Origin of the sequence: Zobellella aerophila (assembly GCF_039539325.1) — a bacterium.
Taxonomy (GTDB): Bacteria; Pseudomonadota; Gammaproteobacteria; order Enterobacterales; family Aeromonadaceae; genus Oceanimonas; species Oceanimonas aerophila.
In genome coordinates, this window is sequence record NZ_BAABCX010000001.1 from 1,351,706 (window position 1) to 1,408,341 (window position 56,636).

A 56,636-nucleotide genomic window follows, 5' to 3' on the forward strand; every position below is an offset into this window, starting at 1 on the left:
AAGGGAGGTGCTCTCCCGGCTGAGCTAACCACCCACGAAACTTGTGCGCGTTTTGTTAAAACGCAAAACTGGTGGACGCTACTGGGATCGAACCAGTGACCCCCTCCTTGTAAGGGAGGTGCTCTCCCGGCTGAGCTAAGCGTCCGGGAATCTGGTGGGTCGTGCAGGATTCGAACCTGCGACCAATTGATTAAAAGTCAACTGCTCTACCAACTGAGCTAACGACCCGTCTCGGCGGGATTGCTTAAGCACCCCTGCCAACGGCGGCCTATATTACGGATTTAATCCTGTGACGCAACAGGAAAATTATCCTTTATGTCCGTTTGCTTAAGGAACAAGCGACTAAAGCAAAATTTCGACAATCCGAGCCGCAATTATAATCCTGCCAGATATTCTTCGGCTAAGCGGGCGGCACTGCTGCCGGCATATTCACGCACCACTTGCTCGAAATGTTGCTTGGCCGATGCGTTATCCCCCTGCTCCCTGGCAATCACTCCCAGCTTCAACATGGCATCGGGCCTTTTGTTGGACTTGCCGTACGCCTCAACCACCCGGGTGAACTGCGCCTTGGACTGATCGAAACGTTTCTGGGCGAACAACAGCTGCCCCAGCCAGTAATGGGCATTGGGTACATAGTCGGATTGCGGATACTGGGTGATAAAGCGGGCAAAGGCAGGAATCGCCGCGTCATAGTCTTTTTGCTGCAACACCAGGTTGACGGCGTTGTCGTAGGCCGCCTGCTCATCGCTGCTCGATGCGCCAGGCTGATTGCCGCTGCCATTAGCGGCAGACGCCGCAGGCGCCGCTGCTTCGGGCTGGGCGGCTTGCGCCGGCTGGCCAGCATCCTGCTGAGCCGCCAGCATGCTGCGTTGGCGCTCAATCACCTGCTCCAGCCGATAGCTTTGCTCTTCCAACAGGCCGCGCAGTTCACTGACTTCTCGTTGCAGTGAGGTGAGCTGACGTTGATGTTCAATTTGCGCCTGGCTTCTGGCATTCGCTCCGCGCTCCAGCTCGGCCAGGCGATCACTTACAGAGCCGCTGCTACCCACACTCGACACCGGTGCCTGCGCCCATGCCGAGGTGGATAAAACAGCGGCCATCGAAATGGCCGCTAAATTATGTTTCATAGAATCAATCTATACCTTAGTAAACCAGGACAGCGCGGCGGTTTTTCGCATAGCTGGACTCGCTGCGAGAAGTGTCTACCGGCTTCTCTTCACCGTAGCTGACGATAGACAGCTGGGAACCGTTCACACCCAGGCTTTGCAGGTAGCTGGTTACCGCCTGGGCACGACGCTCGCCCAGGCCGATGTTGTATTCGGGGGTACCGCGCTCATCCGCATGACCTTCGACCAGTACATTGGCAGCAGGGTTGGAGCGCAGGAAGCTGGCATGGGCTTCCAGCACCTGGGCATAATGGCCGGTGACTTCGTCACGATCGTATTCGAAGTAGATGGTGTTCTCACGGCGCAGCGCTTCATATTGCTGGCGCATCTGCTCATCAGCAGACAGGGCACCGCCGGCCGCACCGGTCTGGGAGTCATAGGTGCCGGCACCGGCAGTACCTGAGGTGACATCCGCATCGTCGGTAGAGCTACAAGCCGCCAGGGTAAGCATAGGCAGGGCCACGGCCAGACTCTGAAGCAGTTTTTTCATTTGCATTATATTTCCTTAACTCATCACTATGGTTAGTTTAGAAATGGTGACCATGCCGGCGCACGAACATCGCCACTGCGAGCCGGTAGTCTAGCCTTAAAGCGACCATCCATAGAGACCAGCCCCAGCACCTGACGGCCCTGGTAGGTAGTACTATAGATGATCATGGTGCCGTTCGGTGCCGGGCTTGGCGATTCATCCAGCTGGGTTTCTGTTAAAACCTGCATATGACCGCTGTCCAGCTCCTGACGTGCAATACGGTACTGCCCCTGGGAACGACTGACCAAAACCAGACTCTTGCCGTCGCTGGTAATGGATGGACCCAGGTTGGTATCACCATCGTAGGTGATACGACGGGTGGCGCCCGAACCCAGCTCAACCCGGTATATCTGTGGCCGCCCCCCACGCTCGGACGCAAAATACAGTGCGTTGCCGTCGGGAGACCAGGCCGGTTCGGTATCAATTGTCCGATTCTGTGTGACCCGGGTCAACTGCTTGCTGGCCAGATCAAGCACATATATTTCCGGCTGACCATCGCGGGATAACACCAGCGCCAGGCGGCTGCCGTCCGGAGACCACTGGGGGGCGCCGTTAATGCCCGGCTGCGAACTGACCACCTGCCGCTGCTGGCTGTAGATATCCTGTACCACTATCTCGGCCTTCTTGTTCTCGAAGGAGACATACGCCAGTTTGCGGCCGTCGGGAGACCAGGACGGTGACATCAACGGCTCGCGGGAACGCAGCAATACCTGCTCATTAAAGCCGTCATAGTCGGAGATCATCATCTGGTAAGGGTACTGGGCGCCGTGTTGCACCGTGACATAGGCAATGCGGGTCAGGAAGGCCCCTTTGGTCCCGGTCAGCTTTTCAAACACTATGTCGGAAATGCGGTGGGCATACTGGCGCAACTGGGCCGCGGGCACGGTGGCGCTACGGCTTTCCAGCAGCTGCATGCCGCTCGGGTTGACCACATCCGCCAGTTCGAAGCTGATGCGATACTGGTCGCCACCGGCCGGCTCTATGGTGCCCAGCACCACGGCTTCGACCTGACGGCCAGACCAGGCGACCGGGGTCAGCTGTTCCGCCTTGGCGACCTGCTGGGGCAGCGCATTTCTATCCAGGGGACGGAACATGCCGCTGTTACGCAAGTCGTTTGCTATCACCTCGGCCAAGTCCTGGGGCATGGCGCCACCGCCCGTCCATTGGAAAGGAATGACCGCCACCGGCCGGGCGCTGTCGATGCCGCCGGTAATCACAATGTCCAACGCCGCCTGGGCCCGTCCCGCGAGCAGGATAAGTGGCAGCCACAACCATAACCATCTTTTCGTCATAACTAGAGCCTCGGTATCAGTGTCAAATTCAAGTTTTGTAACTGCTTGCGTGCATCGGCATCGTTCGGCATGGGTAATGAACCGGTTTTATGCACCGCATTTTTTGCCGAACGACACACTGCCCCATCGCCCTGTCCGTCACTAACCTGAAGGATCAGGCCGTCGGGGGCAACCCGTACATTAATGACACACTGTTTGCCTACCATGCTGGGGTCAACCAACCAGTTTCGCTGGATGGCGGCGATGATCATGCCTTTATAGCGATCAACTTCTGCCGCCGAGGCGCTGGAGTTGGCGCCACCGGCGCTGCCGCCCATCAGCGACTCAAGATCTTTCAGCGCCTGCTCTTGCTCACGCTTCTTGCGATCCGCTTCGGCTTGGGCCTGTTTCTTGGCTTCTTCGGCCTTGCGCTGCTGCTCGGCCTCGGCCTGCTTCTTGGCTTCTGCCGCCTTTCTGGCCTCTTCGGCCTTACGCTGCTGCTCGGCCTCGGCCTGCTTCTTGGCTTCTGCCGCCTTCCTGGCCTCTTCGGCCTTGCGCTGCTGCTCGGCCTCGGCCTGTTTCTTGGCTTCTGCCGCCTTCCTGGCCTCTTCGGCCTTGCGCTGCTGCTCGGCCTCGGCCTGTTTCTTGGCTTCTGCCGCCTTCCTGGCCTCTTCGGCCTTGCGTTGCTGCTCGGCCTCGGCTTGTTTCTTGGCCGCTAATGCCTTTTGAGCTTCTTCAGCCTTGCGCTGCTGCTCGGCCTCGGCCTGCTTCTTGGCTTCTGCCGCCTTCTTGGCCTCTTCGGCCTTGCGCTGCTGCTCCACCACCTGCTGCCGCTCTTGCTCAGCCTTGGCTTTTTGCTCGGCAACCGCTTTCTGCTGCTGCGCCAGCCGCTCCGCTTCTTCGGCTCGGGCCTGTTCTTCGGCGCGGCGCTTCGCTGCTTCCTCCGCCTGCTGCTGGGCTTCGGCCTCGGCTTGCTCGGCGGCCTGCTCCTGCTGTTGCTTGGCCAGCATCTGATTCAGCCGTTCAGCCTGAGCCGCGACCATACCGTCATCGATCATGGTCGCCTGGATAATGGATACCGCCTGAGAAGGGCGTTGGGGCGGCTCAAAGTTAACCCCAACCAGTATGAACACCCCCACCAGCAGGTGTAACCCGAGCGACATCAGCAGTGACTTGCGAATATTGCCTTGTTCTGTCATCGGTCTGTCACTGTTCCGGTTGCGTCATCAGACCAACGGTCGGCACGCCTGACGCCTTTAACGTCGCCATCAACTGGATCACGGCGTCGTAGCGTACATTGGCATCGCCCTTGACCACCACCGGGGCCTCGGGGGTGATCCGTAACTTGGCCTGCACCATGCCGGCCAGCTCCAGCAGGTCGATGGCCTGCTCACTGTTATCACCCACATCAAGAAAATAACGGCCCTCGGCATCGATGGAGGCGATCAGCGGGGTTTCGCTGTCCTCCGGCAAGGCCTCGGCCTCCGCCTGGGGCAGATCGACCTTCACGCCTTGGGTAATCATGGGCGCGGTAGCCATAAAGATGATCAGCAGCACCAGCATCACATCGATGTAAGGCACCACGTTGATCTCAGCCACCCGTTTCCGGCGTCTGCGTTGATAACCATGCATTACTGGGCACCTGCTGCCGATTGACGGTTAAGGATGGTAGAAAATTCATCCATAAAATTGGCCAGATGATTCTCAATACGCTCCACCTGATAGCTGAAGCGGTTATAGGCAATAACGGCGGGAATGGCCGCGAACAAACCTAACGCGGTGGCAATCAGCGCCTCGGCGATGCCGGGGGCCACCATCGCCAGGGTAGCCTGCTGTACCTCTGCCAAGGCGATAAAGGCGTTCATTATGCCCCAAACTGTACCAAACAGGCCGATATAGGGACTGATCGAGCCGATGGTCGCCAGCAGCGAGAGGTTGGCCTCGAGCCGGTCGACTTCCCGGGACAGGGCTACCCTCATGGTTCTGTAGGTCCCTTCCAGCAGGCTTTCCTGATGGCGGCCCTGCTTTTGCAGGCGAATAAACTCCTTGAAGCCGGCATGAAAAATTTGCTCCATCCCCGCCAGCGCGTCCCGCCTGGCATTGGTTTCCTGATACAGACGGCTCAGATCGGAGCCGGACCAGAATTTTTCTTCGAATACATCCGCATCGATGCGGGCGGCATTCAAGGTCTTGCGTCGATTGATGATCAAGGCCCAGGATAAAACAGACATCGCCATCAACAGCAACATCACCAGCTTGACCAACAGGCTGGCTTGTAGAAACAAACCAATAAACGAAATTTCAGCGTGCACCCGACAATACTCCCATTAACTGTTCAGGAATGGCAAAGGGTTTCATTTGAGCAATACCCACACAGGCGATCACCACTTCGCCCTTAGCCAGGCAATGGCCGGCATCATCCAGAATTTCTTGCTCAAAAACAATAGAAACCCGCTTCAGTAATTTAACGCCAACCGTCACCCTTAATTGATCGTTGAAACGGGCGGCCCGTCGCAGATCAAGCGTCAGATGACGGACTACAAAGGCCACCCCCTCGGCCAGCAGCCGGTCTTGCTCTATGCCTAAGGCCCGCAACCACTCGGTGCGGGCTCTTTCCATAAATTTCAGGTAATTAGCGTTGTAAACTATGCCGCCGGCGTCGGTATCTTCGTAATAGATCCGCACCGGCCAGTAAAACCGGGATTCAGACATTCAATATCAATAGCTCTTATCAAGATGCGGATACTATACCTGAGTAGAATTTAGGAAAGAAGACACCCTCCCGCGGCCACGACAGTCGCTGACCCGGTCGTGCCGGAAGAGATCGGGGACTGGAGATTGGGGGTGGGGAACCCATTCCTGGTCCCTAATCACCAGTTCCTAGTCCCCGGGCCTTGATTCGGGCAGCTCGAAGCCGAAATGCAGGTAGGCACGCGGGGTAGCGATGCGGCCCCGGGGGGTACGCTGCAGGAACCCCTGCTGGATCAGATAAGGCTCGATCACGTCCTCGATGGTTTCTTTTTCCTCGCCGATGGCGGCGGCCAGGTTATCCAGCCCCACCGGGCCGCCCAGGAACTTGTCGAGCACCGCATTGAGCAGCTTGCGATCCATGTAATCGAAGCCCTGCTTGTCCACATCCAGCATATCCAGCGCCTGGGCGGCGATGGTTCCATCGATCACCCCGGTTCCCTTGACCTCGGCGAAGTCCCGTACCCGGCGCAGCAGGCGGTTGGCGATACGGGGCGTGCCCCGGGCGCGGCGGGCCATTTCCAGGGCCCCCTCCTGATTGAGGGTCAGCCCCAGCTTTTCGGCGCTGCGGCTGACGATATGGGCCAGATCCCCCACCTGGTAGAACTCCAGCCGCTGCACTATGCCGAACCGATCGCGCAGCGGCGAGGTCAGCGAGCCGGCGCGGGTGGTGGCGCCAATCAAGGTGAAGGGCGGCAACTCCAGCTTGATCGAGCGGGCCGCGGGGCCCTCGCCGATCATGATATCGAGCTGATAGTCTTCCATCGCCGGATAGAGAATTTCCTCGACTACCGGGCTCAGGCGGTGAATTTCGTCGATAAACAACACATCACCCGGCTCCAGGTTGGTAAGCATGGCCGCCAGATCGCCGGCTTTTTCCAGTACTGGGCCCGAGGTGGTCTTGATGTTCACACTCATTTCGTTGGCCACGATATTGGCCAGGGTGGTCTTGCCGAGCCCGGGCGGGCCGAAGATCAGCAGGTGATCGAGTGCTTCTTCCCGGCGGCGGGCCGCCTCGATAAAGATTTCCATCTGGCTGCGCACATGATCCTGGCCCCGGTAGTCGGCCAGGGCCTTGGGCCGGATGGCCCTGTCTATCACTTCTTCTTCCCGGCGGGGCGCCGGATTGATAAAACGATCCGCTTCTATCATGGCTTACACCATACTCCGCAGGGCTTCGCGGATCAGTTGCTCGGCGCCCATCTCAGGCTTGAGTACTTTCTTGATCACCTGCTCGGCCTGGCTGCCCTTGTAGCCCAGGGCCTGCAGGGCGGCGATCGCCTCATCCCGGGCGTTGTCGGCCACCGCGCTCCCGCCGGTGACGCCCTCGGGAGCCGGGTTGAACAGATCATAGCCGCCAAAGCCTTTGAGCCGGTCGCGCATTTCCACGATCAGCCGCTCGGCGGTTTTCTTGCCGACACCGGGCAGCTTGACCAGGGCGCCGATTTCGCCCTGTTCGACATGATGGATAAACTGGTCGGCGGTCATCCCCGAAAGGATGGCCAGCGCCAGCTTGGGGCCCACGCCGTTGGTCTTGATCAGCTCCCGGAACAGGGCCCGCTCGGTCTTAGTGTTAAAACCGAACAACAGCTGGGCATCTTCGCGCACCACGAAATGGATCAGCACCGCCACCGGTTCGCCGACCTTGGGCAGCTCGTAGAAACAGCTCATGGGCAAGGTCACTTCGTAGCCCACGCCATTGACGTCCAGCAGGATCTCGGGCGCCTGCTTTTCAATAATGATGCCTTTTAACCGACCTATCACTCTGTATCCCCGCTCACCTGTGTTGCGCCAAGAATAATGAATAACTGGATAAATATCCATGTCTCAAAACGGGGATTCGGGAACGGGGACTGGGGACTCGAGCCTTTCCAATCCCAGGCCCCTAATCCCCAGTCTCCGAAGTCAGCGCAAGCGCCCGCGCACCACCCCCTTGACCCGACCGGCCATGCTGATCAGGCTTTGCTGGGTATGGCCATGGCACAGGGCCACCGCCAGCGCATCGGCGGCATCGGCCTGGGGCATACCCGGCAGGTTCAGCAATTTGCACACCATATGTTGCACCTGGCTTTTATCGGCGCTGCCAATGCCCACCACCGCCTGCTTGATCTGGCGCGCCGAGTACTCGGCCACCGGAAGGCTGCCGTTGACCGCCGCCACGATGGCCGCCCCTCGGGCCTGCCCCAGCTTGAGGGCCGAATCCGGGTTGCGGGCCATAAACACCTGCTCGATGGCGAACAACTCGGGTTGGAACTGCAGGATGATTTCGCTGACCCCGTCGTAGATACGCTTCAACCGGGGCGCCAGGGCTTCATCCTTCATGCGGATGCAGCCCGAGCCCAGGTATTCCATGCGGTTGCCGAGATGGCGTACCACACCGTAGCCGGTAATACGCGAACCGGGATCGATACCGAGAATTATCGCCATGACAAAACGCCGTCCGCCGTCGGGCAAAGGGCACTACTCCGCTGACTCGCCGTAACCCCCTCCATGGGGGCTCAACGGCGCCTTCTGACCGCCATGGATGGCGGAAATGTCGAAAATGCAGGAGCATTTTTTCGACCATGGCGCCAACGGTCGTCGGAGCAGACACCCTTTTCCCTCTTCAAAGTGCCGGTATCGCCTGATAGCTCCTACCAAAGACAACTCCGACGTAGATAAAAAGCAACAGGGAGCGCCTCAGCCGACCGTCAAATGCCATGGAAAGCATTTTCCGAGCGATACAAAGAGGTACTTGAAGCGTGTCGGTGGAGGCGACCCTGTTACTTTTGGAGCATCCAAGCCGGCTTACAGCTTCTCCGCCAGTTCGTCGGAGATCTCGCCGTTATGGTAGACCTCCTGCACATCGTCGAGGTCTTCCAGCATATCGATCAGCCGCATAAACTTGGGCGCCGTGTCCTCATCCAGCTCGGCGTTGGTTGAGGGGATCATGGTCACCTCGGCATTTTCCGATACCAGGCCGCCGGCATCCAGGGCATCCTTGACCGTGCCGAATTCTTCCCACAGGGTGTAGACATCGATGGAGCCGTCGTCATTGACCACCACGTCTTCGGCGCCGGCTTCCAGCGCCGCTTCCATTACGGTCTCTTCGTCCGCGTCGGCATAGGAAATCACGCCCTTCTTCTCGAACAGGTAGGCGACCGAGCCGTCGGTACCCAGGTTGCCGCCGCTCCTGGAAAAGGCATGGCGCACTTCAGACACGGTACGATTGCGGTTGTCGGTCATACATTCCACCATCACCGCGGTGCCGCCCGGGCCGTAGCCTTCATAGACGATGGTTTCCAGCACCTGGCCGTCCAGCTCGCCGGCACCGCGCTTAACCGCCCGATCTATGGTGTCACGGGTCATGTTGTTGGACAGCGCCTTGTCGATGGCCGCCCGCAGCCGCGGGTTGGTGCCCGAGTCCGAACCGCCTTCCCGGGACGCCGTGGTCAGCTCACGGATTAGCTTGGTAAAAATCTTGCCGCGCTTGGCGTCCTGCGCCGCTTTACGGTGTTTGATATTGGCCCATTTACTATGACCTGCCATACATCTGTTCTCCGTTCTTGCTGATGTTGATTAACCTGTCGATGGCCGCTTTATTGGTCCAGGAGCTGGCCTGTTGCCGGGCCAGCTCGAATGGCAGCCAGACCTGGGCCAGATGCTCGCTCAACTGCACCTCCAGCGGTTCGGGTACACACAGGCGAAATTCGTATTCCCAGTTATGGGTGACCCCGGGGCGGTATCTGTGCCGCCAGCGGGGATAAATTTCGAAGCGCACCTTGTGGCCGGTATCGATCAGCGCCAGACCGTTATCCAGGCGCAAGCCGGTTTCTTCTTCCAGCTCGCGCGCCGCAGCCTGCATACGGAATTCTCCCGGCTCCAGGCTGCCGGTCACCGACTGCCAGAAGTCCGGGTTGTCCTTGCGTTGCAGCAGCAACACCTGATCCTTGGTATGGATCAGCACCAGCACCGACTCGGGGTGCTTGAAGGCCATGGTTTATTGTTCCGCTGACGGCAGCTTGGTACTGATCGCCAGCTCCGCCAGCGACTCCGCCGTGGCCAGGCTGGGTGCATCGGTCAGCAGGCAGGAGGCGGTGGTGGTTTTCGGGAAGGCGATCACGTCCCGGATGTTGTCGGTACCGGTCAGCAGCATCACCAGCCGGTCCAGGCCGAAGGCCAGGCCCGCGTGAGGCGGGGTGCCGTATTTGAGAGCATCGAGCAGGAAGCCGAATTTTTCGCGCTGCTCGTCTTCGTTGATGCCCAGCAGGCGGAACACCGTCTGCTGCATCTCGTTGTTGTGGATACGCACCGAGCCGCCACCCACTTCGTAGCCGTTGATCACCATATCGTAGGCATTGGCCACCGCGCCCAGCGGGGCTGCCTCCAGCTCGGCGACACTGACGTCCTTGGCGGCGGTAAAGGGATGGTGCATGGCGTACAGGCGGTCTTCGTCTTCCTCGAACATGGGGAAGTCGATCACCCACAGGGGTTTCCAGCCGTTTTCCAGCAGTCCCAGCTCCTTGCCAAGCTTAAGGCGCAGGGCCCCCATGGCGTCACTCACCACCTTGGCACTGTCGGCACCGAAGAAGATGGCATCGCCATCGACCGCCCCGGTACGGGCCAGCAGTTCGGCAACGATATCTTCGCTCAGGAACTTGGCCACCGGCGACTGGACGCCTTCCAGGCCCTTGGCGGCCTCGTTCACCTTCAGCCAGGCCAGGCCCTTGGCGCCGTAGATGCTGACAAACTTGCCGTATTCATCGATCTGCTTGCGCGACAGTGCGGCACCGCCCGGCACCTTGAGCGCGGCCACCCGGCCCTTGGCATCGTTGGCCGGGCCCGAGAACACCTGGAAGTCCACCTCCCTGACCAGATCGGCAATATCGGTCAGCTCCATGGGGATGCGCAGATCCGGCTTGTCGGAGCCGTAGCGGCGCATGGCCTCTTCATGGCTCATGATCGGGAAAGTCCCCAGGTCGTCGCCGACCACATCCAGCCACAATTCGCGGATCAGCTGCTCCATCACGGCCCGCACTTCTTCGGCGGTCATGAAGGAGGTTTCCACATCGATCTGGGTGAATTCCGGCTGGCGATCGGCCCGCAGGTCTTCATCGCGGAAGCATTTGACTATTTGGTAGTAACGATCGAAACCGCTCATCATCAGCAGTTGCTTGAACAGCTGGGGCGACTGGGGCAGCGCATAGAAGTGGCCCTTGTGCACCCGGCTCGGCACCAGGTAGTCGCGGGCGCCTTCCGGGGTGGCCTTGGTCAGCATGGGGGTTTCGATGTCGAGGAAGCCCTGCTCGTCCATGAAGCGGCGCACCCGGCTGGTGACCTGGGCGCGGGTTTTCAGGAAGCGGGCCATCTCGGGGCGGCGCAGATCCAGGTAACGGAACTTCAACCGCTGCTCTTCGGTATTGTTCTGGTTGAAGTCCAGCGGCAGGGGAGCGGCCTTGTTGATGATCACCAGCTCATGGGCGAAGATTTCCACTTCGCCGGTGGCCATGTCCTTGTTCACCTGGGACTCGGGACGGGCACGTACCTGGCCGGTTATCTGGATGCAGAATTCGGCCCGCAGCTCGGACGCCTTGGCATAGGCCTCGGCCTTGTCCGGATCGAAGAACACCTGTACCAGGCCTTCCCGATCGCGCATATCGATAAAGATAAGACCACCCAGATCTCGGCGGCGATGAACCCAGCCGCTCAGTGTCACACTCTGACCAACCTGGGCGGCGCTGAGCTGCCCGCAATAAATAGTGCGCATGGATGTCTTCCTTTGATGTTGCCACACGGTCGAGTCTTGCCGCGGGACTGAATTTGTCAGTAAATAGCGCGCTAGTATAATGGAAAACCCGAATGCCGGTAAAATCGGATGTTTTTGTTTTACATGGCAAAGGGTCAAAGAGCCCAAAAGCCAAGGTAAAGACGGGGGTCAGGACCGTACGCAGACACGCTATGAATACATCCGTGTACGCTCTCTGTTTCGTCCCTGCAACAGAAGGTCTGCTAATCGGCCCCTGACTCCTGTCCCGCAAGCTTCTGTGCCAAGTTAGAGAACAAAGGGAACAACTCCACCGACCGTCGGCGCCAGGGATGGCACCGTTCGAGCGTACTCAGGATGTATTTACAGCGAGGAAGCGGAGTTGGCCCTTTGTCCGACGTTAAACCGCCCGCGAACTGCAAAGGAACCTTATGCCGTTATATCTGGGGCTCAGCCAATGGTCCCATCCCGCCTGGCCCGGGCAACTGCTGGGCAAGGGTCTGAAAACCGGCGAACACCTGGCCGACTACGGCTGCGTGTTTAACACGGTAGAAGGCAATACCAGCTTCTACGGGGTGCCCGACACCGCCAGCCTGCAACGCTGGGACAGTCAGACCCCGGACGCGTTTCGGTTCACCTTCAAGTTTCCCGCCACCATCAGCCACCGGGGACAACTGGCGGAAAATACGGCCGCGGCGCTGGATTTCATCAACCACCTGGCCCCCCTGCACCACAAGCTCGGGCCGCTGATGCTGCAACTGCCCAGGGCGACAGGGCCGGAGCAGCTCGACGGTCTGGACCGGCTGCTGGCCGGCCTGCCGCCCTCCTTCAGCTATGGGGTGGAAGTCCGCCACCCGGCGTTTTTCGCCAAGGGTGAGGCCGAACGGCGGCTCAACCGGCTGCTGATCCGCCATGGCGCCAACCGCATTATCATGGACTCGCGCCCGGTGTTTTCCTGTCCGCCCGACTCCCCCGCCCTGCTTGAGGCCCAGGCGAAAAAACCCAGGGTACCGGTGCACATCATCAGTACCGGTGCGTCACCGGTTGTCCGTTTTATCGGCCATCCCGAGCCGGCACGAAACAGTTCCTTCTGGAAACCCTGGCTGCCGCACATTAATCATTGGCTAAAACAGGACAAAGCAGTTTATCTGTTCGCCCATACCGCCGATAACCGCCAGGCACCTGATTTGGCCGCCCATCTGGCGCAAACCCTTGGCCACCCTTTGGCCGAATTTCCCGGTCGACATCAGGCCGGCCAGGGCCAGTTGTTTTAATAAAATTTTGTCGTCGGCCCGGAGTCGGCCAGAAGACAAACAGCAATGCTTCTTTTACAATGCGCGCTAATTTGCGTAGCCGTCTGCGCCATAAGCCAAGGTCGTTTGTTATACATGCACGAAAAAGATCATATTTTTGCCGCTCCCATCGCCCAACTTGGCGATTTCTGCTTCGACCAGCGCGTCGCGGAAGTCTTTCCGGACATGATCAAGCGGTCGGTCCCCGGATATTCGAATATCATTTCCGCCATCGGCATGATGACCGCGCGTTTCGCCCAACCCGACAGCCGGCTCTATGATCTGGGCTGCTCGCTGGGCGCCGCCACCCAGGAAATGCGCCGCAACCTGACCCAGCCGGGCTGCAAGATTATCGCGGTCGACAACTCCCCGGCCATGCTGGAGCGGGCACACAATCACCTGGCCAGCTTCAAGTCGGATGTCGAAGTCGAGCTGCAGCAGGCCGATATCTGCGATCTGCGGATCGAAAACGCCTCCGTGGTGGTACTCAACTTTACCCTGCAGTTTATCGCCCCTTCGCTGCGCGAGGCACTGCTTACCGGGATCTACCAGGGACTCAACCCCGGCGGCGTGCTGATCCTGAGCGAGAAGTTTCTGAGCGCCGATGGCACCGTCAATGAACTGCTGATCGACCTTCATCATGACTTCAAGCGGGCCAACGGCTACAGCGAGCTGGAAATCAGCCAGAAGCGCAACGCCCTGGAAAACGTGCTGCTACCGGACACCCCGGAGCTGCACAAGGCCCGGCTGGCCCGGGTGGGCTTCCCTCATGTGGACATGTGGTTCCAGTGTTTCAACTTTGGCTCCATGGTCGCCATTAAATGATTGATTTCAGCAATTTTTACCAAAGGATTGCGAAGAGCCGCCTGCAACACTGGCTGCATACCCTGCCAGCCCAGCTGCACGACTGGCAAAAGCTGCACCTGCACGGGGAATTTGCCCGCTGGGTACGGGCCCTGCACAAACTGCCCAACATCACCACCGACCATATCGAGCTGACCGACGGCGTAACCATCGGCCGCCCCGGCGAGGTCAGTGCCGGCGAGCAGAAGAAGATCGAGAGCCTGTTGCGCCAGTTTCATCCCTGGCGCAAGGGTCCCTTCCATATCCACGGCATCCATATCGACACCGAATGGCGTTCCGACTGGAAGTGGGACCGGCTGAAAGATCATATCAGCCCGTTACAACATCGCTATGTGCTGGATGTGGGCTGCGGCAGCGGCTACCACATGTGGCGCATGGCCGGTGCCGGTGCCAAGCTGGTGGTAGGCATAGATCCGTCGCAGCTGTTTTTATGCCAGTTCGAAGCGGTGCGTCATTTTGCCAATGCCTACCGGGGCGTCCAGCTACTACCCTTGGGTATTGAGGAGTTGCCCGAACTCAGGGCCTTCGATACGGTGTTTTCCATGGGCGTGCTCTACCACAGACGCTCGCCGATAGATCACCTGCTGCAGCTCAAGTCCCAGCTACGCGCCGGCGGTGAGCTGGTACTGGAAACCCTGGTCATCGACGGCAATGAACACCAGGTACTGGTGCCCGGTGAACGCTACGGAAAAATGCGCAATGTCTGGTTTATTCCCAGCACCCGGGCACTGGTGGGCTGGCTGGAAAAGTGCGGCTTTGAAGACATACGGGTGGTGGATGAAAGCCTGACAACAGTGGACGAACAGCGCAGTACCGACTGGATGCGCAACGAATCGCTGACCGACTTCCTCGATCCAGCGGATCCGGGCAAAACCATAGAAGGCTATCCGGCGCCCAAACGGGCCATTATCGTCGCCATCAAGCCCGCCGATAGCCAACAAACAGCAAGAGGGGAAATATGAACAAAGCCGTGATATCACTGTTGTTGCCACTGGCGCTGACAGGCTGCGCCCTGCAATCCGGGCAGGAAGCGCCGCCGGAGCCCGCACCGGTAACCGAAGATCAGCTGGAGGCTTCCCTCAACAGCCTGGAGGGCCGGCTGACCGCGACTATGTTTAACCAGAATACCCAGCTAAGTGCCAATCATCATGCCTATATGAAGGCACTGCAACAGGAGATAAAGTCCTTGAAAAAGCGCCTCGTGACGCCTCCCCCGTCGCCCACGCAACAGCCGCCGGCCTCTCCTGCGGCAGACATCGCCGATTACCCGGATGACGAAACCCGGGACGGCAAGCTGATCGTCGGGGAAACCGAAGATGTCTGGCTGGAGGCGGTCAATGACGTCTTCCCGGCGCGCATCGATACCGGCGCCACCACCTCTTCGCTCAGCGCCAAGGACATCACCGTATTCGAGCGGGACGGCAAACGCTGGGTCAGCTTCAGCATGGCCCACGAAGGCGTGGCCGAAGAGCTGAAGGTGGAAACCCCCCTGGTGCGCCGGGTCCGTATCCGCCAGGCATCCGCCGATGACAGCGAGCGCCGTCCGGTGGTGGCGCTGACCATGCATATCGGCAGGCTGTCGGAAAAGACCGAGTTTACCCTGACCGATCGCTCCCAGATGTCCTACCCGATATTGCTGGGTCGCGAATTTTTAAAAGACATCGCCGTGGTGGATATTGCCCGTCAGAACGTACAGGGCACCCCTAAGCGTCCCAAAGCCGCTGACAAGTAGGTTATATGTACTCACGCAAGCCGTTTTATCTGATTGTTGCCGCCCTGTTTATCGTCGGGCTGGCCATGATGCTGCATCGACACTTCGTCTATGAAGTGCCCTGGCTGCCGGGTGAAAAGCGCCAGATCTGGTCGATTGAAGCCAAGGTGGAATTTGAAGCCAACGGCAAGCCGGTCAAGGCCTCGCTGGCCATTCCCGGCAGCCAGCCCGGCTTTACCCTGATGAACGAGTCCGCCGCCTCTCCCGGCTATGGCCTGTCGTTTGTCGACGCCACCGGCAATACCCGCGCCGAATGGTCGATCCGGGCGGCCGACGGACCCCAGGAGCTCTACTACAAGGTCGACATGATGCGGGATCCCTTCGCCAAGGAACTGCTCTCGACCGAGATCCCCGAGATTCACGGCGTGACCGTCGGCGAACCCTATGCCACCGCCATGGATCAGGTGCTGGCGGCGGCCCAGGAAAGATCCGCCGACGGCATCACCCTGACCCGGGAGCTGCTCAAGGAGCTCGCCAACAAGGGACAGAATGCCGAGCTGCTGGCCCAGTACAAGACACCAGGCAAGCTGCTGCTGGATCTGCTCAACCGGGCCGAGGTCCCCGCCCGGCTGCTGAAGGGCCTGGAGCTGGAAGACGGCCGCCGCCGTCAGCCACTGGTGGATATACTGCAGGTGTATGAAGGGGATCGTTACGAAATATTTAATCCCGTCACCGGCCGGCAGGGACAACAGGACAACCTGCTGCTGTGGGAATACCATTCGGCGCCTGTGCTGGATCTGGTCGGCGGCTCCAACTCCCGGGTCACCTTCACCATGCTGGAGCAGGAGCGCCCGGTCAACGTCGCCCTGGCCCAGAAGTTCGATGAGCCGGACTGGATCAACGTCTCCCTCTACAACCTGCCCCTGGAAGAGCAGGCGCTGTTCAAGGGCATACTGCTGATCCCCATCGGGGTGCTGATGGTGGTGTTTCTGCGCATCATCGTCGGGGTCAAGACCTCGGGCACCTTTATGCCGGTATTGATCGCCATGGCCTTTATCCAGACCAGCCTGCTCACCGGCCTGGTCGGCTTCCTGCTGATCGTCGGCACCGGCCTGGTGCTGCGTTCCTACCTGTCGCACCTCAACCTGCTGCTGGTGGCGCGGATCTCGGCGGTGATCATCATGGTGATCGGCATCATCGGCTTCTTCAGCATAGTGGCCTATCAGCTGGGGCTGACCCAGGGCATGAAGATCACCTTCTTCCCGATGATCATCCTGGCCTGGACCATAGAGCGGATGTCCATCCTGTGGGAGGAAGAGGGCGTCAAGGAAGTGGTCAAGCAGGGTGGTGGCTCGCTGCTGGTCGCGGTGGCCGCCTTCCTGGCGATGAACAACGAGCTGATCCGCCACCTCACCTTCAACTTCCTGGGATTGCAGCTGGTGGTGATGGCTGCGGTACTGGTGCTCGGTAACTACACCGGCTACCGCCTGCTGGAGTTGAAGCGCTTTAAACCCCTGGTGAGCGGTGACTGATATGCTCAGGAACATCTTCAAGGAGTATGCCTCCCCCTTTGCCCTGCGTCGCATGGGCATCATGGGCATGAACAAGCGCAATATTTCCTATATCAGCCGCTATAATCCGCGCCGGCTCTATCCGCTGGTGGATAACAAGCTGCACACCAAGCGTATCTCCCTGGAAGCCGGTGTCACCGTGCCCGAGCTGATCGGGGTGGTGGAGTATCAGCACCAGGTCTCTCACCTGTGGGAGATGATCAAGGACTGGCCGGGCTTCTGCATCAAACCGGCCAAGGGTTCGGGCGGCAAGGGCATACTGGTGATCGAGCGCCACGACCAGGAGCGCTTCATCAAACCCAGCGGCAAGGAAGAAACCATAGGGGATCTGGAGCGACATATCTCCAATATCCTCGCCGGCCTGTTCTCTTTGGGGGGCAAACCGGATGTGGCGCTGATCGAGGCGCTGATCAACTTCGACGATGTGTTTGAAGGCTTCTCCTTCGAGGGCGTGCCCGACACCCGCATCATCGTGTTCAAGGGCTTTCCGGTCATGGCCATGATGCGGCTGTCGACCGATGCCTCGGACGGCAAGGCCAACCTGCACCAGGGCGCCGTGGGCGTCGGGCTGGATATCAATACCGGCCGGGCGATCCGCGCCGTGCAGCACAACCTGCCGATCCGTTACCACCCGGACACCGGGCGGGATCTGCTGGAGCTCAAGGTACCTTACTGGGAAGAGATGCTCAGCCTGTCTTCCTCCTGCTACGAGATGTCGGGGCTGGGTTACATCGGCACCGACATGGTGCTGGACAAGCAGAAGGGCCCCATGTTGCTGGAGCTGAATGCCCGCCCCGGGCTGGCGATCCAGACCGCCAACGGCGCCGGCCTGGTCCCCCGACTCAAGAAGATCGAAAAGCTGGGCCGGGATATCAAGATGACCCCGGAGCAGCGGGTGGTGTTTTCCCGCAGGGAATTCGCGGTCTGAGCCAATCGCCCCGGGGCCGGCCTCAGGCCTTCCACATCGCGGGCCCCCAAGGCCATAGGACCAACAAAAACGGCGCCAGGGTTGAAACCCCGGCGCCGTTTGCCTTACCGCTAGTGGCTGCCTTTACATGCGGGTCTTGCGCTTCTGGCGCTGGCCCGGGCTGCGCGGACGGGCCGGGGTCTCTTTCTTCTGGGTGCCCTTGACCCGCGAGTTATGCTTGCGCACCGCCTTGCGGATCTGCGCCACCTGCTTGTAGCGCTCGGGGGCGTGCACATCCACCTTGCTGCGTTCCTCCGCATCCAGGCCCACTTCCTTGCGCAGGTAGTTGACCTGCTCCAGCGGCAGCTCGGCCCAGCCGCCCCGGGGCAGGGTGCGCGGCAGCTCTATCTTGCCGTAACGGACCCGGATCAGCCGGCTGACCTGCACCTCCTGGGACTCCCACAACCGGCGTACTTCCCGGTTACGGCCTTCTTTTAGGGTGACATGGAACCAGTGGTTCATGCCTTCGCCGCCGCTGTATTTCAGGGTTTCAAACTTGGCCAGGCCATCTTCCAGCATCACGCCCTTGCGCAGCCGCTGCAACATGGCCTCGTTCACCTCGCCGAAGACCCGCACCGCGTATTCACGGTCGATTTCGTGGCGCGGGTGCATCAGCCGGTTGGCCAGCTCGCCGTCTGTGGTAAACAGCAGCAGGCCCGAGGTGTTCACATCCAGCCGGCCGACGGCCACCCAGCGGGCGCCCTGCAGCTTGGGGAGGCGGTCGAAGACGGTCGGCCGGCCTTCCGGATCCTTGCGGGTGCTGACCTCGCCTTCGGGCTTGTGGTAGGCCAGCACCTGGCAGACGATCTCCGCCGGGGCCTGGGTTTCCACCACATGGCCGTCGACCCGGATGTTCTCGGCACCGGTCACCCGATCCCCCAGCTTGGCCACCTGGCCGTTGACGCTGACTCGGCCGTGGCTGATCAGCTCTTCGATCTCGCGGCGCGAGCCTTTACCGGCGCGGGCCAGTACCTTCTGTAATTTTTCAGTCATTGCAATCTGGCCTTACTCAAAGGGGCGGACATCGCCGGCGCCCTGGCGCACGATGATCGGCGTTTCATCATATAAATCGATAACGGTGGTGGGCCTGGGATCCAGCACGCCGCCGTCGATAATCAGGTTAACCTGCTTTTCCAGCCGCTGGCGGATCAACTGAGGATCGTATTCCGCCTCTTCCTCGCCCGGCAGGATCAGGCTGCAGGACATCAGCGGTTCACCCAGGGCCTCGAGCAGGGCCAGGCTGATGGCATGATCCGGCACCCGCAGGCCTATGGTCTTGCGTTTGGGGTTCTGCAGCCGCTTGGGCACTTCCTTGGTGGCCCGCAGGATAAAGGTGTAGGCGCCGGGGGTATTGTTTTTCATCAGCCGGAACACGGAGTTCTCGACCCGGGCGTAAAACGACAGTTCGGACAGATCCCGGCACACCAGGGTGAAGTTGTGCTCCTTTTCAATCTTGCGGATGCGGCAGATCTGCTCCATGGCCCCCTTGTCTCCCACCAGGCAGCCGATGGCGTAACCGGAATCGGTGGGATACACCAGCACCCCGCCCTGGCGCACTATCGCCACCGCCTGGTTGATCAGCCGGGGCTGGGGGTTGTCTGGATGGATTTCAAAAAATTGACTCATAATTCCTCCCGGAATGATTTAGATAAAACGCGTCCATACGGGGCTGGCGTCTTTGGGCAGCCAGAGCTGGCGCCCCAGCTCCCGCCAGTGGCTGGGAAAATGAAAATCCGAACCGACCGAGGCCGACAACTTGAATTCCTGGCTCCACTGTCCCAAATTAGCACGTTCCTGGGGACTCTGCTGAGCCATGGAGACCTCCATGGCGTCGCCGCCGGCCTCGGCAAAATCCGCCAACAGCCGCTTGATCCACTTGTTCGACAAATCGTAGCGGGTCGGGTGGGCGACCACCGCCGCGCCGCCCGCCTGCTGAATGGTTGCAATCGCTTCGGCCAGCGGGCACCAGGCGGGCGGCACATAGCCCGGGTTGCCCCGGCTCAGGTATTTCTTGAATACCTTGCCCATGTTGTCGGCCGCCCCCTGGCTCAGCAGCCAGCGCGCCATATGGGTGCGGGTGATAGGGGCATTCCCGGCCAGCGCCCGGGCTCCTTCATAGCCCCCCGGAAAACGGGCCTTGGCCAGCCGTTCGCCCATCAGCCTCGCCCGCGCTTCGCGCCGCCGCTGCTGCTCATCGAGCAATTGGATAAGCTGGCCGTGCTCCGGATCGATATTCAGGCCGACCACATGAATTTCCTTGCTTTCCCACAGGCAGGAAATCTCCACCCCGTCGATCAGCCGGACGCCATGCCGTGCGGCCGCCAGCCTGGCTTCGGCCAAGCCGGCTACCGTATCGTGGTCGGTCAGCGCCAGCACATCCACCTCTTTTTCCGCCGCCCGGGCCAGCAGCTCGGCAGGGCTGAGCTGGCCATCCGAGGCGGTGGAATGGCTGTGCAGATCGATTCGCATAAAAAATCCTGTGGTTGGGGTTGACTTGCCCCCCTGATTATCGTTTTACTATGTCCAGTTTCTGATTAACGAGATGAGCGTGATGAACCGGCAATTTTCCACTCTGACCATTTGGTGGTGGCACACTCCCTGAAGCGGGTGGTGTGATTTGCTGTGTTTGTTTTACGATCAGCGAAAACCAAAAGCCCGCAACCATGCGGGCTTTTTTATTATCCAGCAAAAGGTGATCCGATGAAACCGACAAACGGTATTTTTTGGCGATGGCTAACCCAGCAACCCTTCTTTACGCCGGTACAGCCGTCGTTCATCACCATTACCGACAATGACATTGCCAGTCAGGTCATCAGACAAATACCCGATGACCGCAACTAACAGCAAAAGGAATCCATAATGGCGCAAGGTCAGCTCCAGGTTTTATCGCAAGAGGCCCCCTACACTGGGGATCCCCTGGCCCTCTTCAGTGCACTTTCCCAACCCGGCGACAACAGCATCCTGCTCGAATCCGCCGAAATCGATACCAAGGCCGGTACCCAGAGCCTGCTGATGCTGGATGCCTGTTTACGCCTGGTCTGCCGCCATCGGCAGGTGACGCTCACCGCCCTCAACGCCAACGGCCTGCCCGCCCTGGTGCTGCTCGAACAGGCCCTCGGCGGCCTGCGTAACGGCAATGAACTGGGTATCGACTTCCCCCAGGCCGATGCCAACCTGGACGAGGACAGCCGACTCAAGGCCGCCTCCGTGCTCGATACCCTGCGCCTGATCCTGACCCGCTTTCATGCCCCCCAGGGCCAGCAGCATATCTTCCTGGCCGGCACCTTCGCCTACGACCTGATCGCCGGCTTCGAAAACCTGCAGCAGGTCGAAGAAGGCATCAACGACTGCCCTGACTTTTGCTTCTATCTGGCGGAAACCCTGATCACCCTGGATCACAAGCGCAGCCACTGCCAGCTGTCGGCCTGCGTGTTCGACCCGGCCGAACAGGCCCGCCTGAGCGCCCGCCTGAACGAGCTGGCCGTCTCCTGCGGAGAAGAACATGCCCAGCCCCAGGCCTGTGCCGAGCTCAAGGGCCAGATCCATGCCAGCAAGAGCGATACCGAGTTCCGCGCCGATGTGGAGCGGCTCAAGGGCCATATCATGGTCGGCGACATCTTCCAGGTGGTGCCGTCGCGCAGCTTCAGCCTGCCCTGCCCGAGCCCGCTGGCCGCCTACCGCAAGCTCAAGCAGACCAATCCCAGCCCCTATATGTTCTACGTCAACGATCAGGACTTCATCCTGTTCGGTGCCAGTCCGGAGAGTTCGGTCAAGTTTGACCACGGCAACCGTCAGGTGGAAATGTACCCCATCGCCGGCACCCGCAAGCGCGGCTTCAACCCGGACGGCAGCATCAACCTGGATCTGGACGGCCGTATCGAGCTGGATCTGCGCCAGGACGAGAAAGAAACCGCCGAGCACCTGATGCTGGTGGATCTGGCGCGCAACGACATCGCCCGCATCAGCGAGCCCGGCAGCCGCTACGTGAAGGATCTGCTCAGCGTCGACCGCTACAGCCATGTGATGCACCTGGTGTCGCGGGTGGTGGGCACCCTGCGCCATGACCTGGACGCCCTGCACGCCTATCAGGCCTGCATGAACATGGGCACCCTCACCGGCGCCCCCAAGATCCGCGCCAGCGAGCTGATCCGCATGGTCGAGCAAAGCCGGCGCGGCAGCTACGGCGGTGCCGTCGGCTACCTCAACGGCCTGGGCGACATGGATACCTGTATCGTGATCCGCTCGGCCTTCGTCAAACACGGCGTGGCCCATGTGCAGGCCGGAGCCGGGGTTGTCTATGATTCCCTGCCCCAGGCGGAAGCCGATGAAACCCGCAACAAGGCGGCGGCGGTGCTCAATGCCATCGCCCTGGCCCACGGCAAGACCCTGGCGGAGGTAAGCCATGACTAATACCCTGTTTCTGCTCGATAACTACGACTCCTTCACCTACAACCTGGTGGATCAGTTTCGCGCCCTCGGCGCCACCGTGCATATCTATCGCAATACGGTGCCCGCCGCCCAGCTGATCGCGGCCATGGAACAGGCTCCCAACCCGGTGCTGGTGCTCTCTCCCGGCCCGGGCAAGCCCTGCGACGCCGGGGTCATGCCCGAGCTTATCGGCCTGTGCAAGGGACGCTTCCCCATTATCGGCATCTGTCTCGGCCACCAGGCGATAGTGGAACATTACGGCGGCAAGGTAGAGACCGCCGGCGAGATCAAACACGGCAAGAGTTCGCTGATTCACCACTCGGGCCGCGACATGTTCGCCGGCCTGCCCCATCCGCTGCCGGTGGCCCGCTATCACTCCCTGGTAGGCAACGAGATCCCCGACACCCTGGAGGTGATTGCCGACTATCAGGGCATGACCATGGCGGTGCTCGATCGCGCCAACCGGGTACTCGGCTACCAGTTCCATCCCGAATCCATCATGACCACAGACGGGGCCCGCCTGCTGGCCCAGAGCCTGGCCTTTATTACCGACAAGGAGATCCAACCATGACTACCGCCCTCGAAAAGCTGTACCGGGGCCAGGATATCAGCCGTGAGGAAGCGCAGGCCCTGTTCGGCCAGATGATCCGCGGCGAAATGGATCCCATCGTGCTCGCCTCCCTGCTGACCTCGCTCAAGATCAAGGGCGAGAGCATAGACGAGATCGCCGGCGCGGCCAGTGCCCTGCTGGAGGCGGCCAGCTCCTTCCCCCGGCCCGATTACGCCTTCTGCGATATCGTCGGTACCGGTGGCGACGGCATGAACACCATCAATGTGTCCACCACCTCGGCGCTGGTGGCCGCCGCCTGCGGCGTCAAGGTCGCCAAACACGGCAACCGCGGGGTATCAAGCAAGTCCGGCTCTTCCGATCTGCTCGACCGGCTGGGTATCCGCCTGGATATGAGCCCGGAAACCGCCCGTCGCTGCCTGGACGAGCTGAATATCTGCTTCCTGTTCGCGCCCCACTACCATGGCGGTTTTCGCCACGCCATGCCGGTGCGCCAGGCACTGAAGACCCGCACCATCTTCAATGTGCTGGGCCCGCTGATCAACCCGGCCCGGCCCGACTTCATGCTGCTCGGGGTCTATGCGCCCGCGCTGGTGACCCCCATCGCCGAAACCCTCAGCGCCATGGGCCTGAAGCGGGGCATGGTGGTACACGGCAGCGGCCTGGATGAAATCGCCATCCATGGCCCCACCCAGGTAGCGGAGATAGTCGACGGCCAGATCAGGGAATACCAGATCACCCCGGAACAGCTGGGACTCTCGCGCCATGACATCGGCGCCATCCAGGGCGGCACCCCGGAAGAGAACAAGGAAATCACCCTGGAGCTGCTGGCCGGCCGGGGCACCGAAGCTCAGCGTTCGGTGATCGCCCTGAACGTGGCGCCGCTGCTGCTGATGGACGGCCAGGCCGACGACCTCAAACAGGGCGTTGATCGGGTACTGTCTGTGTTAAGCTCGGGCAAAGCAATGGATGTAGCCAAACGACTGGCGGAGATGAGTCAATGTTAACTACGGTGCTCGGCAAAATCGTCGCCGACAAGAAAACCTGGGTGGAAGCCCGCAAGCAGAGCCAGCCGCTGGCCAGTTTTGAAGCCTCGCTGGTGCCCAGCGATCGCCATTTCGAGGCCGCCCTGGCCGCCGGCAAGCCGGCCTTTATCCTCGAATGCAAGAAGGCGTCCCCCTCCAAGGGACTGATCCGCGAGGACTTCAACCCTGAGGCCATCGCCGATACCTACGGTCGTTACGCCTCGGCCATTTCGGTACTCACCGACGAGAAATACTTTCAGGGCCAGTTCGAGTTCGTTTCCCGGGTACGCAGCCGAGTCAGCCAGCCGGTGATCTGCAAGGACTTCATCATCGATCCCTACCAGATCAAGCTGGCCCGCCACTACCAGGCCGACGCCATCCTGCTGATGCTGTCGGTGGTCGACGACAACCAGTACCGCGAGCTTGCCGCCGTGGCCAAGTCCCTGAACATGGGGGTGCTTACCGAGGTGATCAGCCCGGAAGAAGTACAGCGCGCCATTGCGCTTGACGCCAAAGTCGTCGGCATCAACAACCGCGACCTGCGCGATCTGAGCATAGATCTCGAACGCACCAAGGTGCTTTCGGCGCTGATCCCCGACGATCGCCTGGTAATATCCGAATCCGGTATCTACCGGCACAGCCAGGTCAAGGAACTGTCCGCCCACGCGGACGGTTTCCTGGTGGGCAGCTCGCTGATGGCCGAAGATAACCTGGACCTGGCTGCCCGCCGGTTGATCCTGGGTGACAACAAGGTCTGCGGCCTGACCCGGCCGGAAGACGCCACCGCCGCCTGTCAGGCCGGCACCGTGTTTGGTGGCCTGATCTTCGTGGCCAAGAGCCCGCGCTGCGTGAATATGGAGCAGGCCCGCGCCGTGATGGCCGGCGCCCCGCTCAATTACGTGGGGGTATTCCAGAACCACGGCGTTGGCGAAGTAGCCACGACCGCCCGCGAGCTGGGCCTCTCTGCGGTGCAGCTGCACGGCAATGAAGACGACGCCTATATCGGCGAGCTGAAACAGCAGCTGCCCGGGGTCGCGGTATGGAAAGCTGTGCCGGTGGCCGACAGCCTGCCCGCCCTGCCACAACAGGCCGACCGGCTATTGTTTGACACCCAGGTTGGCAGCCAGAGCGGCGGCACCGGCCAGGCCTTTGACTGGTCACTGCTGAATGACATCGACAAGACCAACGCCATGCTGGCCGGCGGCCTGACCCCGGCCAACGCGGCTCAGGCCGCCAGCCTGGGCTGCATTGGCCTGGATTTGAATTCCGGCGTAGAAAGCGCCCCCGGGCAGAAAGATCCGGCCAAACTGAACGCCGCCTTCGCTTCTCTCAGACATTACGGACGCAGGATAACCAAATAATGAGCTTACTTAACCCCTTTTTCGGCGAATTTGGCGGCATGTATGTGCCCCAGATCCTGATGCCGGCCCTGCTGCAGCTGGAGCAGGCCTTTGTGGATGCCGAGCAGGATCCCGAATTCGAGCGCGAGTTTCGCGAGCTGCTCGCCGAATACGCCGGCCGCCCCACCCCGCTGACCCGGGTGCGCAACCTGGCCGCCAACACCAAAACCCGCATCTACCTGAAGCGGGAAGATCTGCTGCACGGCGGCGCCCACAAGACCAACCAGGTGCTGGGCCAGGCGCTGCTCGCCAAGCGTATGGGCAAGAAGCGCATCATTGCCGAAACCGGCGCCGGTCAGCACGGCGTGGCCACCGCCCTGGCCTGTGCCCTGATGGGCATGGAATGCATCGTTTACATGGGCGCCAAGGACTGCGAACGGCAGAAGCCCAACGTATTCCGCATGGAGCTGATGGGCGCCAAGGTGGTGCCGGTGCACTCCGGTGCCGCCACCCTCAAGGACGCCTGCAACGAAGCCCTGCGCGACTGGACCGCCAACTACGAAACCACCCACTACATGCTGGGCACCGCCGCCGGCCCACACCCCTTCCCCACCATAGTGCGCGAGTTCCAGCGCATGATCGGCGAAGAAGCCAGGGTACAGATCATGGAGCACGAAGCGCGCCTGCCCGACGCGGTGATCGCCTGTGTGGGCGGCGGCTCCAACGCCATCGGCCTGTTCGCCGACTTTATCGATGAAGAGCAGGTCAAACTGATTGGCGTGGAGCCCGCCGGCAAGGGCATTGAAACCGGCGAGCACGGCGCCACCCTGGGGGAAGGCACCAAGGGCGTGTTCTTCGGCATGCTCTCCTTGATGATGCACGACGCCGACGGCCAGGTGGAAGAGTCCTATTCGGTGTCTGCCGGGCTGGACTTCCCCTCGGTCGGGCCCCAGCACGCGTTTCTTGCCACCACCGGCCGCGCCCAGTATGTGTCGGTCACCGATGATGAGGCACTGAACGCCTTCCAGGCCCTGGCCCGCAATGAAGGTATTATTCCGGCGCTGGAATCCTCCCATGCCCTGGCCTATGCCCTGAAGATGGCCGAGGCCGAGCCGGAAAAAGAACAGGTGCTGGTGGTCAACCTGTCCGGTCGTGGTGACAAGGACATCTTCACCGTCGCCGATATTCTGGAGCAGAAAGGAGAAATGAAATGAGCCGCTACCAGCGCCTGTTTGACCAATTGAAGGCCAACAACGAAGGCGCCTTCGTACCTTTCGTGACCCTCGGCGATCCCACCCCCGAGCATTCTCTCAAGGTGATTGATGCCCTGGTGGCCGGTGGCGCCGATGCCCTGGAGCTGGGCATTCCGTTCTCCGATCCGGTGGCCGACGGCCCCACCATCCAGGCCGCCACCCTGCGTGCCCGCAATGCCGGTACCAATTCTCAGCTCTGCTTTGACATGCTGAAAAAGGTGCGGGAGAAATACCCTGAGCTGCCCATCGGCCTGCTGGTGTATGCCAACCTGGTGTATGCGCCGGGGCTGGACAGCTTCTATGGCCGTGCCGCCGCCGCCGGGGTGGATTCGGTACTGGTGGCCGATGTGCCGCTGGAAATGGCCGAGCCGTTCAAGGATGCCGCCGACCGGGCCGGCATAGAAACCATCTTTATCGCCCCGCCCAACGGAGACGAAGCCACCCTGAAGGCGGTGGCCGAAACCGGCTCGGGCTACACTTACCTGCTGAGCCGCGCCGGGGTCACCGGCGCCGAAACCAAGGCCGGCAAACCGGTAGACACCCTGCTGGCTACCTTGGCCAAATATAATGCCCCGCCCTCGCTGCTCGGCTTTGGTATCTCCACCCCCGATCAGGTGCGCGATGCCATCAACGCCGGTGCCGCCGGTGCCATCTCCGGCTCCGCCGTGGTCAAGATCATCGAGCAGCATCTGGAGCAACCCCAGGCCATGCTCGACGCCCTGACCGTCTTCGTGAAAGAGATGAAGGCCGCAACAACAAAGCTGTAAGCCCTAAGCTGTCAGTAATAAGCCGTAAGCAGAACGAATGGTTTTGCCTACGGCTTTTTGTTTTCTGGCCTGGCGGCCATATCGCCCCGGGATCGGGCCTCCCACAGCATACTGTAAGAGCAGTAGCCTCTGCAGGAGGGGCGACCCCACCGCAATATCTCTGACGATATTGAAGTGGTTTAATTTCATCGTGATACCCTGCAGTAAACCAGCCTACAGCTTAGTCAATGCCTGTGCCCTAGCCACGGCAATGAAGCTTCCCGATGACAAATCGCATTTGGTTAAACAGGCTAAGCGCCTATTCCGGCAGCCCGCTGAAGTACCGAAAATGCCCTAACCCCATACCTTAAGGGTATCAACTGAGACCTACTTAGTATTGGTCATCCTCACCCTTCCCCCCGTAACATCAAATTCACGGATTCATATCACTAAAAAACAAAAGCTTACAATTATGAGGTAACACTCCACATTGTAATCACCATAGTTAACATCACAACCATGTGCCCTCACAAGTTATCTGTGACCGCCATGGCCGTGTGGTGGCCAGAGGTCTGAAAAGCTCCGTACTCACCAAACTCAACATGGAGGTTGTTATGAATTCATCCTGCTCACTTAGGCTTTCAGACTCGCAAAAAAAATGGCGGATCGGCATTATCGATGGGCCCAATATCGGTAATATCAGTCAGGCTCAAGGCGGGCGTGATCATCACCTCAGCTCCTGGCAAGCCCTGTGTGACATGACCCAGCAGATAGGCCAGGGGCTGGGAGTTGAAGTCGTTAACTTCACCTCTAATTACGAAGGAAAAATCCTGGAGTGGCTGCATAGCAACGCCCAGAACTTTGATGCGTTGATAGTGAATCCCGGTGGCCTGACCACCTACAGCGAGGGCCTGCGCCACGCGCTTGAAGAAACCCGCAAACCCTTTGTAGAAGTGCATTTCTTTAACACAGTAAAGCACTTTGCCAAGGTTTCCCCACATATTCGCCTTGAATCCCGCCTTACTGCCTCGGCCACCGGCCTGGTCAGTGGTTTTGGTGAACACTCCTACACTGCGGCACTAGTTGCCATGGCGAACTATCTGGATGATTTTGTCGCTCATCAATAAGCAGAGGGAGTAACAGAATGAACATAAACGCCACACTGTCCGACCTCCGGCTCTCATCCAACAACTGGGTCATTGGTATTATCGACGGGCCCAATATGTCCACCCTCGGCCGGCGGGATGCCAGTAAATACGGCACTATTAATCGGGATGAACTTGACCAGTTGAACAAAAACTGGGGAGCCGCGCTGGGCATTACCATTGAATCGCTGGTAGCCAACCTCGACGGCGATATTCTGGACTGGATCCATACCAAAAAACGGACAGTCGATGCCTGGATCATCAATCCGGCCGGCATGCAGACCTATGCCGAAGGAATTAGAGAAGCCTTTGAGATGTCAGGAAAACCCTATGCCGAAACCCATTTCGCCAATACGGTTAACCACTTTGCCAAAGCCTCTCCGCATACTCGGCTGGAATCCGGCATGACCAGCCAGGCCCTGAGCCTGACCATGGGCCTGCGTCAATACAGCTACCTGGCTTCCCTGGTCGGCTTGGTCAGATGTCTGGATGCCCGGTTTAACGATGACCATCAAAACCGCTGATTTTAATACCCCTGCTGCATAATACTTAAACTAAGGAAGGTTGATGTATGTTCAAATTATTAGCAAAAATCCCTGGTGCGCTCATGGTTGTGCCATTGCTGCTGGGCGCCCTGGTTAATACGCTGTTTCCTCAGGTCCTCGATATCGGCTCTTTCACTACCGCCCTGTTTAAAAATGGCGCCCCGGTACTGATTGGCCTATTTTTTGTGTGTATGGGTTCTCAAATTAAGGTCAAAGCCGCACTGCCCGCACTGGAAAAAGGCCTGGCCCTACTTATCGGTAAATATGCGGCCGCTGTACTGGTTGGCCTTTCCGTTGCGTTTCTAACGCCGGATGGTACCTTTTGGGGGTTGATCCCTCTGGCCGTGATTGCCGCCATGGGCAATTCCAATGGAGCGCTTTATGTGGCACTCACCAGTGAATTCGGCAATAAAACAGATAAAGGCGCCATTTCAGTACTTTCGCTGAATGACGGCCCTTTTCTTACCCTGATTGCCCTGGGTGTTGCCGGGCTGGCGGACTTCCCGCTGATGGCGCTGGTGGCCGTAGTCGGGCCCATCGTGTTCGGCTTTATATTGGGAAATATGAGCCCCACCGTCCGTGACTTCCTTGGGCCGGGTGAACGTTTGATTATTCCCTTTGCCGCCTTTGCCTTAGGGTCTGGCATCAACTTTTCTGTGCTGATGTCATCCGGCTCGGCGGGGGTGCTGCTTGGTGTGCTGACCGTTGTGGTTTCTGGTGGCCTGGCCATTCTGGCTATTTATATCTGGCATTTGCTGCGCCGCCACCCCAAACCGACCCGTAATGTCATCTCAGGCGCCTGTGAAAGCACCACCGCCGGCAACGCCATTGCCACACCGGCCGCCGTAGCGGCCGTTGACCCCAGTTTTCTGGCCGTGCAAGATGCCGCCACAGTGCAAGTTGCCGCCGCTGTGGTAGTGACGGCCATGGTATCCCCCTTCCTGGTCATGCTGGTCAGTAAATGGCAACTCAAACGCGGTGTGTTTCCAGCGCTTGAAGATGAGCTCTACCTGAGCGGAGAAAAAGAGGAAACGCCCACAGCCGCAATAAAACCGGTTACACCGGCAAGTTGAACCGCTCACCGCACATAAACCCGATCCGTAACCGGCTTGCCGGTTACGGATTTTTTATTCAACCTGTAAACATCCCTGTTTTAGTTACACCGAAAATTAGAGTTTTCCGCCCGTTGGTGTTTCGCCAAGTATTCCCATGGCGTCAGATCCTCCAGGGAGTCGTGGGGGCGTTCATCGTTGTATTCCGTCATCCAGGATTCGGTCAGCACCCGAACTTCGGTGAGGTTCCTGAACACATACATGTTCAGACTCAGTGCACAGTACAGTCGGCGCCCCGCTTGTGATTCCAGCCATGTCCCCACCGTCTCAGCACTTTGAACAGTTTGTTGAAGCCATAGGCGGGATAACGTTCAGCTGCGTTCTGATGGGCAGCTATCACCGGCGTGTCTCTAGACGTATCTGGGCGGTAGCGAGTCACCGATGCCAGCGACCCTGCAGGCCCGGCGTGTAGTGACGCCATGAACTTGCTTGAGGTAATCAACCAACTCTCGTCGAACCGCCGGCTTTACAGCTTTTTTCGATGACGTCCTTCAGCAACTTGTGGTCGAGACTGAGCTCGGCGTACATCTGCTTCAGGCGGCGGTTCTCCTCCTCCAGCTCCTTGAGACGTTTCACATCGGAGGCTTCCATGCCACCGTATTTGGACTTCCAGTTGTAGTAGGTCGCATCGGAGATGCCGTATTCCCGACAGACTTCCTTGACCAGACAACCGCCTTCGACCTCTTTCAGGATCTTGACAATCTGCGACTCGCTATAGCGTAATTTTTTCATGTTGTTCTCCGTTTGCCTCATTGTAGGCCGAAGAACGCTAATGATACATGCACCGATTTTAGGGGATGGATACAATTGTCAGCTCGGCTCGATGCTCCAGCATTCACTTAATCGCTGCTGAGAACTGCCTGCACCATGCCGGGCTGTCGGGTATCCAGCCTCAGACCCCGGACTCAGACCGACACCAGCAGAGTCCGGGGCAGTAACCAAGTACCTTCTGCCACTTGGCCCACACGGAAAGCCCCTCTCCACAGCCCCATGCTCTCAAGTCAGATACAGTTAACAGTTGCCGACCCGGAACAAACCGGATATACCCCTGACTATTGAGTGATACTGACTGGTGAGTCTGTGAAGAAGCTATTTATGATTTGTGGCCTGGCCCTGTTACTGGCGGCGATGTTCAGTGCGGCCGTCCGCCCGGTGCCCATTGAGCAGAAACTGATACGAATTCAGGCCGGCGATGTGTTGCAGGGGTTTCCGGGCATAGAAGAAGTGCCGGTCGGGGTGCAGGCGGTACTGCTGGATCTTACCGATGACCCGCTGCTGCTGGTAAAGGCGCAGGCGGCGTTTATCCGTTATCCGGGCATGGCCAGCCGTGTGTTTTCGCTCTATGGCAAGGAGCCTGAATTTCAGGAGATACTGCTGCGCTACGGGGAAACGGTGCTTCCCCCGATCCAGCACTTTCTGGCCCGACCCATCCACACTATTGAGCTGATAAACCAGGCGGACCAGCGCTACCAGGCCATCAAGCAGTATTTTACCGCTACCCCGGAAGAGGCTGGCGCCGCGGCCCTGGCTACGGACCGGTTTCAGCGATTGTCTCCGGAAGAACGGGGCTGGTATGCCGTCAACTTCATCAAGCGTGAAGGCCATGATTTTCTCGGCCAGTTTGTTGTGACCCCCCAGGGAGAAACCGAGTGGATCGTGACCGAGCGCATGCTGGAAGGCGTGAACCAGTTCTTTACCAGCGGCATCCGCACCCTGGAAACCAAATACCGCAGCGGTGAAGAACTCACCGCGGGGGATGTCGGCTGGGCATCGGTCGATGTGCTGGTGTTATCAAGTGCCGTCAAGGTATTGCATATGGGCCGTGCCGCGGCGGTCACCAGGGGTGCCAGCCAGGGCACCCGCTCGGCGGCCCTGGCGGCCCGGGTCAGCCAGGGCGGGCGTATGGTGCTGAACAGTGCCCGATATGCGAAGTGGCCCCTGGTTATCGGTGCCGGCTACCTGGTGGTTACCCACCCCAGTCTTGTCAATGACCTGCTCGCGGGTGTCGCGGAGGTGCTGGACTATCCCGTGCTGGCCGTGCAGTTTGTCGGGTGGCTGTTGCTGTTGATCCCGGCGCTTTATCTTGGCAGCTGGCTGCTCTGGCTTGTTGGCCCGCCACTCATGGGCTTGTTGCGGGCGGCTCACTTTATGCTGGCCTGGCTGAGTGGCAGAAACCGTCGTGCTCTCAGGTATGGCGAGATAAGGCAGCGCGGCGAGTACCGATAATAAGCTCGTGCCGGGAATCAGCCCGGCGGGCTCAGGCCGGCATCGGTCAGGGGCGGGGGCGATAAGCGGGCACACTCTGCCAGCGGGCCCATACCGAAGGATCTATGGTCATGCCCACGGCCGGATTGCCCTCCCCGTCCCGCTCCAGGCGCCGGTAGTGGCGGCCGTCACCGGCATGGAACCAGCGCCGATAGCGCGCATAGATGCCGGCCATGAATTCTCCGAACGAGTCGGTAGGCGCCGTCATCCAGGCCTGTGGGGACGGTATGACCGGGGTGAGGCCAGCCCGGCGGCGGTTGCCTTGTCCTGCATCCAGGCCAGGGACAGATCGGCCAGCGGATCATTGCCATAGCCGCCACCCACATTGGCGTGGGCACCAATAAACCAGCGCTGCTCTACCTCGATTTGACCGGGCTTTTGTTCGCCGTCCGGGCTGGTCCAGGGCACTGCATCATAGGCGGTCCTGTGTTCGTCCAGCGCCATGGCCTGATAGGCCCGCTCAACAATTTTCGACAGCTGGGTGTCGTGCCAGGAATAGAGCCCGCGTTCGGAAATCATCGAGCCGGGGATACCCAGGGCCCCTACCGTGTCCCATACCCCGAGCAGGTGAATGTTTATCTCCCGGCTGTAACGCCCGCGAAACGCTTTGCATTGTACTCCGTCCGGGGCCGCACGTTTGTTGCGATACAGCCGCTCGGCCGCGGCTAGCCCGGTCGGGGTAATCACATGCAGCAGGCCGGTAGTGGCGGGCCAGCGAGTCGTAGCCCTGACGCAGGTTATGGCTTAAGCCCATGCCGAAAATGCCCCCGGCCAGCCACGTCAGGGCCGCGATACCCACGCCGGGATCATAAAAAAAAAGCGCTGGCGGAACTCGCCGTCGAAGGGGGCGATACTGCGCGCCAGCCCGGTTAATTGGTACAGTTGTAACCGGCGCTTTAGCCGCTAAGCCAACCGTATTGTTGGCAAACACCCGCTGCGTTTACGCCTGCGGGCATTACATAAAAAAACCGCCTTGGCGGCGGTTGAATAATAAGGGTATCCGGACTCAGCCCATCTGGGATTGCAGGTAGTTCTGCAGGCCGACCCTGTCGATCAAGCCCAGCTGCTGTTCCAGCCAGTGGGTGTGATCATGCTCGGTATCTTCCAGCAATACCTGCAGCATATCCCGGGTCTGGTAGTCCCGCTCCTGCTCGCACAGGGCCATGACATTGCGCAGATCTTCAATGACCTTGTATTCCAGATCCAGGTCACTCTGCAGCATGGCCGGTACGTCCTTGCCGATATTCAGTGGCACCCGGGTCGCCATGTCGGGGGTGCCTTCCAGGAACAGGATGCGCTCGATCAGCTTGGAGGCATGCAGCTTCTCGTCTTCAAACTCGTGATCAATGCGATCGAACAACTTCTTAAAACCCCAGTCATCGTACATGCGGGAGTGAATAAAATATTGATCCATCGCACTCAGCTCACCGGCCAGCAGCTCGTTCAGGGCCTCGATGATTTTCTGGTTACCTTTCATCCGAATATCCTCTTACATTTGTGACTGCTGATAATTCTGAATACCCACCTTGCCGATCAAACCCAGCTGGGTATCAATCCAGTCGAGGTGGCCTTCTTCATATTCTTCGATTTCGGTGAGCAGCTCGCGGGAAACAAAATCCTTTACCGACTCGCAGTAGGCAATGGCTTCTTTCAGCACGGTCAGCTGTTCTTCCACCTGCTGGTAGTCACAGCGCAACATTTCTTCGGTGGTTTCACCGATGCGCAGCCGGTTCAGGTGTTGCAGGTTCGGCAGCCCTTCGAGGAACAAAATGCGCTCGATCAGCTTGTCGGCCTGCTTCATGTCCTTGATGGACTTTTTGTATTCGCGCTCGTTCAGCGCCTGCAGGCCCCAGTTCTTGAACATGCGTGCGTGCAGGAAATACTGGTTTATCGATGTGAGTTCAATCCCCAGTACCTGATTCAGGTAGCCAATGACTTGTTTATCGCCTTGCATAGATCCCCCTCTCGTTTCAGCCCGCTATGATAGGCGCCACAAGGCCGTTTTTCAAATGAAAACTAAACTTAAGTTACTGATTTTACTTAAATAACGTAGTAGTAATAAGAACGGGTATTATTTGGATAAGCAGGTTCGGGTACATGGCTGTGGGTCAGCATTTATTCTGACGAGACGCTGTCAGCTTGAAACTGACCCACAGCTGGGAGCCGTTATGCCGCCGCCAGCACCTCCCTGGCCAGCCAGCCGCTGTAGGCCACATAGGCCAGCAGCAAAAAGGCGCCTTCGAAGCGGTTGATACGGCCCTGACGGCCCTTGAAGCCGTAGCCCAACACAAACAGCGACAGGGTCAGGCCGCCCATCACCATAAAGTCACGGCTGATCACTTCGGGCGCCACCGCCAGCGGGCTGATGACCCCGGCCAGGCCGACCACCGTCAGGGTGTTGAACAGGTTGGAGCCGATCACGTTGCCGATGGCCAGATCGTGCTCGTTCTTGCGGATGGCGGCGATGGACGAGGCCAGCTCCGGCAGGGAGGTGCCCACCGCCACTATGGTCAGGCCGATGATCAGGTCGCTTACGCCAAAGGCATGGGCCACGTTCACCGCGCCCCATACCAGCGCCCTGGAGCTGGCGATCAGCAACAGCAGGCCCAACACCAGCCAGAACAGTGCCTGCTTCAGGCTCATGGGGTGGGAGTCCAGCTCGTTTTCGGTATCGCCGCTCATGCTGTCGCTGCCGTCCTTCATGCCCTGCCTGATACTCCAGGCCATCAGCAGCACAAACACCCCGAGCAGAATACTCGCATCCAACCGGGTCAGCATGCCGTTCCACACCAGCGCCAGCGACAACAGGGTGATCAGCACCAGGATGGGCAGCTCCTTGCGCAGTACCTGGGAGTGCACGGCAATCGGGCTGATCAATGCGGTTACCCCCAGGATCAACCCGATATTGGCGATGTTGGAGCCATAGCCGTTACCCAGGGCCAAACCCGGATTGCCTTCCAGCGCCGAGGTCACCGACACCACGATTTCTGGCGCCGAGGTACCGAAGCCGACGATCACCATACCGATCAACAAGGGAGGCATGCCCGCGTAACGGGCGGTGGCCGAAGCGCCGTCGACGAAGCGGTCGGCACTCCACACCAGCACGGCCAGGCCGAGCACAATGGCGGCAATAGACATCAGCATGGGCAACCTCCGCCGACGGCAGTGCGGGTTGCAGGCAAGAATTTTACGGCAATGGGTAACATAGCGGCTCTTCAGGGCGGGATAACAAATACCGGAGACAAACCCACTTCCCGCCCGGCGAGTGAGTCTGGCTCAGGTCTCATCAATCCAACAGGACACAACTGCCATAAGCCTTCGGCTTAGAGATTGTTGACAGCTGTTTCGGCGGGCGCCGAAAGATTACTCCCCCAAGAGGCGGGTATTCTGACAGCTTGCCGCCATGATGAAAAGAGGAAGGTTACGGCAGGGAGACGCCCGGCCCCACTTGGCCGCGTCGGAGGGCCCGCCCCGCAGCAAGGGCGGCACAGGTGCCCAATGCCGTTCACTTAAGATGCAAAGGGGAGCCCTCCTCCACACGCCGACTCGCCGAAATCCCATCCCTGGGGGCTCGGCGGCGTCATTGACCGCCATGGATGGCGGGAATGCCGGAACGGCAGGAGCATTTTCCGGCCATGACACCAACGGTCTGCTTGGTAGATGAGGACTCCCCTTAACTGAACAGCATTAGGCACCGGGTGCCGCCCTTTTTATTACAGGCTGGGAAAGGCGAACTGGGAGGCCTCGTGGCTGGCCCGCTCCGGCCATTTCTGGGTGATGGTCTTGCGGCGGGTATAGAAGCGCACCGAGTCGGGGCCGTAGGCGGACAGATCGCCGAACAGCGAGCGTTTCCAGCCGCCGAAGCTGTGGTAGGAAACCGGCACCGGCAAGGGCACATTGATGCCGACCATGCCCACCTCTATCTCGTCACCGAACAGCCGGGCGGCTTCGCCGTCGCGGGTGAAAATACAGGTGCCGTTGCCGTATTCGTGGGCATTGATAAGCTCGATGGCGGCTTCCAGGCTGGCCACCCGGACCACGCACAGCACGGGGCCGAAGATCTCTTCCCGGTAGATGCTCATCTCGGGCGTGACCCGGTCGAACAGGCAGCCGCCGAGGAAGTAACCCTGCTCATGGCCGGGCACCTGCAGGCCACGGCCATCGACGGTCAGCTCGGCGCCCTGCTCTACCCCGGCCTGAATATAGCCTTCTATCCTGGTCAGCTGTTCACGGCTGATCACCGGGCCCATATCCAGGCCCCGCTGGGTGCCCGGACCGATTTTCAGGGCATGGATCTCGGGTTCCAGTTTGGCGATCAGCGCATCGGCCACCGCATCGCCCACACACACCGCCACCGAAATGGCCATGCAGCGCTCACCGCAGGAGCCATAGGCTGCGCCCATCAGGGCATTGACCGCATTGTCCAGGTCCGCATCTGGCATAAATACCGCATGGTTCTTGGCGCCACCCAGCGCCTGTACCCGCTTGCCGTTGGCCGTGCCCCGGGCGTAGATATATTCGGCGATGGGGGTCGAACCGACGAAGCTGATCCCCTTCACCTGCTTATGGTTCAGCAGGGCGTCCACCGCCGCCTTGCCGCCATGCACCACACCCATTACCCCATCGGGCAGGCCCGCTTCTTTCAATAATGCCGCCACCAGCAGCGAGGAAGAGGGATCCTTCTCCGACGGCTTGAGGATAAAACAGTTGCCGCAGGCGATGGCCATGGGATACATCCACAAGGGCACCATGGCCGGGAAGTTGAAGGGGGTAATGCCGGCCACCACGCCCAGCGGCTGAAAGTCGGACCAGGCATCGATATTGGGCCCCACGTTGCGGGTATAGTCCCCTTTCAGCAGCTCGGGCACGCCGCAGGCGTATTCCACGTTTTCTATGCCCCGCAGCAGCTCGCCCCGGGCATCTTCCAGGGTCTTGCCGTGCTCTTCGCTGATAAGCGCACAGATGTCGTCGGCCCGCTCTTCCAGCAGCTGCTTGAAGCGGAACATCACCCGTGCCCGCTTGGCCGGCGGGGTATCGCGCCAGGCGGAAAAGGCCGCCTTGGCTGCCGCCACCGCCTGCGCCACCAGGGCTTCATCGCCCATACAAACCCGGCTGGTTACCTGGCCGGTAGAGGGGTTGAATACATCCAGCAGTTCGCCTTGCAGAACCTGTTCACCGTTGATCAGGTGGCCGATTTTTCTCATCTTGTGGTCCTTTTGCTATTAGTCATAAAAATATCTGGTCTCGGGCCAGGTCGCAGGAATGCCGACCTGCAGACCCATCGTTACGCCTGCGCCTCGATGGTAGTCGCCACCGCATTAAACAGTTGCTCCAGCTCGTCGGGGGTGGAGATAAAAGGCGGGCCAAACTGCAGGCAGTCGCCGCCGAAGCGCACATAGTAGCCCTGCTGCCAGAGCGCCAGCGCCAGCTCCATCGGCCGGCGCGCCGGCTCGTTCGGATAGGGAGCCAGCTGCACGGCCCCGGCCAGGCCGCAGTTGCGGATGTCCACCACATGGGGCAGCCCCTTGAGCCGGTGGATCTGCTCTTCAAAATGAGGCATCAGCGAACGCACCCGGGCCGGCATGTCTTCGGTCACCAATACATCCAGCGACGCCATGGCCGCAGCGCAAGCCACCGGGTGGGCGGAATAGGTATAACCATGGGCAAGTTCGGGCAGGTAATCGGGGCCGGGCTGCTCCATAAAAGCCTGATAGATATGCTCTTTGGCAATCACCGCGCCCATGGGGATCACGCCGTTGGTGAGCTGCTTGGCCACATTGATGATGTCCGGCACCACCCCGAAGGCGTCGGCGCCGAACATGCCCCCCATACGGCCGAAACCGGTGATCACCTCGTCGAAGATAAGCAAAATGTCGTGTCGATCGCAGAGCTCCCGCAACCGTTGCAGGTAGCCTAGCGGCGGCACTATCACCCCGGCGGAGCCGGCCATGGGCTCGACGATCACCGCGGCTATATTGCTGGCATCGTGCAGCTCGATAAGTTGCAGCAGGTGGTCGGCCAGGCTCGCCCCCCGGGCAGGTTGCCCCTTGCTGAAGGCGTTTTCCGGAAGCAAAGTATGGGGCAGATGATCCGCATCCAGCAGCTGACCATAGTGCTTGCGGTTGCCACCGATGCCGCCCAGGCTGGTGCCACCCACGTTGACCCCGTGATAGCCCCGGGCCCGGCCGATCAACTTGGTTTTTTCCGGCTTGCCCCGGGCACGCCAGTAGGCCCGAGCCATCTTCAGCACGGTGTCGGCGCATTCCGAGCCCGAGTTGGTAAAAAACACCCGGTTCAGATCAGCCGGGGCCAGGCCGGCGATTTTTTCGGCCAGCTCAAAGGCCAGCGGATGGCCGACCTGAAAGCCGGGCGCATAGTCCAGCACCTGCAGCTGACGGCTGATGGCCTCGACGATTTTGGGATGCTGATGGCCCAGGCCGGTGCACCACAGGCCGGACAGGCTGTCGAACAACCGCTTGCCGTCGGTGCTGGTAAAATAGGCGCCCCTGGCCTCGGCAATTAAACGGGGAGCGGCCTTGAACGCCCGGTTGCCGGTAAATGGCATCCAGTACGCGTCCAGGTTGAGGACCTGGGCCTGCGAAGAGGGGTTAATCATGGTGTTCATCACTGCTCCTTGTCATGTCCGCTGACGGCACAGATACCGGCCGATAGCGTTATTTTGCGACCGGAATTACCTTTGATAAATTTAAACTTAATTAACCAAAGTTAAGCAGATACTTAACTTTTAGTGACCCCTGCCGAAGCCGCGATATGCAGCCGTGGTCCCGGGGCGGACAGCGTCCCATGCCTGTTTTCCCCTTGGCCTCGCCATCTCCCCGGCGGCGTAGCTGAAGCGGCAGGCAGTCTGGTAAGCTAGGTCACTCGACTCTTTGGGGAACGGCGCGATGGCGGAAGGGAAAAAGCCGGTGTTGGCTCAGGTCAGCGATTTTGAACTGAAGTTGCTCAAGGTGTTTCGCAGCGTGGCGGCCTGTGGCGGCTTTTCGGCGGCGGAAGTCAGCCTCGGCATCAGCCGAGCGGCGATCAGCATGCAGATGGCCGATCTGGAAAACCGCCTGGGGTTAAAGCTGTGCCGGCGCGGCCGGGCCGGTTTTGCGCTCACCGATGAGGGCCGGCAGGTGCTGGAAGCGAGTGACCGCCTGGTCGGCGCCATCGAGAATTTTCGTTCCGAGATCAACGGCCTGCACAAGCATCTCAGGGGCGAGTTGGCGATCGGCATTACCGACAACCTGGTCAGCCATCCGGGCATGAAGATCACCCACGGCCTGGCCGAACTCAAGGCCAGGGGCCCCGACGTCAGGCTCAATGTGCATATGCAGCCCTCGGACGACATCGAGATCGGCGTGCTCGACGGCCGTCTCAATATCGGGGTGGTGCCCCGGATCCGCGAGCTGCCGGGGCTGGAATACCTGCCCTTGTACGAAGAGGCATCCAGCCTCTATTGCGCCACCCATCATCCGCTGGCGGCCTGGCCGAGCCGGGAGATAGACGAGCAGGTACTGGCCCGCTTCGAGCTGGTGATCCCGAGCTTCGCCCAACCGGCCGAGGCCCAGGGCCTGTATCGATCCCATCCCCAGGGTGCCCGGGCCAACGACCGGGAGGGCATCATGTTCTTGCTGCTGACCGGTTGCTACCTCGGCTATCTGCCCAACCACTACGCCCGCCCCTGGGTGGAGCAAGGCCGGCTTAAGGCCATCTGCCCCGACAGCCAGGGCTTTACCACCTCATTCTGCGCCATCACCGCCCGCAGCCGCCGCCCCAACCTCGTGCTGGACACCTTCCTAGACACCCTGCGCCGGCATCAGACCCGACCCACACTGGTGGTGATCAGGTAGGTCGGGCCTTGGCCCGACAATGATGCGCAGCGCTTAATCTGTGAACTCAAACCGATTCGATCTACCTTGTGTCACCGGCTTCTCCTCCGATGTCGGCCCAAGAGCCGACCTACGTAAGCTAACCGCTCAGGGCATCTTCCGACTCGCCCATCCGTGCCTGCCGTCCCTTTATCCGGGAAGCCAGCAAGGAGTCGAACAGCATCTGCAAAAAGTGGAACAGGATGCAGCTGACCACGGCCGCGCCACTGGCCGAACCCAGGCCCACCAGCACGCTCACCGCCACCGGCATGGTCTTCTGGGAAGCGGTAAACAGCAGCGCCCGGCGTTCCGCCAGCGCCAATCGCAACAGCCGGCCACCCGACAGACACAACAGCAGCAAAGCCAGGTGCAGCAGCAGCGACCAGGCCGACAGCGTCAGCAGCGCGTCGGCCGACAGCAGATACAGGGCCTGCTGGCTGGACGACAGGGTGATCCAGGAGGTGACAATCACGCTCAGGGTCGGCACCAGGCCAAGCCAGGGCCTGGCGCCCAGGGGCGGACACCACAGCCGCAACAGCAAGCCGCCGATAAAGGGCAGCAACACGATGTTGACCAGGGTCTGCAACAGGGACCAGGGTGAAAGCTGGAGCGAACTGCCCACCAGCAGGCTGAGTACGAAGGGAATGGTGCCGATACCTATGAAATTGAGTCCCAGGGTCAGAAACAGCGACCAGCTGGCCTTGCCCCCGCTAATGCGGGTCAGCACCACGCAGGACGACAGGGTCGGCGGCACCATGGACATCACCAGCAGCCCCAGCCGCAGGCTGTCATCCAGCGCGCTGAAGGCGTAGATCAGCCAGCCCAGCAACGGCGACAGCAGCAGGTTGATCAGCGCGCCCATCAGCAGGGTACGGCCAAAACCCGGCTCCGGCCGCAACTGTTGCAAACGGGTCTGCAGGCCATTTACCAGGAAGATCAACGCCACCAGCCAGGGCAGCAGCCCCTGCTCATTCAGCCACAGGCCGGGCGCGGGCAGCAACAGCGCGGCGCCGAAGGCCAGGCACAGGCCCAGGGGTAATAACCAGACGATGATAATGCTCCTTCTAACCTAAAGCAGAAAGAGGCCCACCGGGGGCCTCCAAAAACATAACGAACCGGACTGTACTTAACCCAGTCTGACCCTGGCCGCGCCGATGCCGGGGAACACCACTTCCACTTCTGTGCCCGGCTCGACGAAGATCATCCCGGTCCAGGTGCCGGTGGTGATCAGATCCCCCGCCTGCAGGCCACCATTGCGGGTCACCAGATGGTTGGCCGCCCAGCCCAGCAGCTGGGTCGGATCGCCGAGCGGATGGCCGCCTATCTTGTTGGCCTGCTCGACGCCGTTGAAGCGCAGGATCACCGGCTGGCTGCCGATATCGATGCCTTGCCAGTCGGCCACCCCGCTGCCCACCACCAGGGCACCGTTGATCTGGTTGTCGGCCAGCCGCCACAGCTCGCCGGCCTGCTGCCAGTCCTGCAGCCGGGTATCCACCAGCTCTATGGTCACGCACAGCTCGCCGATGGCGTCCCTGACTTCGGCGTCCGAATAGGGTGTTGCCCTGGGCTCCAGGGGGCGGCCCAGGCGGAAGGCCAGTTCGCCCTCGATGCCGATCATATGGAAGGCATCGGTACCGACCAGGGTGCCGCTGTCATACATCCGCTGGGGAGGAATGGGCGCGCTGTAGGGGGGCACGCCGGGCCTGGGTGCCCCGACTTTCCAGCCGGAGGTGCGCAGCCCCTGGCCGAGCCAAAGCGCGCGGGCCAGTCCGTCCTGAATGGCATAGGCCTGCTCCACCGTCTGCGGGGCGCAGGACGCCGGCAGCGCCGCAAACTGAGCCGCTTCCCGATATGCCCCGTGCAGCAGGGTCACCGCCTCTGCCACGCTTGCGTTTACTGTTGCCATTTATTGGTCTCCCTTATTGTTATTCGCTGTTTCAGTCGGCCATTGCCAGCCGGCCTGGGCGGCCTCGTACTCGGCCGCCAGCCGGAACAGCAGTTCATCGTCGCCGAAATTGCCGACCAGCTGAAAGCCGATGGGCAAGCCCTGGCCGGCGGGGGCCGACGGCAGGTTGATGGCCGGATGGCCACAGGCATTGACCCAACCGGTGTAGATGGCATGGCCCCGGGGACCGACGGCCTGGCCGTCGATCTCGGTGGGATAGCCTTGTTCCGCCGGCCAGGGCAACGCCGCCGCCGAGGGGGTCATGATCACATCCACCCGCTCGAAGGCCTCGCCGACCTGGCGTCGGAAGGTATCGATATCGTCCAGGGCATTGAGATAGGCCGCCGCCCCTATGTCCCTTCCCCGGGCCGCCTGGGTACGGAACTTCTCCGCCGCCACCGGCTCGGCCTCGGGATAGCGCTCGAACAGCGCCGCCACCGCCACCGCGCCCAGCATCGGCCAGAAGGCATCGACGAAATCCAGGCTGAAGGGCAACTCCCCTTCCCTCACCTCGTGGCCCAGGGAGCGCAGCACGGCGGCCGCCCCGGCCACGCTGGCGGCGATCTGCGGATCCAGCGGCTGGCTGCCGAAGCGCGGCACATACAGGATCCGCAGCCGCTCCGGATGCGCCCGGCAGTCGACCGTCCCCTGGCTGACCCGCAACGACTTGCGATCCCGCCGATCCGCACCCGCCATGATGTTGAACAGGGCGGCGGCATCGGCCACCGAGCGGGCGATGGGGCCGATCACCTCGAAATCCAGCATCACCTGGGGCAGGCTGTTGACCCGCGCCACCGCGCCGATGGACGGCTTGAAACCCACCAGGCCGGTGTGGGATGCCGGCCGCCGGATGGAGCCGCCGCCGTCGGTGCCGATGGCCAACGGCGCGAAGCCGGCGGCCACCGAAGCCACCCCGCCACCACTGGAGCCGCCCGGGGTCAGGGCGGTATTCCAGGGATTGCGGGTCACCCCGAACAGGGGGTTGTCGGTATACCCCTCCAGGGTGAACTCGGGCACATTGGTCTTGCCCAGGATCACCAGCCCGGCCCGGCGGCAACGGGTCACCGACAGTTCATCGTCAACGGCCAGCCGGTCGGCAAAGGCCCGGTTGCCCCAGGTGGTCGCCAGGCCGGCGACGTTGAGGTTGTCCTTGATGGTCATCGGCACCCCGTCAAGCGGGCTCAGGGGCCGACCCTGGCGCCAGCGCAGGGTGCTGGCCGAGGCATCGGCCTCGGCCTGGGGATTGCGGGCGATCAGCGCATTGAGTTCGGGATTGAGCGCCCGGATGCGCGCGTCGCAGGCCTGCCAGACCTCGAGCGGGGTCAGGGTGCCGGCGGCGAAGGCCGCCGCCAGCTCGGCGGCGCCCAGGCGCCAGCTGGTATTGATCAGTGCATCATGTTCGGCAGCCATAGGGCTATCTCCGGAAAGGCCATCAGCGACAGGGTAAACAGCATCATGATCATCATGAACGGCAGCACACCCCACATCACATCCTGGATATTGCCGCCGTCCTTGCGCACGCTCTGCACCACGAACAGGTTCATGCCCACCGGCGGCGTGATCAGCGCCAGCTCACACATCAACACCACGAACACCCCGTACCAGATAGGATCCACACCCAGGGCGGTGACGATCGGATAGGTGATCGGAATGGTCAGCACCTGCATCGAGAGCACGTCCATAAACATACCGAGCGCCAGGTAGAAGACGATCAGCACCAGCAGCAGGCCGGTGATGCTGAGCCCGAACGAGGTCACCCAGTCGGTCAGCTCATCCACCACGCCGGTGAGGCTGATGGTCAGGTTGAGCACGAAGGCGGCGGTGATGATCAGCAGGATCATGCCGGTGATACGGGCGGTCTGCACGAAGCTTTCCTGCAGGAATTTCATGTTCAGCCGGCCGGCGCGCCAGGAGAAATACAGCGCCGTGATCACCCCGAGCGCGGCCGATTCGGTGGCGGTGGCGATCCCCAGATAGATGCTGCCCATGACGATGCCGAACACCACGGCGGGCGGGATCAGGAAACGGGACATGCGCAGCTTTTCACTCAGCGGGATGATTTCTTCCCGCTTGCCGCCCTTGCCCAGGTTGGACACCCCGATATAGACCATGAACAGCAGGCTGAGCAATATGCCCGGGATCAGGCCGGCCATGAACAGCTTGCCGATGGAGTTGCTGGTCAGCGAACCGTAGATCAGCATGTTGACGCTGGGCGGGATCAGGATACCCAGGGTACCGCCCGCGGCCAGGCTGCCCAGCGACTGGCGCATGGAATACTTGCGCTCGCCCAGGGATGGCAGGGCCACTGTGCCGATGGTGGCGGCGGTGGCGACCGAGGAGCCCGAGGTGGCGGCAAACAGGGCGCAGGAACCGATGTTGGTATGCAGCAGCCCGCCGGGCAGGCGGCCAAGCCAAGCCGCCATCGCCAGGTACATCTTGTCGGCGATACCGCTGCGCAGCAGCAGTTCACCGAGCAGGATAAACAGCGGGATGGCGGTCAGTATCGCCTCGTTGTGCACGCTCCAGACCACGGCGCCGATGGAGTCGACGAAGGGCACGCCAAACACCATGACGCCACCGATCACCCCGATCAGCGCCATGCTGACGGCGATGGGCATACCCAGCAGCAATAGCCCCAACATGGCGAAAAAGCCTACAAAAACCACGGACAAACTCATTTCACGCCCTCCCTGACGGCCTGTGCCGGTACGCCCTCGAGGACGTCTGTCCCCACGTCGGACGTGGTCGCCTGTTGGCGGTGTTTGAAATCTTCCAGCTCTTCTTTCAGTTCTTCGCTCACTCCCTTGGGATGAAATTCCTCATTGAGCTGACCGGTGCGGCCGCTCAGCAACAACCAGGTCGCCCGCAGGCTGTACAGGATGGCCGCGAAGGCAAACACGGTGAGACCGGCCAGCCAGACTCCCTGGGGATATTTAAGCGGCGTGGCCCAAGGCGTTTGCGCCGTGCTGCCATAATCCAGGGTTTCCTGCACGATCTGCAGACAGACCCAGAACATAAAAATCGCAAACAGCGCCATCAGCGTGGCCGACAGCCAGTTGAACAGGATCTGCAGGGACTTGGGCAGCTTCTCATGAAAAATGTCGATTCGCATATGGGTACGACCCAACAGTGCCAGGGTAAAGGACAGGGTTGCCCCCACCGCCAAGGCGTAGCCGCCCAGTTCATCCACCCCCTGTAGCGACACACTGAAAAACTTGCGCAACAGGGTTTCAACCACCACCAGCAGGGACAGCAGTAGGAAGATTCCCCCAAACACCATGCTGGCCATATATTCAATTCGTTTCATCAACTACCTCCTTGTCGCAGCTTAAAAGCGGGAGCCAGGCCCCCGCTTCAGTGCGGCATTACATGCCGGCGATGGCGCCGACATCACGCTTCCAATCGCTGGCACACTCGGGGTTGGTCTTGTTACAGACCTCGGCCCAGGCGGGGAAAGACACGTCTTTCACCGTGTTGGCGACGATGCTCAGGTCCTGTTCGGACACCGGCACTTCGACCAGATCGAACTTGTTGCCCGTGGTACAGGGCTCACCGCCGACGTTACAGCGGCCGGCGTCCAGGTACAGCTCCTCGGAATAGCTCCAGATCTCCTCGTTCAGTTCATCGAAGGCGGCCTGCAACTTGACCTGCTGTTCAGGCGTCAGCTTGTTCCAGGCCTTGAGGTTGATGCCATAGCCGTTGAGTGCCATCTGGAAGCCCAGCGGCAGCACATGGGTGGTGACCTCGGGCCAGCCTGCGGAGTTGGCCGAACTGGGTCCGGTAATGGCACAATCGATCACCCCCAGGGCCAGACTCTGGTGCACGTCGCCGAAGCCGATGGGCACGGGAATGCCGCCCACCGACTCGACAAACTGGGCCAGGTTCTGGTCATAAACCCGCACTTTCAGCCCCTTGACGTCACCCAGGCTGGCGATCGGATGGTTACAGAACATGACCTGGGGACCGAACGGCCAGACGCCCAGCAGCTTGGTGTTGAAACGTTCCTGCAGCCGCTTGTCGACCGTATCCTTATAGGCCTCGGCGACCTTGCGGCCCTGGGCGAAATCCGGGCTCAGGCCGACCAGATCCAGGCCGAGGATGGTGGGCTCATCCCGGGAGATCTGGGACATACGCAGCGAGACCAGATCGAACATGCCCGACTTGAGCACCCTCAGCTGCTCCACATCTTTGATGCCGGTGGTATCCAGCGGCTTGTAGTTCACCTCGAGCGGCAGGCCGGTTTTCTCCGCCAGGGTTTCGAAGAAGGGCTGCTCCTTGTTCTTCTGGATAAGCCCGGTGGCCAGCGGTTGCCCGATAACCTTCAGCTTGATACTCTCTTCCGCCATCGCCGGGGTGCCCGACATGGCTGCGCATACAAATGCAGAGACCAGCAGTTTTCGCATCATCACTTACTCCTTCCTTGAGGTTGTTGTTGCGCACCGTTGCGCAAGGGCCTGGCCATCGGCCGGACCGGTAAAACTCGGCACTCCTTCAAATTGATGTTCCGGCCTCAGGTATCGGCCAGATAGCTCATCGCCACCTGCACGCCACCGGCCTGATGAGGCACGCCGGCACAGGACAGACCCATTTCGATACCGGCCAGGGTGCCGAGCAGGGTCAGATCGTTGATATCGCCCAGATGGCCGATACGGAATATCTTGCCCTTGAGCTTGCCCAGACCCGCGCCCAGGGACATGTCGAACCGTTCCAGGATCACCCTGCGCAGCCGATCGGCATCATGCCCCTCGGGCAACACCACGGCGGTCAGCACCGGGCTGTATTCATCCTCGTTGAGGCACAGCACCTCCAGGCCCCAGGCACGCACCGCACGACGGGTTGCCTCGGCATGGCGCTGGTGACGGGCAAACACATGGTCCAGGCCCTCGACTTCCAGCATGTGGATCGCTTCTTTCAGGCCGAACAGCAGGTTGGTGGCCGGGGTATAGGGGAAATAGCCGGTGGCGTTGCTGGCCAGCATGGACTGCCAATCCCAGTAGGACTTGGGCAGCCTGGCCTGCTTGGCGGCGGCCAGTGCCTTGTCGCTGAGGGCGTTGAAGCTGATCCCAGGCGGCAGCATCAGGCCCTTCTGGGAGCCGGACACGGTCACGTCCACGCCCCACTCGTCATGGCGATAGTCGGCGGACGCCAGCCCGGAAATGGTGTCTACCAGGAACAGCGCCGGGTGGTTGCTGTTGTCGATGGCCCGGCGGACCTCGGCGATACGGCTGGTCACCCCGGTGGAGGTTTCGTTGTGCACCACGCACACCGCCTTGATGCTGTGCCCGGTATCGGCCTTCAGCCGGGCTTCGATGGCGTGCGGGTCGGCACCGTGGCGCCAGTCACCGGGGATGAACTCCACCTCCAGCCCCAGCTTGGTGGCCAGTTCATGCCAGAGGGTGGCGAACTGGCCGGTCTCGCACATCAGCACTGTGTCGCCGGCGCTCAGGGTATTGACCAGGGCCGCTTCCCAGGCGCCGGTACCCGAAGCCGGGTAGATCACCACCGGGCTGTCGGTCTTGAAAATCCGTTTGATGCCGGCCAGCACTTCCTGCCCCAGCTCGGCAAACTCGGGTCCCCGATGATCGATGGTCTGATAGCTCATGGCGTTCAGGATACGATCCGGCACCGGCGACGGCCCCGGGATCTGCAGAAAATGACGACCACTCTTGTATGACATAACTCACTCCTTGATGTACTTGCTGATGATGGGGAGATCCCCGGATCCTTGATTAACTCAGTCGATAACTGCCTGCTCCGGGCTTGGGCAATGCCAGTCCGGCCAGGCCGCAGGCCTGGGTGACGGCACAGGCCATGCCGTCGAGCAGCGGCACCGCGACCCTGGGCTGCAGGCGGCGGTGCATGCCGGCCACCACGGCGCCGACCAGGATGACGCTCTCGGCGCCCCCGGCCACCAGCCGGTTGGCGGCGTCGGCCAGGGTCGATTCAAACTGCTCCGGTGCCGCGTACACCTCGGGCGCGCCGGCGGCAATGGCCTCGATGCCGGCCAGCCTGGCCGCCTGACCATGACGCACGACCAGCTCCCGGTAGAGGGGCACCGTCTGCCGCCCCATCACCACCAGGCCATAGCGGCCGCCGACCAGGCAGGCGGTCAGCAATGACGCCTCCAGCAGGCCGACCACGGGCACGGCCAGGGTCTGGCGCAGGGCCCACAGCCCGGTGTCCAGCGACACCCCGACAACAACGGCGTCACAGTCCGCCATCCGGGCCTCGACCGCCTCGATACAGGCATGCTCGGCGACGGCACAATCCCGGCGGCTCTGGATCACCGCCGCGCCAAAGGCGCCGGTGGCGGTGTTCAGCTGCCAGCCGGCCGGCAGGGATAGCCGAGCCTCGGCGGCCAGATGCTCGGTGATGTTCCGGCTGGTGTTGGCGTTGACGAGCAGCAGGCGCATGGGCTCATCCCCTGACCTTGGGCTTGGCCATGTCCGGCTTGCCGCAGGGCAGGAAACGGCCGTGCCCGGCCCGGCCCAGTACCTCGCCGTCGCACCATACCGTTTCGCCGCGGCTCAGGGTGAGCACCGGCCAGCCGGTGACGGTGCGGCCTTCATAGGGGGTGTAGTCCACATCGTGATGCAGCATCTCGTTGCGGATGGTGACTTTCCGCTCGGGATCCCAGATGGCGATATCGGCATCGGCGCCGACGGCGATGGTGCCCTTGCGCGGATACAGGCCATAAAGCTTGGCCGGGTTGGTAGCGGTCAGCTCGACGAACTTGTTGAGGCTGATACGGCCGGTCTTGACCCCTTCCGAAAACAACAGCGGCAGGCGGGTTTCCAGGCCGGGGATGCCGTTGGGGATATAGGGAAAGGCCACCTCCTCGCCATTCGGTTTCTTGCCTTGGGGATCCTCGTAGCGGAAGGGGGCATGATCCGAGGAGAAAATGGTGAACAGGCCGTCGTCCAGGCCATCCCAGATCACCTGCTGGTTGGACTGATCCCGGGGCGGCGGGCTGCATACGCACTTGGCGCCCTGATAGCCGTCGAGCCCCAGATCCTCGGCGGTGAGGAACAGGTACTGGGGACAGGTTTCCGCATAGATACTGATGCCCTTGCTGCGGGCCCAGCGGATCTGCTCCACCGCCTCGGCACCGGATACGTGCACCACCAGGATGGGCACATCCACCAGCTCGGACAGGGCGATGGCCCTGTGGGTCGCTTCCCGCTCCACCAGCATGGGACGGGACGCGGCGTGATACTTGGGCGCGGTGTGGCCGGCGTCGAGCAGACGCTGGGTCAGCCAGCCGATGCAGTCGGCGTTTTCCGCATGGATCATGGCCATGGCACCTTCGGCACGGGCCAGGGCCAGCACGTCGAGGATCTGGCCGTCGTTGAGCTTGAGATCGTCATAGGTCATGTAGATCTTGAAGGAGGTGCAGCCCTGGCGGATCAGCTCGGGCAGCTCTTCCTTGAGCACCGTCTCGGTGGGGTCGGTAACGATCAGGTGGAAGGCGTAGTCGACAAAGGCCTTGCCCTCGGCGCGGCTGTGATAATCCGCCACCGCCGCCTTCAGGGACTGACCCTTTTCCTGGGCCGCAAACGGCATCACGGTGGTGGTGCCGCCGCAGGCCGCGGAGCGGGTGCCGGAGTGAAAGTCGTCGGCCATGCGCAGCCCTTCCGGCATGGGTTGATCCAAGTGGCAGTGGGCGTCCACCCCGCCCGGCAATACCCATAATCCCCGGGCGTCGATTTCCTGCCGGCCCGGGCCTATATTCTCGCCCATGGCGACGATGCGACCATCCGTTATGGCCAGATCACACTCGGTAATATCGGCGGCGGTCGCGATGCGGCCATTGCGGATTACCAGATCGAATTCAGACATATGCCTTCCTCACCTCATTTACCGTTTACCTGTTGATACAGGATATTGAATACATAATTATATATTCGTAATTAAACACTTGTTCTCTACTGATTCAATCGCGGCGGGGAGGCATTGTGAACAATGTCACACAAATGTAAATTTATGGTTAAAATTGCATTTTATGGCATGGTTGCTGACGAGCATCGCCAGCAGGCGGGAAAGCAGAGGATGAGCGGACACGTCAGACGGCATACCAGAACACCGCAAGGTAATGGCATGCGGTGCCGGCCATCACAAACAGGTGCCAGACAAGGTGCCCGAAACGCAGTCGTGCGTCGGTGGCGAAAAAGACCACCCCCAGGGTATAGCACAAGCCCCCCGCCAGCAGCCAGAGCAAACCCTCGAGCGGCATCCTGGCCAGCAAGGGGTCGATAGCGACGACGATAACCCAGCCCATCAGCAGATACAGGGCAGTGGAAAAGAGGGGGCGGAAACGCTTAACAAAGACCTTGATCGCCACCCCGACTAAAGCTAAGCCCCAAACGATACCAAACAGGGTCCAGCCCCATCCGCCGCGCAATACCCCGAGCGAGAAGGGAGTATAGGTGCCGGCGATTAGCAGAAAAATGGCGCAATGCTCAATCACCCGAAACACGCGCTTGGCCTTGCCCGGCGGCAACAGGTGGTAAAGGGTGGAAGCCAGGTAAAGGAGCACGACGGTGGTAACAAAGAGGATAACGCCGACCACGAATGGCCTGTCGCCGATAAGGGCAGCATGCAGGATGAGCCAGGGAGAGCCAACCAGTGCGGCAAGCAGCCCGATACCATGGCTGAGGCTGTTTGCCCGTTCTTCCGCGGGTGACTGCGGGCGCTCGGGATTTGTGAGGAATACACGCATGCAGATACCTTACTCAAGAGAGTAATCATGCACCGCCTTAATCACCCCCTGCTCGCGAAGCCTTGCTACGCACCGACAACCACATCAGTAACACCAAGCCCGCCACCGCAGAGACAAAGGACGCCAGGAAGATACCCAGTTTGGCGCTGTCAATCAGGCTCGGATTGAACGCCAAGTTGGCAATAAACAATGCCATCGTGAAACCAATACCCGCCAGCAGGCCACCGGCTGCCAGCAACATCCAGCTCAGCCCCGGGGGACGTACAGCCATCCCCGAACGCACAGCCAACCAACTAAAAGCGAATACCCCTACCGGTTTGCCAAATACAAAGCCCACAAACACGGCCAAGGTGACGGAATCAACCAATTCGGCGAAAACAATAGACACTCCGGCATTGGAAAAGGCAAACAGCGGCATGATCACAAACCCGACCCAGGGATGCAGCATTATCTCCAGTCGTTCAACCGGCGATAGGGTCTCACGGGCCGCCTCCTCCGCCATGCGTAATGCCTGGCGATCCTCCGTATTCCCACTCCAATGATCACCGGGCGGATAGGCGACTACCCGATCGAAAATAGCATGCAGCCGCTCATCGCTTACCCATTTGCCGGTAGGCGTCATCAGGCCGAGGATAACGCCGGTCACCGTTGGGTGGACCCCTGACATGTCCACCGCAAGCCAGACTCCTCCCCCCACCAGAAAATAGAGCGCAATGCTACGGACACCAAGCACCGCCATGGCGCGGATGATGACGAGGCCAATGGCGGCCAGGGAAATAGCTGACCAACGGATGTCGCTACCATAGCCGATGGCCACCACCAGAATGGCACCGATATCATCAACGATCGCCAACGACAGCATAAACACACGCAGACTCTGGGGAATACGTGTCCCTAATAACGCCAGACAACCGATAACAAATGCAGTATCGGTTGCCATCACTGTGCCCCAGCCATTCTGGCCAGGAAGACCGGATTGGAGCATCAGGTAGCAGATAGCCGGCACCAGCATGCCTCCCAAGGCAGCCGCAATAGACAGCACAGCCATGCGTGGGTTGCGCAACTCCCCCAGCACCAACTCCCGTTTGAGCTCAAGTGCAACCAGGAAAAAGAACAGGGTCATACATGCGTCATTGATCCATTCACGCAACGAACGAGTGAACTCAAGCGAACCTGATTGAATTCCCATCGGCGTTTCCCACAGGCTCAGAAAAGCATGACTCCATGGGGAATTGGATAACACCAGCGCAGCCACGGTAAATAGCAGCAGGACCAGGCCAGCGGCGGCTTCAATGCGCAGGAATTGGAGAAACGGCTTGGTCAGCCGATCAATGAGCTCCCGGGGCAGTTGGGGCATCCCGGCATTTTTCTGCTGACTGTTACTCATTTCGTTTGACCACGGGAACATGCCCCCTCACATCATTACATTGTGGAAGAGCTCGTCAGAAGAGGAAAGTATAAAGATGGAGCATAACGCCGGCAGGTGGCAGCGTCATGGCGCTAGCGGGAAAATACTGCCTGAAACCGGGTAAGCGACATCCCACCCGGTACGGGATGAGGACTAGCCTACCCTTTTTTTATCCTCGAGCTCTTTGGCCAGGGTTTCGCCGGTGTGCATCACGTGTTCGGCGAGGACACGCCCGGCCTGTTCACCGTCGCGCGCAAGCAGGGCTCCCAGCAGGGCCCGGTGTTCGTCCACCGACTCCTCCCAGCGGTGCTGGACGCCGATGGCCAGATAACGCCCACGGCTGACCCGGTTCATCAGTTGATGATGCAGCTGGGTCAGGGTTTCGTTACCCGCCAGCTCGATAATCAGCCGGTGGATATGTTGGTTGACCTCGAAGTATTCATGGCGATCCCGCGCCTGATAGTGGCGCTCGAGTTTTTCCTGCAGCTGGCGCAGCCGCGTCAGATCCTTGTCGGTCGCCTTGCCGGCGGTCAGTTCGGCGGCACGTCGTTCCAGGGAGCTGATGATCTCGAAATGCTCGCGGATCTCCTCCGGGGTGATGGTGGCGACCCAGGCGCCCCGGTTGGGCTCTATGGTCACCATGCCTTCGGAATGGAGTACCTTCAGCGCCTCGCGCAGGGGGGTGCGGGAAATGTCCAGTCGTTGGCACAACTCGGGCTCGTTGATGCGCTGGCCTTCTTTCAGTTCACCTTCGATGATCATGGTGCGCACACAATCGGCCACTTCCTCATGCAAGGAGCGGCGGCGCAGGGAATTTCTGCCGTAAGTATTGATGGGAGTGACCACGGTGCTCGCCCTTTTTTATTTGATGCGGCTACAAGCCGGCCAGCATAATACCTGCCGGATGAAAGTACCATATCCGGGCTTGGCAAGCGTGATCCTTGTCCCGCCCCGGATGTACCTTCAGGCGCTTAAGCCCCGGCGAACCGGGGCTTGGCATTACATAATTTATAATTATGGCTTAATCGAAAAAATACTGCCCCAATTTTTAATTTTGCTGGGATCGGCACCGGCCAGCAACATGCCCTTCCAAACACCGGTGGACACGGTGTCATAAATGGGAATGCCGATTTCCTGCTCCAGCTCTGCCGCCACCCGGGCGCCGTGGAGGTTGGTGCAGAAGATGGTGATGGCCTGGCAATCCTGGGTCTTGGCCACTTCGCGCACCATATCGGCAATGGTCTGCTCGGTCACTTCGGAATAAGAGAAGTTACCCTTGTCGTTGAGGTGGCGTTCGGCCACACACTCATAGCCGGAACGACCATAGTTCTCGACGATCTTCTGCTGTACCTCGTGCAGATAAGGGGTCACCAGGCCGAAGCGCTTGACCCCGGTCAGGTCGAACAGCTCGTTCAACGCCAGCACCGAGGTGGTGGCGGGAATGCCCGTTTCCCTGGTGATCGCCTCACAGAGGATCTCGTCATCCTGGAAACCACGCCAGCCGGAAGAAGTGCCGCTCCAGGTGATGGACTGCATCCTGGCATCGGCCAGCAGCCGGGATGCCTCGAGGAAGGGCTCGTTGTCGAACTGACGCAGCGCCTGATCGGTCAACGAAATCTCGGTCACCTTGAGCCGGCCGAAATGGGCACTGGTGTTGTCAACGCCATGCAGGATATCGGCGGTCACCGGCTCCAGGGTGGTGTTGGACGAAGGGGTCAGTACACCCAGCAAAGTACGATCTGTCATCTTTTTCTCCTTAAAAAATTCACACATTCTTATTTGAAAATTAATAACCCAGGGCGTGCGGCAGCGCCGTCACCAACCAGGGGAAGACCCAGCACAACACCAGCACCAGGTATTGCAGGGCGATAAAAGGCCAAACGTAATGCAGCAGGCGCGACATGGGGATCTTGGCGATACCACACATCACAAACAGCAGGACACCCACGGGTGGCGTCATCATGCCGATGACCAGGTTGAACACGAACAGGAAGCCGAAATAGAGCGGATCTATGCCATAGGCCATGGCGATAGGGGCAAACAGCGGCACCAGCATGATGTAGGCTGCGTTTGACTCCAGAAACATGCCGACGATCAGCAACATCGCCATGACCATGGCGAGGAACACATGCGGATTACTGGTGAAGCCCTGGATGAACTCCGACAACCGCAGCGGCAGCAGCTCGATGGTGAACAGGAAGGTCAGCGGGGTCGCAAAGGCGATCAGGGCCCCCACCACCGCCGAGGTCAGCGCGGCACGGAACATACAGCCGGGCAGATCGTTCCAGCTCAGCTTGCGGGTCACCCACTTGCCGACGATAAAGGCATAGACCACGGCGATGGCCGCCCCTTCGGTGGCGGTAAAGATGCCACCGACGATACCGCCGATCACCACCACCGGCATCAGGATAATGGCCCCTGCCCGCTTGCCCTGGATCAGCAGGTTCCGCCAGCTGAAGGGCTCACCGGTGGGCGCATAACCTTTGCGATGGGCGATATAGCTGGCCAGTCCCATCATGCCGACAACCAGCAGTACACCGGGGACTATGCCGGCCATGAACAGACCGCCGACCGACACCGAGGAGCCCGCCATCAGGGCATACACTATCATGGCCGCGCTGGGCGGAATGATGGGGCCCAGGTTGGACGCCGACGCCACCACCGCCGAACCGAACCCCACGTCATAATGCTTGCGCATCGCCGGCATCATGGTGGTACCCAAGGCACTGGCGCCGGCCACCGCCGCGCCGGTTACCGAGGCCAGTCCCAGTCCTGACAGCAGGGTGACATGCGCCAGTCCGCCCTTGACCCGGCCGACCACGGCGTTGGCGAAGTCGATGGTACGCTGCATCACTTGGCCGCCGACCATCAGCTCACCCGCCAGCATAAACAGCGGAATGGCCATCAGCGGGAAGGAGTTGACCGCGTGCATCATCCGTTGCGGCAATACCGACAGTTCTATGCCGCTATAGGCCAGTCCACCCAGGGCCGCCAGTCCGAGTGCAAAAGCCAGGGGCATGCCGAGCAAGGCCAGTACCAGAAATAAACCGATTGCCAGGGTGGTCATGACAACTCCTCCTCGTTATCTTGTTCCCGCCAGATCTGGGTACCCTGCCAGGCCATAAACAGCAGGTGCAGCAAGGCATGGCCGCAACTGATCATCACCGGAACATAGAACACCGAGGCCGACACCGGCAGCGTGGGCATCAGCTCTTCCCAAGTGTCGATGGACACCAGCACCGCCTGATAGCACACCACCACCATCAGTACGCCGCTGACCAGCAACATCACCCGGGCCAGCCGCTCCTGCCATGCCGGTGGCAGACGGTTAGTGAGCGCATCGATGCCCACATGCACCCCTTGCTTGAGGCCATGGGGAATCGCCAGGAAGATGGCCCACACAAAGGCCAGCCGCGAGCCTTCATCGGCCCAGTCGATGGACTCCGACAGCAGATAACGGCACAGCACCTGGGCCGACACCAGCACGACCATCACCGCCATCGCGGTATAGATGACGTACATGGAGGCCCTGTCCACCCCCAGCAGGCAGCGCCGAAACGGCGCCACCAGGGATGAAGAGACACCCGGTCCGGCAAGCATGTCGGCATGCTCACTGTGACCGGTTTTCATGACTTGGCTCCTTCCAGCACGGCGTCAACCAGTTCGGTGCCGAGGCGCTCTTTCAGCTCATCGATGATGCCGGCGGTTTTCTCTTGCATGGCCTGATGCAGCTCGGGGCTGACTTCATTGAATTGCATGCCGGCGGCGATCAACTCATCCCGGGACTGAATGTCTTCTTCGGCGGCCTTGTCACGCTGCCAGTCAACGGCCTTGGCCATGGCATCGCGCAGCACCTGCTGCTCCTGGTCGGACATGCTTTCAAATTTTTTCTTGTTGGCGACCACCACGATAAAGTCGAAGAAATGGCCGGTATCGGTCAGGTATTGCTGCACCTCGCCGAAGTTGTTCTTGCGGATGATGCTGAACGGGTTCTCCTGACCGTCGATCACCTTCTGCTGCAGGGCCGAATACACCTCGTTGATGCCCATTGAGACCGGGTTGGCACCCAGGGCGCGGAAGGTCTTCAGGTGGGTTTCATTCGGCTGCAAACGGATCTTGAGGCCATCAAAATCACCGATAGCATCGATCGGATGCACGCTGTTGGTGATATGGCGCGGCCCCAGCTCCATAAAGCCGAGGGCGACGAAGCCTTTCTCGGCCAGCTTTTCGTTGAGCAAGGTCCCCACTTTACCGTCGATCACCCTGAACGCGGTTTCCCTGTCCTTGAACACGAACGGCAGGCTGACGGCTTCCAGCTCGGGTACGGTGCGCGACAGGAAGGAAACCCCGATCCAGGTCATGCTCAACACACCAGAGCGTACCTGATCGACATTTTCGGCCGCC

General features: G+C 60.5%; 57 protein-coding genes, 2 tRNA genes, 1 pseudogene and 1 other annotated feature (1 of these 61 cut by a window edge). Of the genes and pseudogenes, 18 read left to right on the forward strand and 42 right to left on the reverse strand.

All coding sequences use genetic code 11. From position 1 onward, the window contains the following. Positions 1-69: 69 nt before the first annotated feature. From ABD806_RS06265 to aspS, 15 genes are all read right to left on the reverse strand, one after another. A tRNA-Val gene (locus ABD806_RS06265) sits at positions 70-145 on the reverse strand. 7 nt (positions 146-152) lie between these two features. Next, positions 153-228, reverse strand: a tRNA-Lys gene (locus ABD806_RS06270). Positions 229-374: 146 nt separating this feature from the next. Continuing rightward, positions 375-1,127, reverse strand: a complete 753-nt coding sequence (ybgF, locus tag ABD806_RS06275; RefSeq protein ID WP_344955851.1) for a tol-pal system protein YbgF — start codon at positions 1,125-1,127, stop codon at positions 375-377. A gap of 16 nt (positions 1,128-1,143) precedes the next feature. Continuing rightward, complete coding sequence (gene pal, locus ABD806_RS06280; protein ID WP_344955853.1) at positions 1,144-1,662, reverse strand: peptidoglycan-associated lipoprotein Pal; 519 nt, start codon at positions 1,660-1,662, stop codon at positions 1,144-1,146. A gap of 26 nt (positions 1,663-1,688) precedes the next feature. Then, positions 1,689-2,987: a Tol-Pal system beta propeller repeat protein TolB gene (gene tolB / locus ABD806_RS06285; RefSeq protein ID WP_344955856.1), complete on the reverse strand. Its 1,299-nt coding sequence runs from the start codon at positions 2,985-2,987 to the stop codon at positions 1,689-1,691. Positions 2,988-2,989: 2 nt separating this feature from the next. After that, the gene (gene tolA / locus ABD806_RS06290) at positions 2,990-4,165 is read right to left on the reverse strand and encodes a cell envelope integrity protein TolA (protein ID WP_344955858.1); all 1,176 of its coding nucleotides are present in this window, start codon (positions 4,163-4,165) and stop codon (positions 2,990-2,992) included. A gap of 7 nt (positions 4,166-4,172) precedes the next feature. Continuing rightward, a complete protein-coding gene (gene tolR, locus ABD806_RS06295) occupies positions 4,173-4,598 on the reverse strand; it encodes a protein TolR (protein ID WP_344955860.1) in 426 nt (141 codons plus the stop codon). After that, positions 4,598-5,278: a protein TolQ gene (gene tolQ, locus ABD806_RS06300; protein WP_344955863.1), complete on the reverse strand. Its 681-nt coding sequence runs from the start codon at positions 5,276-5,278 to the stop codon at positions 4,598-4,600. The genes tolR and tolQ overlap by 1 nt, the downstream gene beginning before the upstream one ends. Beyond that, positions 5,268-5,678: a tol-pal system-associated acyl-CoA thioesterase gene (gene ybgC, locus ABD806_RS06305; protein WP_344955865.1), complete on the reverse strand. Its 411-nt coding sequence runs from the start codon at positions 5,676-5,678 to the stop codon at positions 5,268-5,270. The genes tolQ and ybgC overlap by 11 nt, the downstream gene beginning before the upstream one ends. Positions 5,679-5,846: 168 nt before the next feature. After that, a complete protein-coding gene (gene ruvB, locus ABD806_RS06310) occupies positions 5,847-6,866 on the reverse strand; it encodes a Holliday junction branch migration DNA helicase RuvB (protein WP_344955867.1) in 1,020 nt (339 codons plus the stop codon). A 3-nt stretch (positions 6,867-6,869) separates the two neighbouring features. Then, complete coding sequence (gene ruvA, locus ABD806_RS06315; protein ID WP_344955869.1) at positions 6,870-7,478, reverse strand: Holliday junction branch migration protein RuvA; 609 nt, start codon at positions 7,476-7,478, stop codon at positions 6,870-6,872. Between the two features lie 141 nt (positions 7,479-7,619). Next, the gene (gene ruvC, locus ABD806_RS06320; protein ID WP_344955872.1) at positions 7,620-8,141 is read right to left on the reverse strand and encodes a crossover junction endodeoxyribonuclease RuvC; all 522 of its coding nucleotides are present in this window, start codon (positions 8,139-8,141) and stop codon (positions 7,620-7,622) included. A 360-nt stretch (positions 8,142-8,501) separates the two neighbouring features. Then, a complete protein-coding gene (locus ABD806_RS06325; RefSeq protein WP_344955874.1) occupies positions 8,502-9,242 on the reverse strand; it encodes a YebC/PmpR family DNA-binding transcriptional regulator in 741 nt (246 codons plus the stop codon). After that, on the reverse strand, positions 9,229-9,690 hold the full coding sequence (gene nudB / locus ABD806_RS06330) for a dihydroneopterin triphosphate diphosphatase (protein ID WP_344955877.1): 462 nt from the start codon (positions 9,688-9,690) through the stop codon (positions 9,229-9,231). The genes ABD806_RS06325 and nudB overlap by 14 nt, the downstream gene beginning before the upstream one ends. Before the next feature lie 3 nt (positions 9,691-9,693). Beyond that, a complete protein-coding gene (gene aspS, locus ABD806_RS06335) occupies positions 9,694-11,460 on the reverse strand; it encodes an aspartate--tRNA ligase (protein ID WP_344955879.1) in 1,767 nt (588 codons plus the stop codon). 428 nt (positions 11,461-11,888) lie between these two features. On the opposite strand from aspS, the gene ABD806_RS06340 reads away from it, so the two are divergent. The 6 genes from ABD806_RS06340 to ABD806_RS06365 all read left to right on the forward strand — a co-directional run bounded on the left by ABD806_RS06340 (position 11,889) and on the right by ABD806_RS06365 (position 17,823). After that, complete coding sequence (locus ABD806_RS06340; RefSeq protein ID WP_344955881.1) at positions 11,889-12,731, forward strand: DUF72 domain-containing protein; 843 nt, start codon at positions 11,889-11,891, stop codon at positions 12,729-12,731. Between the two features lie 114 nt (positions 12,732-12,845). After that, a complete protein-coding gene (gene cmoA, locus ABD806_RS06345) occupies positions 12,846-13,574 on the forward strand; it encodes a carboxy-S-adenosyl-L-methionine synthase CmoA (RefSeq protein ID WP_344955884.1) in 729 nt (242 codons plus the stop codon). Further along, positions 13,571-14,575, forward strand: coding sequence for a tRNA 5-methoxyuridine(34)/uridine 5-oxyacetic acid(34) synthase CmoB (gene cmoB, locus ABD806_RS06350; RefSeq protein ID WP_344955886.1), 1,005 nt, complete (start codon positions 13,571-13,573; stop codon positions 14,573-14,575). The genes cmoA and cmoB overlap by 4 nt, the downstream gene beginning before the upstream one ends. Then, a complete protein-coding gene (locus tag ABD806_RS06355; protein ID WP_344955888.1) occupies positions 14,572-15,345 on the forward strand; it encodes an ATP-dependent zinc protease family protein in 774 nt (257 codons plus the stop codon). The genes cmoB and ABD806_RS06355 overlap by 4 nt, the downstream gene beginning before the upstream one ends. Before the next feature lie 5 nt (positions 15,346-15,350). Then, entirely contained in the window at positions 15,351-16,856 is a 1,506-nt protein-coding gene (locus ABD806_RS06360; RefSeq protein ID WP_344955891.1) for an inactive transglutaminase family protein, read from the forward strand. 1 nt (position 16,857) lies between these two features. After that, on the forward strand, positions 16,858-17,823 hold the full coding sequence (locus ABD806_RS06365; RefSeq protein WP_344955893.1) for an alpha-L-glutamate ligase-like protein: 966 nt from the start codon (positions 16,858-16,860) through the stop codon (positions 17,821-17,823). Positions 17,824-17,946: 123 nt separating this feature from the next. On the opposite strand, the gene rluB is transcribed toward ABD806_RS06365, so the two are convergent. From rluB to rnm, 3 genes are read right to left on the reverse strand one after another with little or no spacing between them, the layout of a single operon-like run. Continuing rightward, a complete protein-coding gene (gene rluB, locus ABD806_RS06370) occupies positions 17,947-18,855 on the reverse strand; it encodes a 23S rRNA pseudouridine(2605) synthase RluB (RefSeq protein ID WP_344955896.1) in 909 nt (302 codons plus the stop codon). Between the two features lie 12 nt (positions 18,856-18,867). Further along, positions 18,868-19,488, reverse strand: coding sequence for an L-threonylcarbamoyladenylate synthase (locus ABD806_RS06375; RefSeq protein WP_344955899.1), 621 nt, complete (start codon positions 19,486-19,488; stop codon positions 18,868-18,870). An 18-nt stretch (positions 19,489-19,506) separates the two neighbouring features. After that, a complete protein-coding gene (gene rnm, locus ABD806_RS06380; protein WP_344955902.1) occupies positions 19,507-20,331 on the reverse strand; it encodes an RNase RNM in 825 nt (274 codons plus the stop codon). Between the two features lie 109 nt (positions 20,332-20,440). Next, positions 20,441-20,541, forward strand: a sequence feature (Trp leader region). Between the two features lie 21 nt (positions 20,542-20,562). On the opposite strand from rnm, the gene ABD806_RS06385 reads away from it, so the two are divergent. The 10 genes from ABD806_RS06385 to ABD806_RS06430 all read left to right on the forward strand — a co-directional run bounded on the left by ABD806_RS06385 (position 20,563) and on the right by ABD806_RS06430 (position 29,985). Beyond that, complete coding sequence (locus ABD806_RS06385; protein WP_344955904.1) at positions 20,563-20,703, forward strand: hypothetical protein; 141 nt, start codon at positions 20,563-20,565, stop codon at positions 20,701-20,703. A gap of 18 nt (positions 20,704-20,721) precedes the next feature. Then, complete coding sequence (locus ABD806_RS06390) at positions 20,722-22,272, forward strand: anthranilate synthase component 1 (RefSeq protein WP_344955907.1); 1,551 nt, start codon at positions 20,722-20,724, stop codon at positions 22,270-22,272. Beyond that, entirely contained in the window at positions 22,265-22,861 is a 597-nt protein-coding gene (locus ABD806_RS06395; RefSeq protein ID WP_344955909.1) for an aminodeoxychorismate/anthranilate synthase component II, read from the forward strand. The genes ABD806_RS06390 and ABD806_RS06395 overlap by 8 nt, the downstream gene beginning before the upstream one ends. Continuing rightward, positions 22,858-23,865, forward strand: coding sequence for an anthranilate phosphoribosyltransferase (trpD, locus tag ABD806_RS06400; RefSeq protein WP_344955912.1), 1,008 nt, complete (start codon positions 22,858-22,860; stop codon positions 23,863-23,865). Before ABD806_RS06395 ends, trpD begins: the two co-directional genes overlap by 4 nt. Continuing rightward, positions 23,859-25,244, forward strand: coding sequence for a bifunctional indole-3-glycerol-phosphate synthase TrpC/phosphoribosylanthranilate isomerase TrpF (trpCF, locus tag ABD806_RS06405; RefSeq protein ID WP_344955915.1), 1,386 nt, complete (start codon positions 23,859-23,861; stop codon positions 25,242-25,244). The genes trpD and trpCF overlap by 7 nt, the downstream gene beginning before the upstream one ends. Then, the gene (trpB, locus tag ABD806_RS06410; RefSeq protein WP_344955917.1) at positions 25,244-26,437 is read left to right on the forward strand and encodes a tryptophan synthase subunit beta; all 1,194 of its coding nucleotides are present in this window, start codon (positions 25,244-25,246) and stop codon (positions 26,435-26,437) included. Before trpCF ends, trpB begins: the two co-directional genes overlap by 1 nt. Further along, positions 26,434-27,243, forward strand: coding sequence for a tryptophan synthase subunit alpha (gene trpA, locus ABD806_RS06415; RefSeq protein ID WP_344955920.1), 810 nt, complete (start codon positions 26,434-26,436; stop codon positions 27,241-27,243). The genes trpB and trpA overlap by 4 nt, the downstream gene beginning before the upstream one ends. A gap of 539 nt (positions 27,244-27,782) precedes the next feature. Continuing rightward, positions 27,783-28,349 (forward strand): type II 3-dehydroquinate dehydratase, encoded by a 567-nt coding sequence (locus tag ABD806_RS06420; protein ID WP_344955922.1) that lies wholly within the window; start codon positions 27,783-27,785, stop codon positions 28,347-28,349. 17 nt (positions 28,350-28,366) lie between these two features. Then, the gene (locus ABD806_RS06425) at positions 28,367-28,891 is read left to right on the forward strand and encodes a type II 3-dehydroquinate dehydratase (RefSeq protein WP_344955926.1); all 525 of its coding nucleotides are present in this window, start codon (positions 28,367-28,369) and stop codon (positions 28,889-28,891) included. A gap of 47 nt (positions 28,892-28,938) precedes the next feature. Continuing rightward, positions 28,939-29,985, forward strand: coding sequence for a 2-keto-3-deoxygluconate permease (locus ABD806_RS06430; protein WP_344955928.1), 1,047 nt, complete (start codon positions 28,939-28,941; stop codon positions 29,983-29,985). Positions 29,986-30,065: 80 nt separating this feature from the next. Here ABD806_RS06430 and ABD806_RS06435 read toward each other — a convergent pair. After that, positions 30,066-30,756 (reverse strand): annotated as a pseudogene (locus ABD806_RS06435) (transposase). A gap of 348 nt (positions 30,757-31,104) precedes the next feature. On the opposite strand from ABD806_RS06435, the gene ABD806_RS06440 reads away from it, so the two are divergent. Then, a complete protein-coding gene (locus ABD806_RS06440; protein WP_344955931.1) occupies positions 31,105-32,250 on the forward strand; it encodes a hypothetical protein in 1,146 nt (381 codons plus the stop codon). A 46-nt stretch (positions 32,251-32,296) separates the two neighbouring features. On the opposite strand, the gene ABD806_RS06445 is transcribed toward ABD806_RS06440, so the two are convergent. The 7 genes from ABD806_RS06445 to aptA form a co-directional block, all read right to left on the reverse strand. After that, positions 32,297-32,464, reverse strand: coding sequence for a hypothetical protein (locus tag ABD806_RS06445; RefSeq protein WP_344955933.1), 168 nt, complete (start codon positions 32,462-32,464; stop codon positions 32,297-32,299). Positions 32,465-32,493: 29 nt separating this feature from the next. Next, a complete protein-coding gene (locus tag ABD806_RS06450; protein ID WP_344955935.1) occupies positions 32,494-32,976 on the reverse strand; it encodes a phospholipase effector Tle1 domain-containing protein in 483 nt (160 codons plus the stop codon). 319 nt (positions 32,977-33,295) lie between these two features. Continuing rightward, positions 33,296-33,766 (reverse strand): bacterioferritin, encoded by a 471-nt coding sequence (gene bfr / locus ABD806_RS06455; RefSeq protein ID WP_344955937.1) that lies wholly within the window; start codon positions 33,764-33,766, stop codon positions 33,296-33,298. Positions 33,767-33,778: 12 nt separating this feature from the next. Further along, positions 33,779-34,243, reverse strand: coding sequence for a bacterioferritin (bfr, locus tag ABD806_RS06460; protein ID WP_344955940.1), 465 nt, complete (start codon positions 34,241-34,243; stop codon positions 33,779-33,781). A gap of 212 nt (positions 34,244-34,455) precedes the next feature. Then, positions 34,456-35,433 carry a calcium/sodium antiporter gene (locus ABD806_RS06465; RefSeq protein ID WP_344955942.1) on the reverse strand — a complete coding sequence of 326 codons (978 nt, stop codon included), beginning with the start codon at positions 35,431-35,433 and terminating at the stop codon, positions 34,456-34,458. Positions 35,434-36,002: 569 nt separating this feature from the next. Continuing rightward, a complete protein-coding gene (locus ABD806_RS06470; RefSeq protein WP_344955944.1) occupies positions 36,003-37,493 on the reverse strand; it encodes a CoA-acylating methylmalonate-semialdehyde dehydrogenase in 1,491 nt (496 codons plus the stop codon). 80 nt (positions 37,494-37,573) lie between these two features. Then, positions 37,574-38,914 carry an omega-aminotransferase AptA gene (gene aptA / locus ABD806_RS06475; RefSeq protein ID WP_344955946.1) on the reverse strand — a complete coding sequence of 447 codons (1,341 nt, stop codon included), beginning with the start codon at positions 38,912-38,914 and terminating at the stop codon, positions 37,574-37,576. Positions 38,915-39,194: 280 nt separating this feature from the next. Here aptA and ABD806_RS06480 point away from each other — a divergent pair, with 280 nt between their 5' ends. Next, complete coding sequence (locus ABD806_RS06480) at positions 39,195-40,142, forward strand: LysR family transcriptional regulator (RefSeq protein WP_344955949.1); 948 nt, start codon at positions 39,195-39,197, stop codon at positions 40,140-40,142. A 118-nt stretch (positions 40,143-40,260) separates the two neighbouring features. On the opposite strand, the gene ABD806_RS06485 is transcribed toward ABD806_RS06480, so the two are convergent. The 16 genes from ABD806_RS06485 to ABD806_RS06560 all read right to left on the reverse strand — a co-directional run. Next, entirely contained in the window at positions 40,261-41,217 is a 957-nt protein-coding gene (locus ABD806_RS06485) for a bile acid:sodium symporter (protein ID WP_344956467.1), read from the reverse strand. Between the two features lie 69 nt (positions 41,218-41,286). Beyond that, the gene (locus ABD806_RS06490) at positions 41,287-42,066 is read right to left on the reverse strand and encodes a 2-keto-4-pentenoate hydratase (RefSeq protein WP_344955952.1); all 780 of its coding nucleotides are present in this window, start codon (positions 42,064-42,066) and stop codon (positions 41,287-41,289) included. After that, positions 42,067-43,515 carry an amidase gene (locus ABD806_RS06495; protein WP_344955954.1) on the reverse strand — a complete coding sequence of 483 codons (1,449 nt, stop codon included), beginning with the start codon at positions 43,513-43,515 and terminating at the stop codon, positions 42,067-42,069. After that, positions 43,491-44,783 carry a TRAP transporter large permease gene (locus ABD806_RS06500; protein WP_344955957.1) on the reverse strand — a complete coding sequence of 431 codons (1,293 nt, stop codon included), beginning with the start codon at positions 44,781-44,783 and terminating at the stop codon, positions 43,491-43,493. Before ABD806_RS06500 ends, ABD806_RS06495 begins: the two co-directional genes overlap by 25 nt. Beyond that, complete coding sequence (locus ABD806_RS06505; RefSeq protein WP_344955959.1) at positions 44,780-45,412, reverse strand: TRAP transporter small permease subunit; 633 nt, start codon at positions 45,410-45,412, stop codon at positions 44,780-44,782. Before ABD806_RS06505 ends, ABD806_RS06500 begins: the two co-directional genes overlap by 4 nt. A 58-nt stretch (positions 45,413-45,470) precedes the next feature. Beyond that, the gene (locus ABD806_RS06510) at positions 45,471-46,511 is read right to left on the reverse strand and encodes a TRAP transporter substrate-binding protein (protein WP_344955962.1); all 1,041 of its coding nucleotides are present in this window, start codon (positions 46,509-46,511) and stop codon (positions 45,471-45,473) included. 104 nt (positions 46,512-46,615) lie between these two features. Beyond that, entirely contained in the window at positions 46,616-47,782 is a 1,167-nt protein-coding gene (locus ABD806_RS06515; RefSeq protein ID WP_344955965.1) for a pyridoxal-phosphate-dependent aminotransferase family protein, read from the reverse strand. A 52-nt stretch (positions 47,783-47,834) separates the two neighbouring features. Next, positions 47,835-48,518 carry an aspartate/glutamate racemase family protein gene (locus ABD806_RS06520; RefSeq protein WP_344955967.1) on the reverse strand — a complete coding sequence of 228 codons (684 nt, stop codon included), beginning with the start codon at positions 48,516-48,518 and terminating at the stop codon, positions 47,835-47,837. Between the two features lie 4 nt (positions 48,519-48,522). Beyond that, positions 48,523-49,944, reverse strand: a complete 1,422-nt coding sequence (gene hydA, locus ABD806_RS06525) for a dihydropyrimidinase (protein WP_344955970.1) — start codon at positions 49,942-49,944, stop codon at positions 48,523-48,525. Positions 49,945-50,167: 223 nt separating this feature from the next. Then, positions 50,168-50,824 carry a PAQR family membrane homeostasis protein TrhA gene (gene trhA, locus ABD806_RS06530; protein WP_344955973.1) on the reverse strand — a complete coding sequence of 219 codons (657 nt, stop codon included), beginning with the start codon at positions 50,822-50,824 and terminating at the stop codon, positions 50,168-50,170. 37 nt (positions 50,825-50,861) lie between these two features. Continuing rightward, entirely contained in the window at positions 50,862-52,211 is a 1,350-nt protein-coding gene (nhaA, locus tag ABD806_RS06535) for a Na+/H+ antiporter NhaA (protein WP_344955975.1), read from the reverse strand. Positions 52,212-52,385: 174 nt separating this feature from the next. Then, positions 52,386-53,078 (reverse strand): GntR family transcriptional regulator, encoded by a 693-nt coding sequence (locus ABD806_RS06540; protein ID WP_344955977.1) that lies wholly within the window; start codon positions 53,076-53,078, stop codon positions 52,386-52,388. 168 nt (positions 53,079-53,246) lie between these two features. Further along, the gene (locus tag ABD806_RS06545) at positions 53,247-53,978 is read right to left on the reverse strand and encodes a maleate cis-trans isomerase family protein (protein ID WP_344955978.1); all 732 of its coding nucleotides are present in this window, start codon (positions 53,976-53,978) and stop codon (positions 53,247-53,249) included. 40 nt (positions 53,979-54,018) lie between these two features. Next, positions 54,019-55,299: a TRAP transporter large permease gene (locus ABD806_RS06550; RefSeq protein ID WP_344955979.1), complete on the reverse strand. Its 1,281-nt coding sequence runs from the start codon at positions 55,297-55,299 to the stop codon at positions 54,019-54,021. Continuing rightward, complete coding sequence (locus ABD806_RS06555) at positions 55,296-55,862, reverse strand: TRAP transporter small permease (protein WP_344955982.1); 567 nt, start codon at positions 55,860-55,862, stop codon at positions 55,296-55,298. Before ABD806_RS06555 ends, ABD806_RS06550 begins: the two co-directional genes overlap by 4 nt. Continuing rightward, positions 55,859-56,636 carry the 3' portion of a TRAP transporter substrate-binding protein gene (locus ABD806_RS06560; RefSeq protein WP_344955984.1) on the reverse strand. Its footprint extends 233 nt past the window's final position, so the window shows 778 of its 1,011 coding nt (coding positions 234-1,011); the start codon falls outside the window, past its right edge; the stop codon is at positions 55,859-55,861. Before ABD806_RS06560 ends, ABD806_RS06555 begins: the two co-directional genes overlap by 4 nt.

Excerpts from the sequence above, each read along its gene's own strand:
- ABD806_RS06510 (WP_344955962.1), bottom strand. The coding sequence starts at position 46,511 with ATGATGCGAAAACTGCTGGTCTCTGCATTTGTATGCGCAGCCATGTCG.
- hydA (WP_344955970.1), bottom strand. The coding sequence starts at position 49,944 with ATGTCTGAATTCGATCTGGTAATCCGCAATGGCCGCATCGCGACCGCC.
- aspS (WP_344955879.1), bottom strand. The coding sequence starts at position 11,460 with ATGCGCACTATTTATTGCGGGCAGCTCAGCGCCGCCCAGGTTGGTCAG.
- ABD806_RS06360 (WP_344955891.1), top strand. The coding sequence starts at position 15,351 with ATGTACTCACGCAAGCCGTTTTATCTGATTGTTGCCGCCCTGTTTATC.
- trhA (WP_344955973.1), bottom strand. The coding sequence starts at position 50,824 with ATGCGTGTATTCCTCACAAATCCCGAGCGCCCGCAGTCACCCGCGGAA.
- rluB (WP_344955896.1), bottom strand. The coding sequence starts at position 18,855 with ATGACTGAAAAATTACAGAAGGTACTGGCCCGCGCCGGTAAAGGCTCG.
- tolR (WP_344955860.1), bottom strand. The coding sequence starts at position 4,598 with ATGCATGGTTATCAACGCAGACGCCGGAAACGGGTGGCTGAGATCAAC.
- ABD806_RS06385 (WP_344955904.1), top strand. The coding sequence starts at position 20,563 with ATGAAACCGACAAACGGTATTTTTTGGCGATGGCTAACCCAGCAACCC.
- ABD806_RS06480 (WP_344955949.1), top strand. The coding sequence starts at position 39,195 with ATGGCGGAAGGGAAAAAGCCGGTGTTGGCTCAGGTCAGCGATTTTGAA.
- nudB (WP_344955877.1), bottom strand. The coding sequence starts at position 9,690 with ATGGCCTTCAAGCACCCCGAGTCGGTGCTGGTGCTGATCCATACCAAG.
- cmoB (WP_344955886.1), top strand. The coding sequence starts at position 13,571 with ATGATTGATTTCAGCAATTTTTACCAAAGGATTGCGAAGAGCCGCCTG.
- ABD806_RS06500 (WP_344955957.1), bottom strand. The coding sequence starts at position 44,783 with ATGAGTTTGTCCGTGGTTTTTGTAGGCTTTTTCGCCATGTTGGGGCTA.
- ABD806_RS06505 (WP_344955959.1), bottom strand. The coding sequence starts at position 45,412 with ATGAAACGAATTGAATATATGGCCAGCATGGTGTTTGGGGGAATCTTC.
- ABD806_RS06390 (WP_344955907.1), top strand. The coding sequence starts at position 20,722 with ATGGCGCAAGGTCAGCTCCAGGTTTTATCGCAAGAGGCCCCCTACACT.
- trpB (WP_344955917.1), top strand. The coding sequence starts at position 25,244 with ATGAGCTTACTTAACCCCTTTTTCGGCGAATTTGGCGGCATGTATGTG.
- ABD806_RS06520 (WP_344955967.1), bottom strand. The coding sequence starts at position 48,518 with ATGCGCCTGCTGCTCGTCAACGCCAACACCAGCCGGAACATCACCGAG.
- ABD806_RS06365 (WP_344955893.1), top strand. The coding sequence starts at position 16,858 with ATGCTCAGGAACATCTTCAAGGAGTATGCCTCCCCCTTTGCCCTGCGT.
- ABD806_RS06465 (WP_344955942.1), bottom strand. The coding sequence starts at position 35,433 with ATGCTGATGTCTATTGCCGCCATTGTGCTCGGCCTGGCCGTGCTGGTG.
- cmoA (WP_344955884.1), top strand. The coding sequence starts at position 12,846 with ATGCACGAAAAAGATCATATTTTTGCCGCTCCCATCGCCCAACTTGGC.
- ABD806_RS06555 (WP_344955982.1), bottom strand. The coding sequence starts at position 55,862 with ATGAAAACCGGTCACAGTGAGCATGCCGACATGCTTGCCGGACCGGGT.
- ABD806_RS06495 (WP_344955954.1), bottom strand. The coding sequence starts at position 43,515 with ATGGCTGCCGAACATGATGCACTGATCAATACCAGCTGGCGCCTGGGC.
- ABD806_RS06340 (WP_344955881.1), top strand. The coding sequence starts at position 11,889 with ATGCCGTTATATCTGGGGCTCAGCCAATGGTCCCATCCCGCCTGGCCC.
- tolB (WP_344955856.1), bottom strand. The coding sequence starts at position 2,987 with ATGACGAAAAGATGGTTATGGTTGTGGCTGCCACTTATCCTGCTCGCG.
- trpD (WP_344955912.1), top strand. The coding sequence starts at position 22,858 with ATGACTACCGCCCTCGAAAAGCTGTACCGGGGCCAGGATATCAGCCGT.
- ABD806_RS06515 (WP_344955965.1), bottom strand. The coding sequence starts at position 47,782 with ATGTCATACAAGAGTGGTCGTCATTTTCTGCAGATCCCGGGGCCGTCG.
- pal (WP_344955853.1), bottom strand. The coding sequence starts at position 1,662 with ATGCAAATGAAAAAACTGCTTCAGAGTCTGGCCGTGGCCCTGCCTATG.
- trpCF (WP_344955915.1), top strand. The coding sequence starts at position 23,859 with ATGTTAACTACGGTGCTCGGCAAAATCGTCGCCGACAAGAAAACCTGG.
- rnm (WP_344955902.1), bottom strand. The coding sequence starts at position 20,331 with ATGCGAATCGATCTGCACAGCCATTCCACCGCCTCGGATGGCCAGCTC.
- aptA (WP_344955946.1), bottom strand. The coding sequence starts at position 38,914 with ATGAACACCATGATTAACCCCTCTTCGCAGGCCCAGGTCCTCAACCTG.
- ABD806_RS06375 (WP_344955899.1), bottom strand. The coding sequence starts at position 19,488 with ATGAGTCAATTTTTTGAAATCCATCCAGACAACCCCCAGCCCCGGCTG.
- ABD806_RS06550 (WP_344955979.1), bottom strand. The coding sequence starts at position 55,299 with ATGACCACCCTGGCAATCGGTTTATTTCTGGTACTGGCCTTGCTCGGC.
- ABD806_RS06470 (WP_344955944.1), bottom strand. The coding sequence starts at position 37,493 with ATGAGAAAAATCGGCCACCTGATCAACGGTGAACAGGTTCTGCAAGGC.
- ruvB (WP_344955867.1), bottom strand. The coding sequence starts at position 6,866 with ATGATAGAAGCGGATCGTTTTATCAATCCGGCGCCCCGCCGGGAAGAA.
- bfr (WP_344955937.1), bottom strand. The coding sequence starts at position 33,766 with ATGAAAGGTAACCAGAAAATCATCGAGGCCCTGAACGAGCTGCTGGCC.
- ybgF (WP_344955851.1), bottom strand. The coding sequence starts at position 1,127 with ATGAAACATAATTTAGCGGCCATTTCGATGGCCGCTGTTTTATCCACC.
- ABD806_RS06545 (WP_344955978.1), bottom strand. The coding sequence starts at position 53,978 with ATGACAGATCGTACTTTGCTGGGTGTACTGACCCCTTCGTCCAACACC.
- ruvC (WP_344955872.1), bottom strand. The coding sequence starts at position 8,141 with ATGGCGATAATTCTCGGTATCGATCCCGGTTCGCGTATTACCGGCTAC.
- ABD806_RS06355 (WP_344955888.1), top strand. The coding sequence starts at position 14,572 with ATGAACAAAGCCGTGATATCACTGTTGTTGCCACTGGCGCTGACAGGC.
- ABD806_RS06490 (WP_344955952.1), bottom strand. The coding sequence starts at position 42,066 with ATGGCAACAGTAAACGCAAGCGTGGCAGAGGCGGTGACCCTGCTGCAC.
- ABD806_RS06325 (WP_344955874.1), bottom strand. The coding sequence starts at position 9,242 with ATGGCAGGTCATAGTAAATGGGCCAATATCAAACACCGTAAAGCGGCG.
- ABD806_RS06430 (WP_344955928.1), top strand. The coding sequence starts at position 28,939 with ATGTTCAAATTATTAGCAAAAATCCCTGGTGCGCTCATGGTTGTGCCA.
- tolA (WP_344955858.1), bottom strand. The coding sequence starts at position 4,165 with ATGACAGAACAAGGCAATATTCGCAAGTCACTGCTGATGTCGCTCGGG.
- bfr (WP_344955940.1), bottom strand. The coding sequence starts at position 34,243 with ATGCAAGGCGATAAACAAGTCATTGGCTACCTGAATCAGGTACTGGGG.
- trpA (WP_344955920.1), top strand. The coding sequence starts at position 26,434 with ATGAGCCGCTACCAGCGCCTGTTTGACCAATTGAAGGCCAACAACGAA.
- ABD806_RS06395 (WP_344955909.1), top strand. The coding sequence starts at position 22,265 with ATGACTAATACCCTGTTTCTGCTCGATAACTACGACTCCTTCACCTAC.
- ybgC (WP_344955865.1), bottom strand. The coding sequence starts at position 5,678 with ATGTCTGAATCCCGGTTTTACTGGCCGGTGCGGATCTATTACGAAGAT.
- nhaA (WP_344955975.1), bottom strand. The coding sequence starts at position 52,211 with ATGAGTAACAGTCAGCAGAAAAATGCCGGGATGCCCCAACTGCCCCGG.
- ABD806_RS06445 (WP_344955933.1), bottom strand. The coding sequence starts at position 32,464 with ATGGCCGGCATCTATGCGCGCTATCGGCGCTGGTTCCATGCCGGTGAC.
- ABD806_RS06425 (WP_344955926.1), top strand. The coding sequence starts at position 28,367 with ATGAACATAAACGCCACACTGTCCGACCTCCGGCTCTCATCCAACAAC.